The organism is Mesorhizobium sp. M0991 (genome assembly GCF_040318915.1).
In the GTDB taxonomy this organism is placed as follows: domain Bacteria; phylum Pseudomonadota; class Alphaproteobacteria; order Rhizobiales; family Rhizobiaceae; genus Mesorhizobium.
In genome coordinates this window covers 1-43,686 of the sequence record NZ_JAMYNE010000036.1, presented here as the reverse complement: position 1 = coordinate 43,686, position 43,686 = coordinate 1, and the positions used below count along the sequence as shown (strand labels likewise).

The 43,686-nt window shown below is 59.6% G+C and carries 43 protein-coding genes and 6 pseudogenes; 25 read left to right on the top strand and 24 right to left on the bottom strand.

Annotated elements, in window-relative coordinates; all coding sequences use genetic code 11:
* The 8 genes and pseudogenes from NKH70_RS30890 to NKH70_RS30855 form a co-directional block, all read right to left on the bottom strand.
* Positions 1-675, bottom strand: a 675-nt coding sequence (locus tag NKH70_RS30890) for a P-type ATPase actuator domain-containing protein (RefSeq protein ID WP_502908432.1), incomplete at its 3' end; no start/stop codon positions are given.
* Positions 676-797: 122 nt separating this feature from the next.
* Positions 798-1,088 (bottom strand): annotated as a pseudogene (locus tag NKH70_RS30885) (ABC transporter permease subunit); the annotation flags it as partial.
* A gap of 58 nt (positions 1,089-1,146) precedes the next feature.
* On the bottom strand, positions 1,147-1,293 hold the full coding sequence (locus NKH70_RS30880) for a hypothetical protein (RefSeq protein ID WP_280952151.1): 147 nt from the start codon (positions 1,291-1,293) through the stop codon (positions 1,147-1,149).
* Positions 1,257-2,395 (bottom strand): annotated as a pseudogene (locus NKH70_RS30875) (Tn3 family transposase). Before NKH70_RS30875 ends, NKH70_RS30880 begins: the two are co-directional and overlap by 37 nt.
* 172 nt (positions 2,396-2,567) lie before the next feature.
* Positions 2,568-2,726 (bottom strand): hypothetical protein, encoded by a 159-nt coding sequence (locus NKH70_RS30870; RefSeq protein ID WP_023680935.1) that lies wholly within the window; start codon positions 2,724-2,726, stop codon positions 2,568-2,570.
* A gap of 135 nt (positions 2,727-2,861) precedes the next feature.
* Entirely contained in the window at positions 2,862-3,986 is a 1,125-nt protein-coding gene (locus NKH70_RS30865; RefSeq protein WP_352495674.1) for a DUF2333 family protein, read from the bottom strand.
* Positions 3,987-4,326: 340 nt separating this feature from the next.
* Entirely contained in the window at positions 4,327-5,277 is a 951-nt protein-coding gene (locus NKH70_RS30860; protein ID WP_502908433.1) for a DUF1402 family protein, read from the bottom strand.
* A 198-nt stretch (positions 5,278-5,475) separates the two neighbouring features.
* Positions 5,476-5,813: pseudogene (locus tag NKH70_RS30855) on the bottom strand (transglutaminase-like cysteine peptidase).
* A 72-nt stretch (positions 5,814-5,885) separates the two neighbouring features.
* On the opposite strand from NKH70_RS30855, the gene NKH70_RS30850 reads away from it, so the two are divergent.
* The 3 genes from NKH70_RS30850 to NKH70_RS30840 are packed head-to-tail and all read left to right on the top strand — an operon-like array spanning position 5,886 to position 6,433.
* A complete protein-coding gene (locus tag NKH70_RS30850) occupies positions 5,886-6,137 on the top strand; it encodes a transglutaminase-like cysteine peptidase (protein WP_352508733.1) in 252 nt (83 codons plus the stop codon).
* The gene (locus NKH70_RS30845) at positions 6,100-6,288 is read left to right on the top strand and encodes a transglutaminase-like cysteine peptidase (RefSeq protein WP_352495720.1); all 189 of its coding nucleotides are present in this window, start codon (positions 6,100-6,102) and stop codon (positions 6,286-6,288) included. Before NKH70_RS30850 ends, NKH70_RS30845 begins: the two co-directional genes overlap by 38 nt.
* Positions 6,260-6,433, top strand: a complete 174-nt coding sequence (locus NKH70_RS30840; RefSeq protein ID WP_352451998.1) for a transglutaminase-like cysteine peptidase — start codon at positions 6,260-6,262, stop codon at positions 6,431-6,433. Before NKH70_RS30845 ends, NKH70_RS30840 begins: the two co-directional genes overlap by 29 nt.
* 2 nt (positions 6,434-6,435) lie before the next feature.
* Here NKH70_RS30840 and NKH70_RS30835 read toward each other — a convergent pair.
* From NKH70_RS30835 to tatB, 7 genes and pseudogenes are all read right to left on the bottom strand, one after another.
* Positions 6,436-7,262: pseudogene (locus NKH70_RS30835) on the bottom strand (undecaprenyl-diphosphate phosphatase).
* A gap of 187 nt (positions 7,263-7,449) precedes the next feature.
* Positions 7,450-8,691 (bottom strand): ABC transporter permease, encoded by a 1,242-nt coding sequence (locus NKH70_RS30830; protein WP_352508710.1) that lies wholly within the window; start codon positions 8,689-8,691, stop codon positions 7,450-7,452.
* Between the two features lie 88 nt (positions 8,692-8,779).
* Positions 8,780-9,487, bottom strand: a complete 708-nt coding sequence (locus NKH70_RS30825; RefSeq protein ID WP_023680214.1) for an ABC transporter ATP-binding protein — start codon at positions 9,485-9,487, stop codon at positions 8,780-8,782.
* A gap of 6 nt (positions 9,488-9,493) precedes the next feature.
* On the bottom strand, positions 9,494-9,916 hold the full coding sequence (locus tag NKH70_RS30820) for a hypothetical protein (RefSeq protein ID WP_352508732.1): 423 nt from the start codon (positions 9,914-9,916) through the stop codon (positions 9,494-9,496).
* Between the two features lie 160 nt (positions 9,917-10,076).
* Positions 10,077-11,820, bottom strand: a pseudogene (locus tag NKH70_RS30815) (alkaline phosphatase).
* A 429-nt stretch (positions 11,821-12,249) separates the two neighbouring features.
* The gene (locus tag NKH70_RS30810) at positions 12,250-13,182 is read right to left on the bottom strand and encodes a CDP-diacylglycerol diphosphatase (protein ID WP_198023650.1); all 933 of its coding nucleotides are present in this window, start codon (positions 13,180-13,182) and stop codon (positions 12,250-12,252) included.
* A complete protein-coding gene (gene tatB, locus NKH70_RS30805) occupies positions 13,157-13,525 on the bottom strand; it encodes a Sec-independent protein translocase protein TatB (protein WP_023680209.1) in 369 nt (122 codons plus the stop codon). Before tatB ends, NKH70_RS30810 begins: the two co-directional genes overlap by 26 nt.
* A gap of 226 nt (positions 13,526-13,751) precedes the next feature.
* On the opposite strand from tatB, the gene NKH70_RS30800 reads away from it, so the two are divergent.
* Entirely contained in the window at positions 13,752-14,318 is a 567-nt protein-coding gene (locus NKH70_RS30800) for a hypothetical protein (RefSeq protein WP_352508709.1), read from the top strand.
* A gap of 270 nt (positions 14,319-14,588) precedes the next feature.
* Entirely contained in the window at positions 14,589-14,918 is a 330-nt protein-coding gene (locus tag NKH70_RS30795) for a hypothetical protein (protein WP_352813638.1), read from the top strand.
* Positions 14,919-15,042: 124 nt separating this feature from the next.
* Here the strand turns inward: NKH70_RS30795 and NKH70_RS30790 are convergent, their stop codons facing one another.
* A complete protein-coding gene (locus NKH70_RS30790) occupies positions 15,043-15,684 on the bottom strand; it encodes an inorganic diphosphatase (RefSeq protein ID WP_352495681.1) in 642 nt (213 codons plus the stop codon).
* A gap of 470 nt (positions 15,685-16,154) precedes the next feature.
* On the opposite strand from NKH70_RS30790, the gene NKH70_RS30785 reads away from it, so the two are divergent.
* Positions 16,155-17,537 carry a multicopper oxidase family protein gene (locus tag NKH70_RS30785; RefSeq protein WP_352508707.1) on the top strand — a complete coding sequence of 461 codons (1,383 nt, stop codon included), beginning with the start codon at positions 16,155-16,157 and terminating at the stop codon, positions 17,535-17,537.
* Positions 17,538-18,216: 679 nt separating this feature from the next.
* Here NKH70_RS30785 and NKH70_RS30780 read toward each other — a convergent pair.
* The gene (locus tag NKH70_RS30780; RefSeq protein ID WP_031213004.1) at positions 18,217-18,837 is read right to left on the bottom strand and encodes a transglutaminase-like cysteine peptidase; all 621 of its coding nucleotides are present in this window, start codon (positions 18,835-18,837) and stop codon (positions 18,217-18,219) included.
* A gap of 230 nt (positions 18,838-19,067) precedes the next feature.
* On the opposite strand from NKH70_RS30780, the pseudogene NKH70_RS30775 reads away from it, so the two are divergent.
* A pseudogene (locus NKH70_RS30775) lies at positions 19,068-19,594 on the top strand (DedA family protein).
* A 241-nt stretch (positions 19,595-19,835) separates the two neighbouring features.
* Here the strand turns inward: NKH70_RS30775 and NKH70_RS30770 are convergent.
* Positions 19,836-20,666: a universal stress protein gene (locus tag NKH70_RS30770; protein WP_023680201.1), complete on the bottom strand. Its 831-nt coding sequence runs from the start codon at positions 20,664-20,666 to the stop codon at positions 19,836-19,838.
* A gap of 468 nt (positions 20,667-21,134) precedes the next feature.
* On the opposite strand from NKH70_RS30770, the gene NKH70_RS30765 reads away from it, so the two are divergent.
* From NKH70_RS30765 to NKH70_RS30755, 3 genes are all read left to right on the top strand, one after another.
* Positions 21,135-21,398, top strand: a complete 264-nt coding sequence (locus tag NKH70_RS30765) for a helix-turn-helix domain-containing protein (protein ID WP_352508349.1) — start codon at positions 21,135-21,137, stop codon at positions 21,396-21,398.
* Positions 21,399-21,629: 231 nt separating this feature from the next.
* Positions 21,630-21,860, top strand: coding sequence for an IclR family transcriptional regulator (locus NKH70_RS30760; protein ID WP_352508350.1), 231 nt, complete (start codon positions 21,630-21,632; stop codon positions 21,858-21,860).
* 187 nt (positions 21,861-22,047) lie between these two features.
* Complete coding sequence (locus NKH70_RS30755) at positions 22,048-23,256, top strand: tetratricopeptide repeat protein (RefSeq protein ID WP_352508351.1); 1,209 nt, start codon at positions 22,048-22,050, stop codon at positions 23,254-23,256.
* Between the two features lie 101 nt (positions 23,257-23,357).
* Here NKH70_RS30755 and NKH70_RS30750 read toward each other — a convergent pair whose 3' ends face one another.
* The gene (locus NKH70_RS30750) at positions 23,358-23,564 is read right to left on the bottom strand and encodes a hypothetical protein (RefSeq protein ID WP_352491411.1); all 207 of its coding nucleotides are present in this window, start codon (positions 23,562-23,564) and stop codon (positions 23,358-23,360) included.
* 349 nt (positions 23,565-23,913) lie between these two features.
* Complete coding sequence (locus NKH70_RS30745) at positions 23,914-25,260, bottom strand: hemolysin family protein (protein ID WP_352508352.1); 1,347 nt, start codon at positions 25,258-25,260, stop codon at positions 23,914-23,916.
* Between the two features lie 411 nt (positions 25,261-25,671).
* Here NKH70_RS30745 and NKH70_RS30740 point away from each other — a divergent pair, with 411 nt between their 5' ends.
* The 10 genes from NKH70_RS30740 (at position 25,672) to copD (ending at position 36,652) form a co-directional block, all read left to right on the top strand.
* Positions 25,672-26,346 (top strand): response regulator transcription factor, encoded by a 675-nt coding sequence (locus tag NKH70_RS30740; RefSeq protein WP_352508353.1) that lies wholly within the window; start codon positions 25,672-25,674, stop codon positions 26,344-26,346.
* Positions 26,333-27,739 (top strand): sensor histidine kinase, encoded by a 1,407-nt coding sequence (locus NKH70_RS30735; protein WP_352508354.1) that lies wholly within the window; start codon positions 26,333-26,335, stop codon positions 27,737-27,739. Before NKH70_RS30740 ends, NKH70_RS30735 begins: the two co-directional genes overlap by 14 nt.
* Positions 27,736-28,839, top strand: coding sequence for an ABC transporter substrate-binding protein (locus tag NKH70_RS30730; protein WP_352452015.1), 1,104 nt, complete (start codon positions 27,736-27,738; stop codon positions 28,837-28,839). The genes NKH70_RS30735 and NKH70_RS30730 overlap by 4 nt, the downstream gene beginning before the upstream one ends.
* A gap of 210 nt (positions 28,840-29,049) precedes the next feature.
* Complete coding sequence (locus NKH70_RS30725; protein ID WP_352508355.1) at positions 29,050-30,153, top strand: ABC transporter substrate-binding protein; 1,104 nt, start codon at positions 29,050-29,052, stop codon at positions 30,151-30,153.
* A 120-nt stretch (positions 30,154-30,273) separates the two neighbouring features.
* Positions 30,274-31,944, top strand: a complete 1,671-nt coding sequence (locus tag NKH70_RS30720) for an ABC transporter permease (RefSeq protein WP_352508356.1) — start codon at positions 30,274-30,276, stop codon at positions 31,942-31,944.
* Positions 31,937-33,001, top strand: coding sequence for an ABC transporter ATP-binding protein (locus NKH70_RS30715; protein WP_352508357.1), 1,065 nt, complete (start codon positions 31,937-31,939; stop codon positions 32,999-33,001). The genes NKH70_RS30720 and NKH70_RS30715 overlap by 8 nt, the downstream gene beginning before the upstream one ends.
* Before the next feature lie 334 nt (positions 33,002-33,335).
* A complete protein-coding gene (locus NKH70_RS30705) occupies positions 33,336-34,343 on the top strand; it encodes an AI-2E family transporter (RefSeq protein WP_352508358.1) in 1,008 nt (335 codons plus the stop codon).
* 288 nt (positions 34,344-34,631) lie between these two features.
* Positions 34,632-35,174, top strand: a complete 543-nt coding sequence (locus NKH70_RS30700; RefSeq protein ID WP_352452020.1) for a hypothetical protein — start codon at positions 34,632-34,634, stop codon at positions 35,172-35,174.
* Positions 35,175-35,432: 258 nt separating this feature from the next.
* The gene (gene copC, locus NKH70_RS30695) at positions 35,433-35,792 is read left to right on the top strand and encodes a copper homeostasis periplasmic binding protein CopC (protein ID WP_352508360.1); all 360 of its coding nucleotides are present in this window, start codon (positions 35,433-35,435) and stop codon (positions 35,790-35,792) included.
* Between the two features lie 2 nt (positions 35,793-35,794).
* Positions 35,795-36,652: a copper homeostasis membrane protein CopD gene (gene copD, locus NKH70_RS30690; protein WP_352508361.1), complete on the top strand. Its 858-nt coding sequence runs from the start codon at positions 35,795-35,797 to the stop codon at positions 36,650-36,652.
* Positions 36,653-37,430: 778 nt separating this feature from the next.
* On the opposite strand, the gene NKH70_RS30685 is transcribed toward copD, so the two are convergent.
* Positions 37,431-37,610, bottom strand: coding sequence for a hypothetical protein (locus NKH70_RS30685; protein ID WP_352508362.1), 180 nt, complete (start codon positions 37,608-37,610; stop codon positions 37,431-37,433).
* A 359-nt stretch (positions 37,611-37,969) separates the two neighbouring features.
* On the opposite strand from NKH70_RS30685, the gene NKH70_RS30680 reads away from it, so the two are divergent.
* Together NKH70_RS30680 and NKH70_RS30675 are read left to right on the top strand one after the other, a co-directional pair.
* Positions 37,970-38,614, top strand: coding sequence for a DUF1007 family protein (locus NKH70_RS30680; RefSeq protein ID WP_502898301.1), 645 nt, complete (start codon positions 37,970-37,972; stop codon positions 38,612-38,614).
* A gap of 20 nt (positions 38,615-38,634) precedes the next feature.
* Positions 38,635-39,348 (top strand): HoxN/HupN/NixA family nickel/cobalt transporter, encoded by a 714-nt coding sequence (locus tag NKH70_RS30675; protein WP_352508399.1) that lies wholly within the window; start codon positions 38,635-38,637, stop codon positions 39,346-39,348.
* 164 nt (positions 39,349-39,512) lie between these two features.
* On the opposite strand, the gene NKH70_RS30670 is transcribed toward NKH70_RS30675, so the two are convergent.
* From NKH70_RS30670 to NKH70_RS30660, 3 genes are read right to left on the bottom strand one after another with little or no spacing between them, the layout of a single operon-like run.
* On the bottom strand, positions 39,513-40,301 hold the full coding sequence (locus NKH70_RS30670) for a hypothetical protein (protein WP_352508363.1): 789 nt from the start codon (positions 40,299-40,301) through the stop codon (positions 39,513-39,515).
* An 11-nt stretch (positions 40,302-40,312) separates the two neighbouring features.
* Positions 40,313-41,050 carry a HupE/UreJ family protein gene (locus NKH70_RS30665; protein WP_352508364.1) on the bottom strand — a complete coding sequence of 246 codons (738 nt, stop codon included), beginning with the start codon at positions 41,048-41,050 and terminating at the stop codon, positions 40,313-40,315.
* 48 nt (positions 41,051-41,098) lie between these two features.
* Positions 41,099-41,437, bottom strand: a complete 339-nt coding sequence (locus NKH70_RS30660; RefSeq protein ID WP_352508365.1) for a hypothetical protein — start codon at positions 41,435-41,437, stop codon at positions 41,099-41,101.
* A gap of 150 nt (positions 41,438-41,587) precedes the next feature.
* Between NKH70_RS30660 and NKH70_RS30655 the strand changes: the two genes are divergently transcribed.
* From NKH70_RS30655 to NKH70_RS30645, 3 genes are all read left to right on the top strand, one after another.
* On the top strand, positions 41,588-41,869 hold the full coding sequence (locus tag NKH70_RS30655) for a metal-sensing transcriptional repressor (protein WP_352508366.1): 282 nt from the start codon (positions 41,588-41,590) through the stop codon (positions 41,867-41,869).
* A gap of 8 nt (positions 41,870-41,877) precedes the next feature.
* Positions 41,878-43,215 carry a cation diffusion facilitator family transporter gene (locus tag NKH70_RS30650; protein ID WP_352508367.1) on the top strand — a complete coding sequence of 446 codons (1,338 nt, stop codon included), beginning with the start codon at positions 41,878-41,880 and terminating at the stop codon, positions 43,213-43,215.
* A 67-nt stretch (positions 43,216-43,282) separates the two neighbouring features.
* The coding region (locus NKH70_RS30645) for an MFS transporter (protein WP_353027054.1) at positions 43,283-43,686 on the top strand (404 nt) is incomplete at its 3' end.

The following is a 43,686-nucleotide window of genomic DNA, read 5'->3' as shown; positions in this document are numbered from 1 at the left end:
CTTGTCCTTCGGAATGCTCTCTCCTGTGATCGATGCTTCGTTGACCGAAGCCGCTCCACCGACGACGGTGCCATCGACCGGGATCTTCTCGCCGGCCCGCACCAAGACAACGTCGCCCGCGCGCAAATTCTCGATCGGGACCATGCGTTCGCCACCTGCGTCCCGCACAAGCGCCACCTGCGGCACTGAGCCGATCAGGTCTTTGATCGAGGCTCGCGCTCGTTCCATATTCACATCGGCGATGAACTCCGCGATCAAAATGATCACCATGAGGACCGCGCCGGCGACGGTCTCGCCTCCGATCAGCGCCACCACCGTGGCAATGGTGACGAATATTTCGGTACCGATCTTGCGCTCTTTTACGAGATCAACGACGCCGGTCTTGACGAGCGGATACAAGCCGATGGCAACCGCCACCCACAAGGCTTGTATTGGAATGAGCTGCTGCCAATACAGCAACGCCATCAAGCCGGTAAAAAGGATGCGCGCGACTTCGGTCCAGCGTTCGCGCGTCATCAACACTCGCCAACCCGATGGAACCGTCTTAGGCGCCGGCTCAACGCTTTCCGTGGCTGCTGTCTCGGATTTCATGATTGGCTCGCTATCTCGGATTGCGGTCTTGGGTTGAAGCATGAGCGCATCAGGCCCCCGCGGCGGATAGTCCTGTCCAGCCATGGTATCCGACATAGAGGCCAACGGCGATGAGAAATAGCGCGCCCAGCGCGCGCGACGGTCGGCGGCCCCTACCGTGACGAGAGTAATCCCGAAGCTTGGCGATCCTGTCCCACATGCATGCCTCACGTCCACACCCGGAGGGATTGCTCCAGCCTGTCGGCGATCTGTATGACGACATAGGCGATCACCATGTAGATCACGACGGCAATCACAAAGGCTTCGAGGTAGTAGAAGTTCAGCGCGGCGGTCAGTTGGGACTGCGCGAAGATATCGACGACCTCGATGGCGAATCCGAGTGAAAGCGCCTTCATGATGACCATCATCGAGGTGGTCAGCTCGGGAATTGCCGTGAGGGCCACCTGGGGAAATAGGACCCGTCGGAACAGTTGGCTGCTTGTGTAACCCAGCGAGTAGAGGGTCGGAACAAGAACCGTTCCCAGCGACACGCTAACGTCGAACGGAGCATGAACGTCATGCGGCGTGGCGTAACCGAGCCGGAAGTCTGAGCGAACGGAATCCTTCAGGCATCTGATGTTCTGCATCCCAGGTGTAGATGCCGGTCAGGTTGATGTGCTCCCAACTCAGCCGCGATACGTGCTTGAGCAGATGATCCGGAATCTCGCGATGCGTTTTGCGTAAGTAGGTAACGGCCCGTTCGATATAGACCGTATTCCTACGATCGCACTGACGACGAGGTTGAGGCCGGAGGCGCGGAACGCCTGGCTTTCGAACGACCGGTCACGGATTTCACCACGCTCGTGGAAGAAAACGGCGCGCTTCAGGTTATGCGCAGCCTCACCCTTGTTGAGGCCGGCCTGGCAACGCCGGCGTAGCGCCGAACTTGAGTACCATTCGATCATGAACAGCGATCGCTCGACCCGGCCGAGTCCCGTAGCGCTCGTGCGAGTTGGCTTTCCTTCGGAGATGCGGATAGTTTCTTCAGGATCGTGGACGGCACTAAGGATCGCGTGGTGATCGACGCCGCCAGATGGAGGAGATCATCCCAGTGCTCGAGGATCAGGGTGGTGTTGATCGGCGCGCCGATGTGGTTCGACAGCGCCGGGTATGCATCGCCTTTCTCGAACGTGTGGAATTTCCGGTCCTTGAGGTTGCACAGTCGCGGCGCGAAGCGTTTGCCTATGAGGGCGAACAGACCGAAGATGTGATCACTCGCGCCGCCCCTATCGGTAAAGTGTTCCTGGATGTCGAGGACCGTGTCCTGATCGAATAGCCCATCGAGCACATAAGCAGCCTCACTTTCGGTCGGACTGATGGGCAGAATGCTGAAGTAGCCGTACTGATCGGAAAGGTGGCTGTAGAACTTTGAGCCGGGTTCGCTGCCGTAATGCAGATTGATGTCGCCGCGCTTTGCGGCTCGGTCGCTCGCGCGGAAGAATTGGCCGTCAGATGATGACGTCGTGCCATTGCCCCAAAGGCGAGAATGCGGATGGCGGGTGTGTGCGTCCGTCACGCAGGCCTGCGCCGCGCGGTAGGTCTCCGACCGTGCATGGAAGGTTCTCATCCAACTGATCTGGTGAGCGCTGATGCCTTTGGACGCGCTGGCCATCCGTTTCGGACCAAGGTTGGTCGCATCCGCCAGTACGCCGGCCAGCATGGCCGAGACATTCCTTGGGACGTCGCCGGTGCGAACATGCGTGAAGCTATCCGCAAAGCCGGTCCATTCATGCACTTCCCTCAACAGGTCGGGAACCTCGATCATTGGATGCGGCGTCCATCCCTGGATGGCAATCCCGGCACAACACCCAGCGGGGATTGCGAACCTCCACTGTGCCGAACACCGTTTGAATTCGACGCGTCGTATAGTCCTTGACTGGCCGAAAATTGTGGCAATCCGGACAGACCCGTCGAAACAGGGTGTAGGTTTTCGCCTCCTAGGTCGCGACCACTGTTTGCAGGGCGGTCATGATCTTCTTGCCATCCTCGATCGACAGGTCAAGGTCTCCGCCACGCGGACGCTCATCGCTTTTGTCGATCCGGACCTCGTTTCGACATCGCCGAATTCGTTCCTGCTCTCGATCGTGATCGTCCATTCCACCGCCATCGCCGCCGCCTTAAACAAAGTAACGGTGATGGCCCAGTCGGCGCTAACAAATCGTGGCCGCGCTCACCCCAGAGAAGTTACCGGTCCCAATGCCTCGATGCCCTCGAGCGCTTCATCCACCGAGTTACTGCGCAAGAACGTTGCTGATCTCGACCAGGTTCGAGCGCACGCGCAACATGTAGAAGCCAATTGTCGTTAGGTGATTCGGCAACAGCCAGCCATCCTCGCGGCCATTGGCGATGATGAAGGGCTGGATGCGCAGCGCCGAGACGAACTGCGAGTCCATCGTGTCCCACAGGCTCTGCAGGTGCTTTTCGTTGATCACGTCCTCGAAATCGGCCTCGGCGCCTTTCATCAGCCCGTAATAGGCATAGAGCTGGCCATAGGCGAACCAGAAGCGATCGTCGGCGCGGAAATCGAACCAGCCATTGTTGTAGTGCTCAGCGCGCTCCTTGAGGATCGCCGAGGTCGAACCGATGTCGGACGAGATGCGGTCGATATACTGCTTGAGATTGTCAGCGCGGGCATCGAACACCGTCTGGCAGGTTTCCAGCCGGGCGTTGAAGGCGCGCAGCTTGCGCACGGCGTCACGATAATAGCTCGGCGTCGGAGTCTTCGGGCCGAACGGGTTCAGGCCGAAATACCAGGTCTCTTCATCGAACTGCAGATTGCCGCGCGCGTCCTGAAGATCGGCGTCGATCTGCGAAGTGGTGCGCACGCGGCCGAGATTGTCGGCAAGCTCGGTCGCCGTGCGCCGCACCGCCTGGTTGATGCCGCGCTGGAACGAGGCCTTGTTGTCCATCCACGGCGTGTGGTCCCAGTCGATGCCGAACAGGCCGAGCTTGTAGAGGATCATCGACGACACCCAGGCATTCTGGTTGACGTTGAAGTCGGTCAGGTCGGCCGCCAACTGGGCGATCGCCGAATTGCCACAGGTCCTGGCGGCGTCGGTGCCGGCACCGGCGGCGACCTGCTCGCCGGCCGACAGGTTGCGCTTCTCGAATATATAGGTGTCGGGATAGTTCGGGTTGAAATTGTTCCACCACTGGGTGGCGTAGAAGAAATTGGCGTAGAGGCCGATCAGCATCAGCAGCGCCAGGCCGACCACTGCCTTCAGGATCCAGCCGCGCTGCGTATACCAACGCCCGGCCCACACGAACGGCCACAGGATGACGCCGATGGCTAAGCCGATGCCGCGGCCGATCCACTGGAAAATCCGGGTGAAGAAATTCACGATCGGATCAAGCATGGCGATGTCACCCCCTCAGTCAGTCAAGCCGTAGAGGCGCATGCCAAACGCCACCTTGTCTTTCAAATATGTGGTTTTCAGAGCGTCGCGCTGGGTAAGCCATTCTCAGTTTGGAGCCGCATGGTTATCGACACACGATACCTCGCTTGGCCATCTTGCACGCGACCGGCAATTCCGGCGCGCTTTATGAGTTCGCTTGAGTGCACTGTTTGCTTCCATCTGATGTCGATAGATGTTCGCCAAATGCAAGCGGAATTGGTCTCATGACAGCCAGCTTTTCCGGCATAAATCTGTCCTGCCATCCGACGCAGGTTCGCGAGTGTCCGGCCACCAACCACGATCATTTCGTGCCATCGGTGAGAAGCGCCTTGAGTTCTTCGAGCCTGTCGTTGATGAGCCAGCCGTAATAGTTCTCGACGGGCAGGGTGCGGCCGGTCTTGTCGGTCACGGCTTGCCTCAACTCACGTGCACGTCTGCGCGGCTGGCCAACATTGTAGAGCGTGGCGGTGATTCCGGGATTACCGGATATATCGAACCCCTGTTCCCGATAGGCATCGATCGAATCCCGGATGATCGCGGCGATGTAAACAAGACTGCGATCAGGATCCATGACGTCGCGATAGATCGCCTGCGGGCGATCGGGCAACAATCGGGGAAGCTTGCTGACCCGGCTGACCATGTCTGTGACCTGCAGGGCTGCAAGCGGGCTTATCTGTCCCAGGCCGAAGGTCTGCCCCGCATAGAAGGGTTGGAAGAAGGCCCGCTGGAACGTGATGGGTTCGTAGTCGACGCCATCGACCTTGCGACCCCGGAATGTCTCTTCCCAGACCTGGTCACGGCAGCTCCAAATCAGCGCGCTGCTTTCGAGAGAAGAGCAGGATGCGAATTCGGGCCGCTGGACGAATGACTGGACCGGAGTGCCCCTGTAGCTGAAGGAGAACTTCAGATCGGCATAGGCGAGCGCCTTGACGTAATAGGTCTGAACCGAGTCGACCACGCTGATATTGTAGGTGTGCTCTCCGACGAGAGCCGCGACGATGTGGATCGGATCGATGCCACAGGCGAGCGCCGCCTTCCTGATCTTGCCGACGAGTTTGCGGTCGTCCCGTATCAAGGCGGTTATGGCCCGATACTTCTCCTCGTACGTCGTGTTGAATGCCTTGGAACGAAGCGCGGACGCTCTTGGGATCACCGGTTGCTCGGCAAGACGATTGCCCGTCGGGACGACTGTGACAGTCTGCGCCACGGCTGGGGCCGTTCCGACACAAGTTGCAACGATCGTCACCGTCATGAAAAAGGGCTGCAGCTTGGCTGTTGGCATGAGGCTCCGTTGGCAGCCTCCGGCTCCGTGAAGGGATGCAGAGTGTGCCGTCATATGGTCATGGCAGTGTGCTTTCGAGCCTATAACAGAGAGGCGGAGGTTTTGCGAGCCGGCAAGGTGTTCGGATGTTCGGATGCAAGGACGCTGGAAAAAATGTTCGGCATCGCGTTACCTAAGCGCGCCGACGAGAAGATTGTCTTCGCTTAAGATGGAAACCCACCGTCTCGTGTTGTATTCCGCTTGGCGCTTCAGGTAGTTATGGTTCGTCTCGTACCAGGGACGAACCCTATTGGTCAGATTATCGAGAATGAAATCGCCCTTGTCGGTTCGAACCGCCAATACAGCGTGCCCTTCGCCATCGGACTTGCGCACTGCCGTCAAGAGCAGACTGGAGACGCGAAGGCCTTTCGCGTCAGCGTTCGCCGATTTTCCAGTGCATAATCCTCGCAATCACCCAGATTATCGTCAGGATAGGACCAATATTCTGGAACTCCATTGTGTTCCATGTCGCTCACCGGCTTGACGCGGTGGTTTACGGATACGTTGACGCCTACCAGCGATCGCAAAAGTCATCGGTCATGGTCGGCGAATGCAGGGCAGCTCACATTCATGCGAACAAACGGACGGACAACGCAGCGATCGGTCATTACGAATACTGTCGGAACTATCGCGATGATTGCTCGATCGTCACGCGCGACCCGAAGCCCGTCGAACTGACCCGCTCCTCGTGTGAGACGCTGATCGAAATCAACAACAGGGCCAACACGACGATCATGGCCATGACGGACATAGATACCCGGTGTCGAGGAGAAATGGGAGTATCCCTATAAGGGATTTGGCGACTGCGACGACATCGTGCTGGAAAAACGTCGCGAACTGATGAGACAGGGCGTGCCCCCGCAAAACCTTTTGGATAACGGTGGTCAGGCAGTCGAGCGGCGAGGGGCACGCGATGCTGAGCGTCAACACGACCGCCGGTGACTTCATTCTCGACAATCTGGAGCCGAAGGTCCTGCTGTGGTCGGACACCGGATATACCTACCTGAAGCGCCAGTCGCGATCCAACTCCGGCCATTGGGAAGCGATCGAATCCCAACAGAACATTCTCGTCAGCGGCACGAAATAATCTCAGGACGCTGACAGGAGACCGGCGCCAAGAAGCAGAAATATCGAGGCGCCGAGCCCGATCCGATAATAGACGAAGGGTATGTAGCTGCGCGTCGAGACTAGCTTCAGAAAACCCACGATCGCGACATAGCCGACCGCGAAGGACAGCAGGGTGGCCAGCGCGGTCGGACCGGCGCCGACCGGACTGTCTGCCCCCCAACTCGCATAGAGCTGGAAGAAGCCTGAGGCGAGCACGGCAGGTATCGCCAGCAGGAACGAATACCTGGCGGCGGCCTCTCGCGTGTAAGCCATCAGCAGTCCGGCGCTTATAGTGCCTCCCGATCGCGAAACGCCCGGGATGAGGGCCATCGCCTGGGCGGCGCCGAACAGAAAGCCGTCCCGCCAGCCCAGATCGCGCAAAGCCTTGCGCTTGGCGCCCAGCCGGTCGGCGGCCGCGAGAACCAGCGAAGACGATCAAACATGGTTGCCGTGAGATAGAGGTTGCGGGCCGGACCTTCGATCAGGTTCTTCAGCAATAGTCCTAGGATGCCGATCGGCAGGGTTCCTATGATCACCAGCCATCCCATGCGGGCATCCGGGTCCAGCCGTTCACGGCGGCCGGCCAGGGAACGCAGCCATGTGGCGATGATGCAGATAATGTCATGGCGGAAATAGATCAGGGCCGCGATCTCGGTCCCGATCTGCGTAATGGCGGTAAATGCGGCGCCGGGATCGCCGGCCGGTGGCAGGAATTCACCAACGATCCGCAAATGCGCGCTTGAGGAGATCGGAAGAAATTCCGTCAGTCCTTGAACCACTCCTAGGATCGCCGCCTCGCTCCACCCGATTTCAGCCAATTGCACTTCCTTTGCGTCCGTCACGATCTTCCGGCAACCTGAACCGACGACTGTCTTGGGTGTCAATCGCGATAGAGCGTTGGGCATAGGTTTTGTTGGCTTTGACGAAACCGTTTGCAAGGACGAGCAGTTTCCTAATTCGGGCTGCGGTGAGAATTTTTGATGAGCACAAATCGGTTCAGTTTCTGAGTGCCTGCGCCGGCGATTGCCGGTATGCAAGCATCGCCGGCACCAGAGCGATCAGACCCGTGACAGCCAATAACACAAGGGCGGACTGCCAGTCCTCGCTGCGGAACTCGACCGGCAATGTAAAGCCGCTGGCTCCGCTCAAGAGGTGCGCACCCGTCCTGGCGGCCGTGTAGCCCAGCCCGAAGCCGAGAAGCACCCCTGCTGCGATGATTGCGAACGTCTCCAGCCAGACGATTTCAAACACCACCGCGCGCGGCGTCCCGAACGCGCGCAAGGCACCAATCTGCCGGCGCCGCTGCATGACGTGAAGGACCACGACAAGCAGGATCGCGGCGGCGACAAGCGCCTGCGCTCCGCCGGCCACCAAGGAAAGCACGCGTCGCGCATCGCCGAGCGTCCCGTACAGCCTCGTCAGCACCTCGCCCGGGAAGATCGCGACGGTCCGATCGTTGCGGTGCGCCTGTCGCAGCTTATAGGCGTCAGCGACCGTACGCGGTTTCACCACGATGGCTGGCAGGCCGGGTGTGGATGGATCGAGGACGGCCTCCGGATGGATCGGCTGGTCGAACTCGCTTGTCTCTGCGGCCCCTTGGGCGGCAGCCTGCAGGAGCGGCGATCCTGTTCCCGCCCGATCGCGTTCATGAATGTGCCAGACCGCTTCGATCGGAACGATGACGGCTCGGTCCCAGGCGGTACCGGTCGGCCTCAGCCGTCCCACGACCGCGTAGGTGACATCATTGTGCATTGCGGTCGCCTGGCGGACCTGGCCGTGCGCCGGGTGAAAGCGGCTTCCCATGTTCTTCGCCACGGACGCTCCGACAAGCGCTTCGCCGAGCTTCTCGAACGTGCGTCCTTCGGAGACGCCGCCCAGTCCGTCGACCAGCGCTTGCGTCGTGCCGACGATCGGGAAATCCTCGACGAAATCACCGAACCCGACGGGGGCCGCCCAGGCCACACGTTCGTCCCTGATCAGCCCCGCCAGTACATTGCCCGGCATGAGCGTCAAGGGCGCTGCCTGTAGGAACACGGCGGACAGCAGCAATTGGGTCTCGCTGCCGGGCGCGCCGACTACCAGATCGAAGGCGCCCGCCGCACGTGCGCTACCCAACCGAAGCGCCCGCTCGCCGAGCGTGACAGCGACGCCGAGCGCGGTCGCGAGCGCGATGAGCAGCGCCACCGCAGCCACGCCGATCCAGTGTCGCTTCAAGTCCGCAGCGATAAACCGCAACAAGGGTCATTTCCTTCGCGTGAGGGCGGCCGCAGAACCGGCAGTATGGTTACCTCGGCTGATCGGATTCGCGACCGATCGTGCGCGGACGTCAAAGAAACGCCTCATCATGCGTGGCCGCGGGCTTGCCGGTGTCGCTGACGACGGCGCCAGACTCCAGATGGATCACGCGATCGAGGCCTTCGATGAGGCGTTTTTGGTGGCTCGCCACGATCAGCGTCGCACCCGCCTGGTTGGAGAGTCGCAGCAACAGGTCCGCGACAGAGGCCCCAGAATCGGCATCGAGACTGGCTGTCGGTTCGTCGGCCACGATGATTGCCGGCCGCCCGACCAATGCCCGAGCCACCGCGATCCGCTGCATCTGTCCACGAGACATGGTTTCGACCGGCTGATCGGGACGATCTATATCGACCAGCTCGAGCAACTGCATGCCGTCCGCTCTGAAGTCGGTATTCGAACGGAGCCGCGACAGTCGGCTCGGCAACAGCACGTTATCGAGCGCCGAGAGGCCGGGGAACAGGTGGATCTCCTGCATGACAAGGCCGACATGCATAGCGCGCCAACGGTCGCGACCAGCTTCCGAAAGACCGGAAAGATCGGTCTCGCCCCATCGAACCGAACCCTTCCGAACGCGATCGAGCCCGGTGACGACGTTCAGGAAGGTCGTCTTCCCGCACCCGGACGGACCGGTAACGGCAACCTTTTCGGTTGGCGCGATTTCCAGCGCGGACAGAGCCAGCGCAGGCCTGCCAAGACCCTGAAACGACATCTCAAGGTCACGGATCGTCAAACGGAGCATTTGCGGTTAGGCCGTGCGGAAATGCGCATCGACGATTCGAAGCAGGCTGACGAAGCCGGTTTCCGGGTCGGTCCATGAACCGACCTCCAGCCGCCCGCTCACCTCGATCGGGGCATTGGCCTGCTCGAAGGTCTGCGCCTCGTCGAGGTAGATGACCACGATGTTGTCCGGCCAGTCGGCGTCGGAGGAACAGAACGGGCAAAGCGCCATCGGGATTTCCGTGAGCACGAAGAAATTCGCCTCGGCCTTGAGCGGCGGCGCCATGAAGCCTTGCATGGAGACTTCCGCTTCCGCGAGCCCTTTCACCTTGTCCGAAAAGCTGAGCCCGAGAACGCTGATCTTTCCATAGAGCTCATCGAAGCCAAGGGTTGCCGTTGCCGTTGCCGTTGCCGTTGCCGTTGCCGTGGAAGCGGAACTCGCGCCAGTCATCTTGACCAGTGCGACGGCCGAGCCAAGCAGCACCAATTTGCGGCGGGTGATCGGGCGCTGTTTCATAAGCGAAACTTGCTTCCGGCGTTCTGCTCCAGGCGCCGTAGCGTCAGGAGCCATGGCGCGACTTGGTTCATCAAGCCAGATCGGCTAAAGTGCATCAGTTCGTTGCCGGCGCAAGAGCCAGGGTATCGGCAAGCACGCGATAGACGTCGCTCTCTTCCATATAGCCCTTGAATTCCTCGGCGCCAGGGCCGGTCGCCTGGAGCACGACATCGTCAACGGCGTGGACGGCCGTGCCGGCCGTCTTCGGCAGATTGCCGACGCGCAGGACCGCTCCCGGAACGTCCTTGTACTTCTCGTTGGCGATGTACTGCTTCGCCCCGTTCTGCACGGCCGGCTCGAACGGACCATCCAGCTTCGGACGGAAGGTTTCGTAATAGTCGGGAAAGTTGCTGGCGAATATAGCCAGTCGCCGCGTGACGTCCACCTTGTCGGGATAACCGTCGCCGTTCTCGTCGGTGTAGTTCGGGAAGCCCGCATCGGCATAGACGCCGACCTTGTCGCGCATCTCCTCGCCCGGTTTCTGGTCGTCGATGGTACCGATGATCGACACGCCGTGCGTGTGATCGCCCGTGGCGACGATCAGCGTGTCCGGATGCGTCTTGGCGAACTCAATCCCGATGCCGACGGCTTTGTCGAACTCGATGGTCTCGAACAGCGACCGCTCCCAGTCCATCGGATGCGACATCTTGTCGACGGACGCCGCTTCGACCATGAGGAAGAAGCCGTCCTCGTCCTTGGAAAGCTGATCGAGTGCGGTCTGCGTCATCTCGACAAGGCCGGGCTGGTTCGGGAACTTCTCGACGCTGCCCTTCTTGAGGAATTCACGGTCGAGTGTCGTGTCCATGTTGCCGGTGTGGAAAAGGCCGAGGATCTTGCCGGTGTTGGTTCCCTTGGCGGCCACGAGTTCGGTCTTGTCGGTCGCCAATGTGTAACCGGCATCCCTGAACATTGCGATGTAGTCCTTGTCGTCCTTGCGCTTCGAGCCCGGCGTGCTCTGCGGCAGGAAGTAGGCGGAGCCGCCGCCAAGGACGATTTCGGGCTTGACGACGAAGAACATGCCGACAATGTCAGCCTTGTCGGCACGCAGGCGGGTATGGGCGACGACCGCCGCAGGGGTGGCGTCTTCCACCTCGGCGGTTGAGACAACGCCGATCGACTTGTTGCCGGTGCGCCGCAGCGCCTCTGCGATCGTCTCGACCCTGGGGTCGTCAAGGCTGGCCTTGGTGCGATCCGCATAGACGCCGAGCGCGTTGACAGCCGTCTTGTGGCCCGTCATGTAAGCCGACATCGTGTTGGCGCTATCGGTTGAGATCGCATTGGTCGCGGACGTGCCTATGAAGGCCATGTGATCGAGGGTCGTCCATGTTGAGGCGCCCGTTGGCTTTGCCTTCCGTCATGCCCTTCGACATGATGCGGGCGCCGGTGCGATGCGCGACCGAAAGCCCGTCGCCGAGGAAGAAGATGACGTTCTTGGCCTTGGGCGTTGCCGGGGTGCCGAAAACCTGCCAGCTCACCGACTTCATTTCGTCGCTGGCCTTCGCCTCCAGCTTGTAGGTACCAGGCTGCGAAATGCTGGCTGCGCGGATCAACAGCGCCGAAGCGTCGAAATCTTCTTCCTTCTCGAGGAATTCGAATTTCTTGCCCAACACGGTTTCCGCCGGCTGGCCGTTGATCGTAACCGTGACTTGGTCGGCGCTAACGACCTTGTCGAACTCGACCTTCACGTCGAAAGGCGACTGCGCCAGGATCGTGGCCCGATCAAGCGGGTAGACCGTCGCTGCCCCCGCAACGGTGTTCAAGCTTGTTGTTATTGCGAGTGCAGCGATAAGACGGTGCATGGCAGGCTCCGGGTGGGTTCACGGACAATGTTCGGCGATGTCCGTGTCAGCGATGTGACATGGCAGGAAACGCGCGCCGACCAAAAACGACGAATTTGCCACGTGTCGACGTCACAGACCACGAACAAGCGGTCATTATTGCGTCCGAGCGATGACAACCGCGACCCATCTTGCGCGTTTCGAGGCGCATGGTGCGCAGCTCGTCTCGGGCTGTCCCTTCATCGGATCGTCGAAGAGCCGACGTTAGCCGGTGCGGGCCTGCAGATAGGAGAGCATGAGGAACTGCGGGGCGGTCACGCAGCTTTGCTGCGCTGATCGGGTCTTGGATTGTCGTTTGCCATGCCCGGATACCATTCCGCGAAGACTGCTTTGAGACTTCCGTCGAATGTCCGGGTGCGGCTATTGCTTCGCCAGTTGCCTCGTGGGCGCTCAACGCGAGGTGCAGTCGTGATCCAAAAGGCGCTCGGCCGCTGAGCTTTCCCAATTGGTCAGGATGTAAAATCCCGGTCTTGCGCCGGCGAGTTCGGCGCCAACGACGACGACATTTACGTGATGCATGGCGCCCCGGGCCTGCGGCAGGCCGGAAGCGATGATGCCGACTACGTTGGTCGTTTCCAAATCCGGCTTGTCGACTGCCTTGATCCAATAGCGTTTCCCCATCAGAGCCAAAGGGAGAAGCTGCCACGGACCTTCCACCTTCGGCCCCTTCAGGACAAGTTTCTTTTCCACCGACACCGCAACGCAATCGATATGGATGTGGAACTGATCCTGGGATCGCTCAGTCCTGGAATTCACAGCCATGGCGATGGCCGTTCGTGGAAGGTGACGTCCGAGGCTCGCCGAGACCTTGCTTCGTGCTTTCCATGCCCGATTCCAGAGTTGGGAACTGCCCTGCCAACGGACAGACGGGGTTTCAAGGCCGGCAACAGCCGTAAGTGGCGTCAACAGAAACTCGGTCCGGTATCGGGGTGATTTAATGAGAGCTGATCCAGGCACGCCCTGCCTGGGCAGGATCACTTCCTCGCAGGGGAAAGCGCTGCCAAGATGCGCTGCGGCAAGAGCGCAGGTCTGCACAACCTGCCAGAGCGCGTTGCGATGCGCTGAAGCGGAGCCGACGTCGGTGACCGCCGCAGTCAGCAACACGATTGTCAAACAGACCACGGCTGCAGCACGGCAGTGCTGGAACAATGGTAACCTGTGAAGGGATTTTATAGCGAGGGGAATGCCCGAGATGAGGTTTTGAGTCCCGGCGCGCAGTCGGCGAAACCGAAACGGTGAAGGTGGAGCGGCTGGGAGCCTCGCGATGGTTCCGATGGGCGACTGCTCTTCTGCCCGATCACTGGTTTGATGACGTTTCGGCATTAAACCTCGCATCCTTGGCCGTGACCGACGTCAGTTCAGATTCTGCGCCCCGCTCAGCGGCCGGATCGAGATTGCTGTCCTTCCCTACTATGGCCTTGTCAGCGCTTCGCGGCACGTCCTCCATCGCATTCTGAAGCATCGAGCGGGTTTCCTGCAGGTCGAGTTCCTTCTCGGCTTGACGTACGGCGTCGTCAAACTGCTTTCGAAAATCGCCCGCAATCCGATTGAATGTCTTCATCATTGCCCCCGCCGATCGCATGACTTTTGGAAGCTCCTCCGGGCCGAAAACAACCAGCGCCACCACGAAGATAACCAACAGGTGGGTCATGCCAAGTCCGAACATCGGTACGTCCTCTCGCGCATATCGCCGGCAGCGACAACCTCTCCGCGGTTTGCGGCGACCGATCCGGTTGAATGCCTCGACCTACGGCGCCAAATCCAACCATCATACCCTCTCGCCTGAGCCATTCCAGTATGCGGCCGCGGGAATGTCGTTCATACTTCGAGCCATGTGGCACCACTCGTCAACCCGAATATCAGGCGCACGTCTGGTAGGGATATTCGCAACCGTGCTCGCAGCAAGCGGACTCCTCGCTGGAGCCGATGGCACAAGGCCCAGAATATTTGAAGCAGGCGCCTACTCCTTTTCCGACGAACTCGGCGGATTCCGGATCATTGCCGCTTCGGGAGCCGGAACAAGGGCCGATCCCGTCGTGATCACCGAGGAACTCGAGTCGGCAAGCCCGGTAACCCTCACCATACGCGCCATCCGGCCGGTTCAGCCATTCGGTGCCTCCGGCAACTATGCCACCGGGTTCATTTCCCTAAGGATCGTTGCCCTCAACAACAGCGGTCACGCCTGGGTCGAATTCGAGTTCGAGTTGCAGGAGATTCTCAACCAGCCAAGCGATTCCAGCGACGGGCTTTCGTTCGACCAGGCGCGCCGCGAAACGGATGCAATTCGGTCCGATAGTTTCGCCGAATTCAGTCGTGAATTCGAACCTTATGACCATCTTCTGTTCCGGAAAGGCGAGGTCGATCCGCTGAGCACGGTTTCGTTCTCATTCCTGGTGACTGATTTCACGCCGACTGCGCGGTTCTATCTCGTTCAGGACCCGCGCATTCCCTCAACCTGAACGTGTCGCGCATCATCGCGGCCGTTGGTTCGAACAACGCTGCTCGTCATGCATGCCGGCAGTTTGGCAGGTGTCGTTGGGCGCGGCATGCCGATGGATTTGCTGGTCATTTTGGTCGCTTGGCCGTGCCTTTGATTCGGGCCACAAAATACGGACAACAGGGCAAAAACCGACGCGAACGACGATTGAGGATCGTGAGCGCCCGCGGTACGAGTTCTCCGCCGAGTTACTTGTGAAGCGTTCACACTAGCGACAGTTCCGGATCGTGCTATGATCTTGCGCATGAGGACGATCACGGCCTCTTACATTCTGGTTTTCGCGGCGCTCGCTGCAACGCCCGCGCGGGCCGAATGCCAGTGCCTCGCCAACGGCCACATTTTCCATCACGGCGAAATCGCTTGTCTGCAATTGCCGTCAGGTCCTGAACTCGCGCAGTGCGACATGGTTCTCAACATTTCGTCATGGAAAAAAATTCAGGATGGATGCCCCGAGGCGACGGCGCCGTTTGGCTTGCCTGTCAAAGGGGACGAGCAGAAACCAGGCGAAGGCGGAGATAAAGCCAACGATTTGGCTTTATCAACAGCAAACGCCCGGAGCTAAAGCGAAGCGCAGTTCGCGCGCATCCAACAGTGCGACGCGAGCCCAACGCATACCCTAGCGGTGTTCCAACACCGCTAGGAACCAGCCCTATGGATGAGCTTCCTGTTGAGATTCTGCTTTCCTGTCAGTCCTTCTTGTTCCGGTAGCTTTCAATGGCTTTGCCAACCATGTCGATGGCGACGTTGGCGCCACCAAAGCCGTTCAGCTCAACGGCCTTGCGGCCTTCAGGTAGCTGCTTGTAAACTCGAAAGAATGCCTCGATGCGCTGTCGTTCGATGGCCGGAAGATCATCGATGGTCTTGACCCCGTCATATTGCGGATCGATATCCGTAGCCGGCACAGCGATGATCTTGTCATCCGCTTCGCCGCCGTCGACCATGTTGAGCACGCCGATGGCGCGGACTTTGATCAGAGCACCGGGCACAACGGGTTCCCGGGTGAAGACAAGCGCATCCAACGGGTCGCCGTCGCCGCCCAACGAACTGGTAACGGAACCATAGTTGGCCGGATAGACGACCGGCATGGACTGATATCGATCGACGACGACATGGCCTGTCTCGGCATCGATCTCATATTTGGTGAAGCTTCCCGCCGGAATCTCGATAACCGTGTAAAATTCGCTGGTGTCTTTCGGCTGCGGAAAATCGAAAGCTGTGACGAATTCGGCGAAAGCGGGCTGCGTGCCCAGCAGGGCCGCAAGCGCCATGACAGTCGGCAAAGCGCGCATGGTTGTCTCCAGAGGTTGGACGGGCAGGGCGCCCTGCATCCGCCTAGCCACGTATGTGATGGCAGCATTACAGGGTTCCGTTATTGAAATTGGACGACCGTATTTGCACCGATCCTGCGGCGAGCAGAAATGGGCCGAGATAGAGCGCTGACGAGTGATGAGCGTCTATGGGCGTTTGCGTTTATGGGCGTTTAAGAGACGGTGGCCGCTTCAAATGTGCTATTTCAGGCGAGCCCATTTCCGGCAAGGGGATAGCTTGCGTCGTAACTCCTGCCAATCGGGCACGCTACACCCACAACACGCCGTTCGGCGAGAGCTGCCACGTAGACGCCTCGCGGCTCAGTGCGACGTTGTGTGGCAATCATCAAAAAGCAAGTGAAACTCCAACTTCAGTTGAAGTCCTTCGGAGACTACGCCACCTTGACCTTGAATCATTGCCAGGGTTCGAAATTCGTGAACGAAGAGACAACAACACCACGTCCGCTATACTCCACTGAAAGGGCTGCTTCATGTCGGGAATGTCGCGCAGGGGATTCTTGCTGGGCGGCACGGCAGCAGTAGCTGTCGGCGCTGCAGGCGGGCTGATTGCCGGCAGGGCCGTAGCAGCCGATCTGACCTTGCCGGTTTCAGCGATCAGTCGGTCGATTTTGCCCGGCACCGTCACCAAAGGGATGATGAGTTTCGGTGCGGGCGGGCCGCCGCCCACTCTGCGTTTATTGCGAGGTAGGCCGTTTTCCATAGACGTGGTCAATGATCTCGACGAAGCGACGAGTGTGCACTGGCATGGATTGCGCATCGCCAATGCCATGGACGGCGTGCCTTATCTCACCCAGCGTCCCATCGCGGCGGGCGAAAGCTTCCGTTACACTCTGATACCGCCGGATGCCGGCACCTATTGGTATCATCCGCATTGCAACACGCTCGATCAGATGGCCCGCGGTCTGACAGGCATGCTTGTTGTCGAAGATGACGAAGATGCCGGTTTCGACCAGGATTTGCCGCTCAATATACGCGACTTCCGTCTCGGCGAAGACGGCCAGTTCATCGAATTGGTCAAGGCACGCAACGCTGCGCGCGGCGGCACGCTGGGTACGGTCTCGACGGTAAATTGGGAAGTCACCCCGATTTACGATCTGCCGGCGGGCAGCCTTGTGCGCCTGCGTTTGGCAGTCACGGATGTCACCCGTATCGGCACTTATGACCTCGATGGCGGAACGGCCAAAGTGATCGCTCTTGATGCCAACCCGCTGCCGCAGCCTGTTGCGCCTCGGGGCATTGTCATCGCGCCCGGCCAGCGCGCCGATGTCGCCCTCCGCGTGCCTGATGGCGAAGACGAGATCGTCAGCCTGAATCTCAGAACAGCCAAGGGACCTCGCGTTCTCGTCCGATTCCGGCCTATCGGCGCCAGCGCGGGGCGGACGCTTGGCGAACTCAAGCCGCTGCGGCCGAATCGCGTACCGGAGCCGGATCTTGCCGATCCCGAGACAATGGACTTCGTCTTTGGCTGGTCGCCCAATGGTGATGCGCCGGCGCCGGGTGTTTGCGGCACGCTCGGCTACACCTTCTGGTCGATCAACCGCGTCGCCTGGCGAGGGGACGCGCCGGGGCCAGTTGATCCGCTCGCGGCTCTAAAACGAGGCAAAAGCTATGTTCTGCGCCTTCGCAACGAAACGCCGAACGATCATCCGATCCATTTGCACGGCATGTCTTTCCGTCTGCTACGCTCCGACAAGCGCAAAATTGCGTCGCTTGTAACAGATACGGCCCTTCTTAAATCGCAAGAAGTGATGGAAGTGGCGTTGGTCGCTGACAATCCGGGTAATTGGGCATTCCATTGCCACGTCATTGAACATCAGAAGAGCGGCCTGACCGGTTATTTGCGTGTGGAATGACGCGGTCCTCATCCAGGGTTGCGTTGCCGAGGCCGTGAGAGGGTCGAAATTGGGCGAGGCGGAGCGTCCGAGTTCTCGCCGCACTAATGGCGCTACTGCTCACGGGCGCCGGAGCGGCCGGCGACGGGTGCTTATCTGTGCATCTGATCGAGCCTCTGCTGAGTGGCCTCCCGGGCTCGCTCGCCAACGCCGGTTCCCATGCCACCGCGGTCGCGATTGCGTTCGTCATCATCACGGCGCTGTAGCTCATGCTGGGCGATTGGCGCCCGCTCCGGATCGTGCTATGATTTCGCATGAGGACGTTCCATGCCTCTTGCATCCTGGTTTTCGTGGCGCTTGTTGCAACGCCCGCGCGGGCAGAATGTCAGTGCCTCGCCAACGGCCGGACGTTCCATCACGGTGAATTCGCCTGTCTGCGATTGCCGTCTGGACCGGAACTCGCGCAATGCGACATGGTTCTCAACATTTCGTCATGGAAAAAAATTCAGAGCGGCTGCCCGGAGGCGACAGCGCCATTGAGCGTGCTCGTCGAAGGGGGCGAGCAGCAATCAGGCGAAGCCGGACACAAAGCCTTAACAACGACGAACACTCCGACCTAAGACGAAGAGCAGGCTGCGCATCAGCCACAGAGATCTCTTTCGGCAAGGCGTCAACTTTGGGGTGAACTGTTACACTACCGTCACTTGATTGCGCTGACCAGCGGGTTGTCGCCATCGAGGGAGACCCAGCGCCCCGTGTCGGTGCCGGCTTGCCTCTTCAGGAAGCGGTAGCCGGTCTGGTCCCAGCGGCGCACCGTGTCGGTGAGGTTGTCGAGGATGAAGTCGCCCGTGTCGGTACGAACAGTCAGCACTGCATGACCCTCGCCGTCGGGCTTGCGAACAACCGTCATCAGCAGATCCGACACAGGAATGCCGCTGTTTATCAGACGGCGACGCTTTTCCAGCGCATAGTCTTCGCAATCGCCGAAACCACTGTCCGGATAAGCCCAGAATTCGTCCTGTCCGTACTGGTCGAGATCGCTCATCGGCTTGACGTTGTTGTTGACCGTCAGGTTAACGCTCGTAATCTGCCGCCAGAGTTTTCCGGTCATGTGCTCCGGACCATTGTCGCGTGAGCGGATCTCACATTCGGCCCGATGGGATTTGCAGAAATCGTAGTGACCGATCGGCTGCGAGGTAAAGCCACCGATCGGCATCGACTGTGAAGCCGTCGCCGCCGACCACGTGGACATTATCGCAATGATTGCAACGACCGCACCGCCGCCCAACCGAACGCACAACCGCACTCGTGAGGAACTCATCCGACCCGCCCAACCACCTTTGTTAAGAATGAGTTAAGGTCGATCCCGTGGGTTCTGTCAATCAGAGCGGGAGGAAGATCCTTCTGAATGGTTACTCGCGCCGTGTGCGTTGCTCGGCCGCTACACGTCTGCACGATTTCCGTTTCCTGGGCGGCAGGTCTTTGCCAGAGGGACCGATATGGTGAGATGTCAACCGTCGGTCACGCTTGGTGCGAATTGGAAAGTGATGAATGAGCCTCGATGAGGTCACGCAAGCGACGATCGCGTTTATCCGGATGCATGAAGCATGGGGTGTTCCGCTGGTGCTCGTGCTGGCCTTTGGGGAATCGCTGGCGTTCATCTCTCTGTTGTTGCCTGCAACCGTGATCCTGATCGGTGTCGGTTTTCTCATCGGCGAAAGCGGTATCGCATTCTGCCCCTGTGGCTTGCCGCCGCCATTGGGGCGGCATTGGGGGACTGGCTGTCCTTCTGGATCGGCACGCGGTTGGGAAACGGGGTTTCGCACCATTGGCCCCTGTCACGTTATCCAAACCTCATTCCGCGCGGTCACCTGTTCTTCGAGCGATGGGGGGTGGCCGGGGTGTTCTTTGGGCGCTTCTTCGGTCCTTTGCGCGCATCCGTGCCATTGGCGGCGGGCATCTGTAAGATGCCCGCCTTGACGTTTCAGATTGCCAACATCACCTCAGCCTTCGTCTGGGCCACAGGTATTCTGGCTCCCGGCGCCTTCGGCCTCAAATGGCTGCAGGCGTGGATTTGATGGGCACCAAAGGCGGACCGTCATTGTCTGCCTCTGGCAAGGGCAGGAATCAATCGTAGGCGGCGCGAACGGGTATGCTCCCCAGTTCAGTTCGAGTTCGAATTTCGAAGGCGAAACAATCCGCAACTCAAGAGAATTAGGCACGGTTTCGTCTTGAACTCGTAGCTGGTTCCTTTGACGCCGCTGGCGCAACCATAGGAGCCAGCTCGCCGCCGCTACTCGAGGCCAGATTTGCAGATTTCTAGTGCGACAAAAGGACAGGCAGGCGCAGATCGCCCAGAACGCCCTTGGTTGCGCCACCCACGACAAAATCTCTCATCCGGGAATGGCCGTACGCACCCATGACAAGCAGATCGGCGCCCATGCCGACAGCGCGCTCCTGAAGCGTAACGCCAATGGGGCGATCTTCCGCATCGATTGAGACTCCCTCAGCGGGAAGGCCACGCATTCTCAGGCTTAAAGCAAGGCTTTCGCCAATATCGCGCAGCGGCTTTTCGATTGTCACCGTCAGTACGGTTATCTTTGCCGCACATTGCAGAAACTCATACGCGTCGGCAACGGCCCGGGCCGCAACGCGACTCCCATCCCAAGCGATGATAACATGATCGATTGCACCAACATTTGCGCTTTCCGGCAGAATTATGGTCGGTCGGCCCGAACCAAACAGAACCGCGTCAACGGTCATGCGCGCAGTCTGGTTATTTGGCTCCAACCCAATCAAAGCAAAATCGAAATAGCGTGACTTCACTGCCGCAACATCGCTGACAGATGCCGGCTGAACAGCAATCTCCTCGGTTGTCAGGGACGATCCGACACGTGCCGCTTCAGCTTTCAATGCCTCCAGCAAATCGAGCCCGTGCTTGCGGCTGGTCGCTTCTGTCTCCCGGATCATTTCGGGAAGGTTGATCAAGTATCTCGACACCGGGTTGGAAATACCCGGGATATCGACATTGATCGTTAATGCGTGAAGCGCCGCGCCAATGTGCTTGACCACCGCGATTGCGTTTAAGGCGATTTTGGTGGAATTCGCTTCCGGATACGTCACCAGAGGAAGTAAGGCAATCTTATTCATTAAACCTCAGCTCCATGATTTCGGTCGCTGTCGAGCGACCAATGGCCCAACGCGTGTTACACACCTCAAGCCTCCTACTTCAGCCCGCCAAAAAACTCAGACGACCGAGGTTCGCTATCGCCTACCTCGATATTCCAAGGCGATCTTGCGCCGCATCGATTCCGTCCTGAACGGTCGTGGCTATAATGGCAGGCATCGATGACGAGAAATGTCAACAAAGATTAGCCCGTTTGTTGCCATGAGCGCAGTGGCGCCCGCAAGCATTGTTTTGACAGTAGCGGCAGCCGAGGATGTGGCGGAAACTCCGCTGTTCACGATCCGCGCCGGGGACCATCGGGGTTTGACATCTGGGGATCCGCGTTCTGCGATCATCCTTCCTGAATCCGGATACCGGCCAAACCTGGATGCCTAGCGAAGCTGTAACGCAGCCTGGCGCAACCGACGCGCCAGTGTTGTGGTCCCTACATTATGTCCGGCAGGCTCCAAGCAGACACAAGAGCGGGAGGGGTTGAAGCTGTCGATCGCGCGCTTTCGATCCTCGGGTGCTTCACAGAGCGCGACGAAGGTTTAAGCTTGGCCGAGATTTCTTCTAGAACAGGCCTCTACAAAAGCACGATCCTTCGGTTAACGGAATCCCTTGTCCGGAGTGGCTACATTGTTCGCATGGCGGACAAGCGCTTTGCTGCCGGCCCTACGCCGATGATATTGGGCTCATTCTACCGTCGTTTTTAGATGGAGGCCTTCGTTCGGCCTCTCCTTTTGAGCCTTGTTGAACAGGCGAATGAAAGCGCATCGTTTTTTCGAAAGGAGGGAAATCGCAGCATTTGCCTGTTTCGTGCAGACTGTCGCCATTTGATCCGGGATCAAATCCGAGAGGGCGATGTGCTTTCGCTTGACCATCATGCAGCTGGCCAAGTGCTTGCTCGGTTTAGTCTCGCTAAGCCTAGAATGCGAATAGCTCTTATGGCGAAGATTCCGTTTGTATCGCTCGGGGAGGGAGATTCTGAAACAGCGACGATGGCCGTACCGGTTTTTTCAGGCAGCGAGGGCTTGGCCGGAGCGCTGGCTGTTTCTGGACCGCTGACCAGATTTACACCGGAAAAGCTGGTCAACATGAGACCGCTTTTGCTGGAATTTGACGAACGCCTATCGACATCCCTTGCGAGTAGCCAATATTTACAAGCGCGCTCATAGAATGGTCGTCACTAGAGCGTGTGTGCCCAAGGGCACGGGAGCAGCAGTTGGGGCGGATTGTGGCCTTCTTGCCTTTGAAAGCGGTTAAGCGTGATGACAAGCGAGGCTCCAAATCGGCTACTCTGCTCGATTCATGGCAAGCGGCCCCGCCAAACATAATTGGAATCGACATCGGGCGCTTGAGGACATGACTGCCAGTGAGCGTCCGAGCAACAACGCGCACAATCAAAGCGATAGTGGCGATCTGATCCGCCGGGCGGTGGCTGCTTTCAATTCCGGTAATCACGACCAAGCGATGCATCTGTGCGCATTCGGCCTGGGGCAGCACCCGGGCGATCCAGCGCTTTGCCATCTTCTGGCGGCGGTCCTGTTCGCAAGGGCAGACATGCCGGGGGCTCGTGCGCGCATCGAAGCGAGCCTTGCCGTTCGCCCGGACAATGTGCCTGCCTTGATTCTGGCATGCAGGATTGCCCGGGCCGAAGGCAGGTTTGAAGCGGCGTTGCAACAGCTGGATCGCGCAGCCAAGCTATCATTGCAGGCGGAAATCCTCATCGAGCGAGCACGTACCCTTGATCAGGCAGGCGACGCCCCGGCCGCGCGCGAATGCTGGACACTTGTCTTGCAGCGGGATCCGAAATCCCAGGAGGCAGCGGCGCGCCTCGGGCGCCTTGCCTGGCAACGCGGTGCGCCTGCCGAAGCGGAGGGCTTCCTCGAACGCGCTGTCGCCGGCGGTGGGCATCCGGCTGCGTGGTTTGACCTCGGGCTGGTGCGTCAGGACATGCGCAAGTTCGGCAGCGCCGCTCAAGCCTATCGGCGGGTGCTGAAGATGAGCCCGGACGCCCGGGAAGCTGCCGTCAATCTGGGTGTCGTCCTGCAGGAAGTCGGCGACCTCGACGGGCCATGGCTGCGTATTCGATTGCCTACAGTCTGCGCCCATCCACGTTCGGCGTCATCGCCATGGCACTCACATCGGCGTCCAGCGGCCGGCTATGGCTTGATGAGGAAGCGCTGCGTCGCTCACTCGCTGGTGGAGCGTCCCCGCCTGGCGCGAAACCGCTTGCGGTACACACCGGGCGTTGACAGGACATCGGCGACCGTCTGCGCATACGATGCCTGCCGCTTTTCATCGAACACCTCGTATTCCAGCTGCGGCTCAACCCGTGGAACCGCAAAGCACTGCGCGACCGGGGTTCCTTTCCTGAGCAAGCCGGAAAACTCGGGCTCAGTCCAGACCGCCGGGAAATTAATGCCCCCATCGTTGAACCGGTCGGAATCCACCAGGCCCGTCACCAGCCTGAAGGGCAGATCGTCGCGATTGACCGGATGCGTCGCGAACAGCGACCAGCCGTCCTCGACCTGTATGGTCCACAAGCTGTTGAATTTGAGGGCGGCTTGACCGGGAGTGGCAAACGGGCTGCCTGCGAGTTGCCCCGGCGTGTGGAAGCTCAAAGGCGCTCGGGGGTGGTTCCCGGTGACCGGGTCCGGAATCTGCCAGTCCTAGGAAAAGGTCCCTTTGTCGGCGATGACGTCGCACGGCAGGAGGATCATGAAGCCATAGGTCATCGCATCGATAACGGGCGGGCACTGCTTGAGCGTGCGAATGTCGCGGCCGTGGATCGCCGAAAAGGAAGTAGCGGGCATTGTGCGCAGCCAATCCGGCAACGCGCCGCGCGCGAGGATCGGGCGTGGCAAATGCTCGACCAACATTGGATCACATCGGAAAATGACACGCATCGTCGCCTCCCGGCATTGCGATACCACGATTGCCGATCACACTCCAAGCGGCGATAAGGCAAGGGCAATGCTCCGTTGACACTTTGGACAAGTTGGCGAGTTTTTTTAATACAGGCGAAACCCATCCGTCCGCTAGCCCAAGCCGTTCCAAAGGCCATCAGGGAAGGGAGCCACGCAGGCAACCAACTGCCGCGTCATCATGACTAACGGCAGAATCACCACCACGACTGCCGGGTTTGCGGGATAAAGCAAGGGCGCCGCCGAGCAACCACGCAAAAATGAAAATGACGACGCCTGTCTTGCAGGAATCCGGGCATTCTTACTCCGATGTTTCTTGCCGCCCCGTGGGAGAGTTCCTTCGTGCGAGCAGTTTGTCGATCCGCCGGCCATCCATGTCCACGATCTCGAAGTGCCAGCCGCCATAATCAAAATGTTCCCCGACCTCAGGCAGATGCCCTAGTCGAAACAGGGCAAATCCTGCGATCGTATGGAAGTCGCCTTCAGTTGGCCGTGCTCGAAAACCAAGGCGATCGAAGGCGTCCTGGGCCGACATCATACCATCCACGAGAAGGGAGCCGTCTTCACGCTCGACGATATCCGGCTCTTCGCCTTCGATGTTGGGCAGGTCGCCGGCGATGGCTTCGAGCAAATCGGTCTGGGTAACAATTCCTTCCAGACTTCCGTACTCGTCGAGGACCATTGCTATGCGGACGGGCGCCTTCCTGAACTGCTCCAGCACTTTGAAAATCGGCGTTGATTCATGAACGACGAGCGGCTCACGGATGATCGCCATCGGATCGAGAACCTGCCCGTCAAGAACCTGGTCGAGCATGTCCTTCTTCAGAACCATGCCGAGCAGTTCATCGATACCGCCCTTGCCAACAAGGAGCTGCTCATGGCGGCAATCGCGGATCGTACGAAGAGTCTCGGTTCGGTCATCATTCACGTCGATCCAGTCGATATCCGGCCGAGGCGTCATAATGTCACTGATGCGGCGCTCGCCGATATTGAAGACCCGCTCGACCATCTCCCGCTGCGCCTGCTGCAACAGGCCGCCTTCCTGACTGGCCGAGATCAGAAGCTTCAGCTCGTCTGGCGAGTGCAATGAATCCTCACCGGTTCCCGGGCGCAGGCCGCAGAGTCGCAGAACGAGGTTGCCGAGACCATTCAGCATTAGAATCGCCGGCCTGAGCAGAAAGAGGAACAGACCGAGCGGACGCACGACCCAGAGCGCAGTGTCTTCGCTGCGCTGGAGCGCCAGACTCTTTGGTGCGAGCTCGCCAAGCACGATGTGAAGCGCGGTGATGATGATGAAAGCGATCGCGACGGCGACAGTGTGTGAGCCCGCAGTCGCCAACGACCCGAGCAGCCCGATCAAGAGAGGCTCGACGAGATGCGCGAGAGCAGGTTCGCCGATCCAGCCGAGTGCCAGCGATGAAATGGTGATGCCGAGCTGGGTCGCCGCCAGATTGGCATCGAGATTGTCGACGGCCCGCTGGAGCGCTGCCGCGTTCAGCCGCCCAGCCGCAGCGAGTTCGGCAACTCGGCTTCGGCGCACGGCGACCAGGGAAAACTCGGCGGCGACAAAGAAGCCGTTTGCGGCCACGAGTAGGAGAACCGACAAGATTCCAAGAATGTCGCTCAAACTGCCATCGCCTGTCGGCATGATATCCTCTTAATGACGCAATTGGATACTTCTCTGAAGCGCAAATGATGGCATTGCGCAATCGCTATCAGCATACGATCGCCAGAAGCATAATCCCCTGATGGCGATGGTGGTGCATCTACTAGCGACTGATCACGGTGTGGTCGAATACGTTGAATGCGGCAAAGTGCGTGGTCCAGCCTGGCTTGCAGCGCGGGTCATGTACCGACGCGCCCCGTTCTTGGCGTGGATGCGCAGATCACATGAAGGCAGACGCCATCACGCAGCCCGTCGATAAAGCTCAAATGATTGGGCTTGAACTGCTGACGGTAACAGGGCTGAAGCCAACGCGGGATCTGCAGATGATGTCAAGCGCCTCTCCGCAAAGAGGTGACGCTTGATAGGCGGCTGCTTCCGTGCAAATGCTCCGGCATGCGAATTCTCCTCGTCGAAGACACGCGCGACGTTGGCGAGGCTATCAGCCGCCGCTTCGAAATGATCGGCCACGCAGTCGATTGGGAGACGGACGGCCGTGCTGCCGCAGAAATCCTCGATTTCACCTGCTACGATCTCGTCATCCTCGACGTCATGCTGCCCAGCCTCGACGGGTTCGAAATCGTTCGACGGCTCCGGCAGACAAGGAATACGACCCCGGTTCTGATGTTGACGGCCCGTTCCGAGATAGAGGACCGCGTTGGCGCGCTTGATCTCGGCGCCGACGACTATCTGGTCAAACCGTTCGATTTCCGGGAATTGGAAGCGCGCGCCCGTGTTCTGCTCCGGCGGAAAAGCGGCGAGGCGACCAACATCGTACAGTGTGGCGATGTCGTGCTCGACCGCGGCAGCCGCTCAGTCCGAGTAGGCAGGCGCGAGGTGCAATTGAAACGACGCGAGATGACGTTGCTTGAGATACTGGCGTCGCGGCCAGGCCGCGTCTTCAGCAAAGATGAACTTATCGATCAGCTTTTCGGGTTTGACGAGCCGGCCAATCAGAACGCGATCGAACTTTATGTCGGGCGGCTGCGCAAGAAGCTGGAAGGCGCCAAGGCGCAGATCGTTACCGTGCGGGGCGTGGGATATCAGCTGGCTTCCGATGATACCGGCTGAGCCTTCCCTTTTCACGCGCCTGGCGGTCCGCATCTCGCTGGTGCTGGGCCTGGGTGCGGCTCTTCTGGTGAGTGCGGCGTCGTACTACGCACGTACCGCCGCCGATGGCGCCTATGACCGGCTTCTGCTTGGTGCGGCCATCCAGATGGCAGACAGCCTTACGGTTGAATCCGGTTCGCTCATCATCAACCTGCCGGTATCAGCTTTTGAACTCCTGGGCCTCGCCAGCCGCGATCGCATCTTCTATCGCGTGATCGGCCCTTCCGGCGCGACGCTGACAGGTTATGCCGATCTGCAAACAGAAGTTGATCTGGCCGCAATACACGATGTCCCGGTATTGGAATCGGCGCATTATCGCGGCGAACCGGTTCGGATTGCGGTGGTGGCGCGCGCACTGTCCGATCCAGCCGTATCGGGTTGGGCGCATGTCATCGTTGGGCAGACCACGGAAGCCCGCCGCGCGCTCGCGGGTGAATTGACTCTCAGGGCGACCGTCCTCCTGGCGATCATGAGCATATTGGCTTTAGCTGGAGCGATGATTGCTATTCGCTATTCTCTGCAACCGGTCAAGCATCTCGGAGCGACGCTCCGCCGTCGCGATCCACAAGACCTGACGCCGGTAACGGTCGTCGTACCGAGAGAATTGCGGCCCTTCGTTACTTCCATCAATTATTTCATGAGTCGGCTCGACGAGCGCGTGAAACTCCTGCAGCGCTTCATCGCCGACGCGGCGCACCAGATCAGAACGCCGCTGACAGCGCTAACGGCGCAGCTCGATCTGTTGAGTCAAGCCAAGCTGGACAAGTCGAGCCGCCAGCATCTCGATCGCGTACAGCAGCGCGCCAGCGAACTTGCGCGCCTGACCAACCAGTTGCTCAGCCACGCCATGGTCATCCATCGTGCCGATTCCGTGCAGCTTCAGCCGCACGGTCTGGCAGATGTCGCACGGCGCGCTTTCCGTGCGGCGGTTCCGATAACTATCGATCCGGACATTATCGTCTCCTTCGAGGCGCCTGACGACGAGCCGGTCGTGCTTGCGGACGCCGTCAGCCTTCGCGAAGCGATCGTCAATATCATCGACAATGCCTTGCGCCATGGAGTGGTGTCGCGCCTTGAGGTCAGAGTACGCAGCGACGGTACGCGTGCCCATCTCGAGGTCGAAGATGACGGACCGGGCATTCCGCCGGGCGAGTGGGAGCGGGTCACGCAGCGCTTCGAAACGTCCAAATCTCATGACGGCAGCGCAGGTCTTGGTTTCGCCATCGCGTCGGAGGTTGCGGCGGCTCACGGTGGCGCGCTGACCTTTCGCGAGACAAGCAAGGATGGCGGGAAGGGCACGCAAGGGTTCACCGTCACCTTGACGTTGCCCATCGCCACGGAGAAGACCGGATGATAACGGGAACATTGCCGACATTCGGTTTGATGGCTGCCGTCCTCCTATGCATCGGTCACGCGGCAAGAGCTGCTGAAGGAAGCAGCGCATTTTTCCCTTCGTCTCAGCCGGAGAAGGACCGACTGTCGATCCACGCCGCGACCGATCTGGCGGCTATGGAACCACTGATCCGGGATTTTCAGTCCGTTTTCCCCAACGTGGCAGTCGAGTATGTTGAATATGTCACCAACGACTTGCAAAGGAGTGCCAGTGAAGCCTGTCGGACGGACGCGGTGCTGGGCGACATCTTGTTGTCTCCGTCGGTCGACCAACTCGTGAAGCTCGCCAATGACGGCTGCGCGGCGCCGCACGTGTCGGCCGAAACCGCGCATGTCGCCAATTGGGCAAACTGGCGCGACGAGGTATTCGGCTTTACCTACGAACCGGCCGTCTTCGTCTATAACGCCCGCCTCGTGCCGTCCGGCGACGTACCGCGCACCCACATCGAACTCGCCGATCTTCTCAGGCGGCGGATCGATTTTTATCGCGGACGGGTCGGAACGTTCGACATCCGACTTTCGGGCATCGGCTACCTATTGGCGTTCAGTGATGCGCGGCAGACGACGGCGGTCTACGGTCGGCTTCTGGAAAGCATGAGCCGAGCGGAAACTGTGGTGCGTTGTTGCACCGCGGAGACCCTTCAGGACGTTGCAAACGGGAGCCTATATATAGGCTACAATATGATCGGGTCATATGCCTACGCCGCGGCCAGGGGCAATTCCGATTTGAGGGTCGTTGTCCCGCGGGACTATGCGCTGATACTCAGTCGTGGCGCGCTCATTCCGAAGACGGCGCCGAATATGGGCGTTGCCAAACGATTTCTCGACTACCTTCTGTCAGCCCGGGGACAGAAGGTTGCCAGGGATAGCGCCTTCTTCTTTGCCGAGAACGGGCAATTGCCTGAGGGAGCGGACGGCCCGGAAAAACTTGGGGAGTCTGGTATCGCGCGCGCCATACGCATCGGCCCTGCGTTACTTGCCGTACAGGACGAGGCGTTGCGCCGCCGCTTCATCGAGGATTGGAGCAAGTCCATGATCGATGCGCAGGGCCAGCGACCGTGACGCGTAGGATGCCGCTCCAAGATTTCAACAATTCGGCAATACGTCGATGTGGCCGATCCCGCTGTCGTCGACAATCTGATCACGACCCATCGGGCCTAGTCGGCTGAGCAAACCTCGACATCGCCGTGACAGGTTGGTGACAGGTCAGGATGATACTCGCCTTTTGTGCCTGGAGGAGGTACGATTTAGGCGAACTTGGAGGAGACCCTAATGAAAAATCGTCTTGCGACGATGATGGCCGCGTTTTCGCTGTCAGCCGGTTTTGTGACGCTTGCCGCCGCTGCCGAGATCCCCGCCGGGTATCCGGACAACTACAAGGATCTGGTGGCCGCCGCCACCGCGGAAGGACACCTCAGCATCTATTCGACGACCGATGCGGCGCTGGTCCAGCCCTTGCTCAAGGACTTCGAAGCAGCATTCCCCGGCATCGCCGTCGAATATTCCGACCTCAATTCCACCGAACTCTACAATCGCGTCATTGCCGAAACCGCTTCGGGCCAAGGCACGGCAGATGTCGCATGGTCCTCGGCTCCGGATCTGCAGATCAAACTTGCCTCAGACGGCTATGCGCAGGAATACAAATCCGTGGAGGCGGCCCACCTTCCGGCCTGGGCGTCCTACAAGGACATGATCTATGGTACCACCGCCGACCCGGTGACTTTCGTCTACAACAAGCGTCTCGTGCCTGAAGGCGATGTTCCCGCAACCCACGCCGATCTTCTCAAGCTGATGAGCGGGAAGACCGCAGAATATGATGGCAAGATCGCGTCCTACGATCCGGAAAAATCCGGTGTCGGCTTCTATTTCTACAACCAGGACGCCAAGAACTGGACCGATTCCTGGGCGCTTAACAAGGCTTTTGGCAAGGCCCATATCAAGCTCTACAGCTCCGCCGGCTCGATGATCGAGAAGGTCACGTCTGGCGAACATTCCATCGCCTATGGCATCTTCGGCTCATATGGCCTCGCCAAGCAGGCCAAGGACGAGAACCTCGGTGTGATAATCCCGAAGGACTATGTCCTGGTGACCACCCGCGCCACCGTCATTCCGGCGGAAGCCCAGGATCCCAATGCTGCGAAGCTATTCGTAGACTATCTGCTGTCGGCGCGCGCGCAGAAGCTGATCGCCGACGACATCAAGCTCTATGCCGTTCGTGATGACGTTGAAGGGGCAACCACGCTGGCGTCCATAAAGGCCGCCGCCGGTGAAAACGTTCACCCGATCGCGCTCGACGACAAGCTGCTCGAAGGTCTCGACGAGACGACACGGCTGGCGTTCCTCAACGAGTGGCAGAAAGCCATGAAGGGCGAGTAATCGCTTGATCGGGAGTGCCTCCACAGTCGGCTCTCTCACCCTTCTTGCTATTAAGAATCATCGGAACGGCGCGCTTGCGCTCTTGCTAGCGGACGGCCCCCGGCTTTGTTCGAGGCGATCATGCCCTTCCGTGTCTTTCGTGTCAGCACCAACCTCCTCGCCATCCTGGTGGTGCTGGCACCGGTCACCCTGATCATTTATCAGAGTTTTCTGTCCGCGCCTTTCTTCCAGAAAACCGCGCATCTGTCGCTGAACGCCTACAGCTTCATCCTCGCGGACGCGGATTTCTGGCTAGCGCTGACGACTTCGCTCAAGCTCGCGGTGGGCATGACGGTGATCGCAGTTCCGGTGGGAATCCTGCTGGCGTTCATCATCGTGCGCACCGACGTGCCGGGCAAGCGCTGGCTGGAGCCGATCATCCTGATCCCGGTTTTCATGTCGGCGGTGGTGCTGGCCTTCGGCTATGTGATGACACTGGGACCAGTCGGCTTCGTCTCGCTGGCGGTCAAGTCGATGATCGGCTACGTGCCCTGGAATGTCTATTCGGTGACATCGATCGCGATCATTGCCGGGCTCACCCATGTCCCACATGTCTATCTCTATGCATCGGCGGCGCTCCGCAACGTTGGCGCCGACCTCGAAGAGGCGGCACGCACCGCCGGCGCTGGCCCTTGGCGCGTCGCCGCCAGTGTGTCGCTGCCCATGGTGATGCCGGTGGTGCTCTATGCGGCGGTTCTGGTGTTCTTCCTCGGTTTCGAACTTTTCGGCCTGCCGCTGGTGCTTGGCGATCCGGAAGGCGTGCTGGTTCTCGCCACCTATCTCTACAAGCTCACCAACAAGCTCGGTGTTCCTTCCTACCAGTTGATGGCCGTAGTGGTGGTGGCGATCATCATGATCGCGCTGCCGCTGGTGGTGCTGCAGCGCTACATGCTGCGCAACGCCAGCCGCTATGTGTCTGTCAAAGGCAAGGGCAGTCGGCACAACCCCATCCGGCTGGGCGCTCTTCGCTGGCCGGCCTTCGCGCTTGTGGTGGCCTGGTTCGCCGCCACCGTGATCATACCGGTGGGCGGCGTCGCAATTCGTTCACTGGTGACAAGCTGGGGCGTCGGGGTGAATATCTTCCAGGTGCTGACGTTGGATCACTATCGCGATCTCGCTGACTATCCGAATGTCATCAGCGCCATTCTCAACACGGTCGGCGTCGCGGTGGTCGGCGGCGCGGCTTCGATCGCGGCCTATACTGCCGTGGCACTCGCCGGTCACCGCTCGAACGCACCCCTGACCAAAGTCGTCGATTACGTGGCCATGATACCGCGGGCGATGCCGGGCATTGTGGCTGGCCTTGCCATGCTGTGGATATTTCTCTTCTTCAAGCCGATCGCACCCCTGCGTGCCACGATGATCTCGGTATGGCTCGCCTATACCATTGTGTGGTTCGCCTATGGCATGCGGCTGATTTCCGGAACGCTCCTGCAGATCGGCAAGGAGCTCGAGGAAGCCGGCCGGTCAGTTGGCGCCAGCGAGGGCCGGGTCGCCAGGGACATCACGCTGCCGCTCATCCGCGGCGGCATGTTCTCAGCCTGGCTGTTGATCTTCCTGATCTTCGCCCGTGAATATTCGACGGGCGTCTATCTGCTCGGACCGGGAACCGAAGTGATCGGCTCGCTCATGGTTTCCCTTTGGGGCACCGGCGCGATCGATCTGGTTTCCGCTCTCGCCGTCATCAACACCGTCATTATCGTGACCGGTCTTGCCCTCGCAATGCGCTTTGGAGTCCGCCTCAATGACTGATATCATCATAGACGGCCTGCGCCTCAGTTACGGCACCCTCGAGATCCTGAAAGGTGTGTCCTTTTCGGTCGAACCGGGTCAGATCGTCGCCTTGCTCGGTGCGTCCGGGTCCGGCAAGACGACGCTCTTGCGAGCGGTCGCCGGTCTGGAGACACCCAACAGCGGCAAGATACTGCTCGGTGACAAGCCGCTTTTCGATGCCGGGCAGAACATCAATCTGGCGCCGGAAACGCGCGGTCTCGGGCTGGTATTCCAGTCCTATGCGCTGTGGCCGCATCGGACGGTGTCCGAGAATGTGGGTTATCCCCTGAAGCTGCGCAAAGTGTCCCAGGCAGATGTTGCGAGCCGCGTCCAGAAGGCTTTGGACAGCATCGGCCTCGGCAAACTGGGCGAGCGCTATCCGCATCAGCTCTCCGGCGGACAGCAGCAGCGCGTGGCGCTGGCCCGTGCGCTGGTCTATGAGCCGAACGTGATTCTGCTCGATGAGCCGCTGTCAAATCTGGACGCCAAGCTACGCGAAGAAGCGCGGATCTGGCTGCGCCGCCTCATCACCAATCTCGGGCTATCGGCGCTGTGCGTCACCCATGATCAGGTGGAAGCGATGGCGCTCGCCGACCGCATCCTGCTGCTCAACGGCGGCCAGATCGAACAGGACGGAACGCCCAAGCAAATCTACAACAAGCCGAAGAGCCTGTTTGCAGCAGAGTTCATGGGTGCCAGCAATCGCCTTGACGGCGTGGTCACCGCCATCAACGGCAACCGTGCGGAAATTGTCGCCAACGGCATCCATCTTGTGGGCAGCGCCCAGCAGGAGCTGACCGTCGGCGCCAAAGTCACCGCACTCGTCCGGCTTGAGCGGGTGACGTGGTCCGGGGAGGACGGGCCTGGACGTATCGCCATGACCTGCGTCGAGAGCCTTTTCCTTGGCGATCGGCATGAAGTCATTTTCGAAAGCAATGACCTGACAATCCGGACCTATTCCCGGGACGCCCTTCCGTCCGGCCAATACTATGTCGAGTTCCCCTTCGAGGATCTGATGGTCTTCGCGGCGGAATGAACTTCGGCTTCACTACGAAGAGGATCATTCTTGCCAACCGGCATAAACATCCTCGAGCGGCTGACCTGCCATCGGTAATTTCCTCCATCTGAGATTAAAGTCCGGCCTCGATTTAAGGGCGGACTGATGAAGAGAATGCGGTTTACGGAAGAGCTGATCATCGCGGTCCTGCGTGAGCATGAGGCGGGGCAAAAGCGGGCGACTTGGCGCGCAAGCATGGGACCTCCGAGGCGGTTAGCCTTACACACGTGTTGAACGCGTGTTCGCTTGCGCATCACCGGGTATCAAAGCTAATGAAACCCGGAGAGGACTTGGCTGCTTCTGCAGGTGAAAAGTGCTGACTTTCTCATGGTTCTATCTCGCGTCGTGCCTGCTTGCGCTTATAGCGCTCGTCGCCGTTCTCGAACTCGGACTGCTTCCGGCACTGCTTTCGGGCCTTCTCGTGTTCAACATCGTTCATTTCGCCGCACCGATGCTCCATCGAATCGGCGTCTCCAACAGCCTGACGAAAAGCCTTGCGCTGACCTTGGTGGCATTGATTTTCACGCTCCTGATAGCCGCCGCTATCTTTAGCGGCATGTCGCAATTGACTGGCGGTTCGGAGAACGTCGTGACGCTCCTCAAGAAGATGGCCGAGATCATCGATACCGCGCGCGTCCATCTCCCGACCTGGGCGATGGCCTATTTTCCATCAAACATCGAGGAGCTGGAAGTCTTCGCGGCCCGGTGGCTCCGCGAACATGCCGGCCAGCTTCAACTCGTCGGGCGGGATGTCGGCGTCTTGGTGGTCCACATTATCGTCGGCATGGTGATCGGCGGCTTGATCGCGGTGAGCTCGGCGGCGCCATCGCGCGAGCCCGGCCCACTGGCGGTCGCGCTCGCGGATCGTGTCAACATTCTGAGCAAGGCCTTTCGCAACATCGTGTTCTCGCAAATCCGGATTTCGGCGTTGAATACGTTTCTGACGGCGATCTATCTCGTCGCTGTTCTGCCGTCCTTCGGCATCGATCTGCCATTCATCAGGACAATGATAGCGCTGACTTTCGTCGCCGGCCTTCTGCCGGTCATCGGCAATCTGATCTCCAACACGGTGATCGTGGTTGTCAGCCTCAGCATCTCCTTCCTTGCAGCGCTCGGCTCGCTTGCCTTTCTCATCATCATTCACAAGCTCGAATACTTCGTAAACGCCAAGATCATCGGTTCGCGGATCAATGCGCGTGCCTGGGAGCTTCTTCTGGCGATGGTTTTCATGGAAGCCTGGTTCGGTATGCCGGGTCTTGTCGCCGCGCCGATCTATTATGCCTATCTGAAGGCTGAACTGACGATGCGTGGGCTAATCTAGGGTTGGGTAGGTGGCGATTTGACGACGCAAGCAAGGTTGCTGGGAAACCGCGCAAATTTGGCCACTCGCTGAACAGCACCATCTTGGTTAGTGAACCCTCAGGAGTTTCGTGACTGATTTGAAGGCGCCCGTTTAATAGCACGCCCACTGCAAAGACATTAGAAGGCGCGCTAAAACATAAATTGTCCGGAGGCATGTAATCTGCTACTGTTTGATCACCGACAAACGGCTCTGGAAAGCCGTGCGTCGGACATCATGCACAAGATCAACTCAAACCGGAGAACGGCCATGAAACGGCTTCTGACGGTCGCTGCCCTTTTGGCGGCAGGCAGTTTGGTTACGATGCAAGGCGCAGCCGCCGACGACGCTGCGATGATCAAGAGCGCTGAATCTGCTGCACCCCCTGCCGTGGCAAGCGGCGCTGCGGTCTACGCCGCGGATGAAAAGGGCGCCATGCGCACCCTGCGCGAGGGCAAGAACGGCTTCTGGTGCATGCCGGACAGCCCGTCCACGCCCGGCCCGGACCCAATGTGCGGCGATGCCAACGCGATGGAATGGGCGATGGCATGGATGGAAAAGAAGGAACCGCCCAAGGGCAAGGTCGGCTTCATGTACATGCTGTCCGGCGGTACCGATGGCAGCAACACCGATCCCTATGCGACGAAGCCCGAGGAAGGCAACAATTGGATAGAGACCGGCCCGCATGTGATGATCGTCAACGCAATGGACATGATGCAGGGCTATCCGACGGACCCCAAGCCTGACACATCCAAGCCCTATGTGATGTGGCCGGGCACTCCATACGCACATCTCATGATCCCGGTTAAGTAGCTGAAACGGAGTCACGCGGGCGCAAACGCTTGTTTGGCCCGCGCTTGTCCTGATAATTACAAACGCTTGCGGCGTCCGTGACCTTCAATCGAGAGTCTCGGCGGTCGGTAACGTGTTGGCCTGATCTCCCATCACTTTTCCGGCAAATGGAAAATTTCGTGACAGCTCGAACGGTGGCGGCCCTGCAACACCAAATATTCGTATATTCGTCAGAAAGTGCATAGTCTTTGATGACCGTCATCGCGGGAGGAGTTCGCGTTGAACCGAACTATCCGAATGATCGCCACAGTTGCGCTGTGGAGCGTGCCATTATCCGGCCAGGCGCTTGCGCATGCTCGATTGGTCGAGGCTACTCCAGAGATCAATAGCACCATTGCCGCTCCGCCCACTGAGATTCGACTGCGCTTTAGCGAACCCATTGAGGCTCGATTCTCGGGCATCGATCTGTCGGGGCCGGATGGTGCGAAGATCACCACGGAGATCGCGGTGCGCGATAAGGACATGGTGGCACCTGTATCAAGGTCCCTTGCGCCGGGTGTTTATCAAGTTGATTGGCACGTGCTGTCAGCAGACGGGCACAAGGTGAAGGGCAATTTCAAATTTGAAGTCAGACCGTAGAAATGGACGTTGATGGCACTCTGGCCTTTGCCCGGTGGGTCTACTTCCTCTCAGTGATGATTCTATTCGGGTCGGCACTCTTCCCTTTCTATGCGCTAGACAAAACCGCGGCTCCCGCGCTTGCGCCTCTACCCCGTAACATCAATCCTGCCCTCGCACTTGCGGCCGCAATCTTCGCGGCAATTTGGCTGCTGTGCTTTACGGCCGGGCTCTCCGGACGCGAGGGTATGGTTGACACCTTGCGCAGCGTTCTCATGGAAAGCGACTTCGGAACTGTTTGGTTTGTTCGCCTTTCGCTCGTTCTCCTGCTCCTGGTGATCAGCTTCTCGGGGCGGCCCGAATTGATCGTCGGGCCGGCTTTCTTGCTACTGACCTGTGAGGGTTGGCAGGGCCACGCGGCGGCGTTGGGCCTTCTAGCCTCACTGACTCAAGCTCTCCATGTTGCAAGTGCCGGGGCGTGGATAGGTGGCCTCCTGCCCCTCGGCCTGCTTATCGCGGCAGCACAGCGGCATCCATCCGAAGTCGCAGGCGTGGAAACCGTCCTGTGGCGCTTCTCCCGCTTTGGTATGATGGCGGTTGCGCTCATTTTTTTTACGGGCGCTATGAACACTTGGCTAATGCTTGGCTCGTTCCCCGATCCGCGCAACAGCTACGGTCGAATTCTCCTGTTCAAGATCAGCCTATTCGTCGCGATGGTCGGTTTGGCGGTCTACAATCGATACGCCCTGGTCAGCCGCATGAAGTCCGAACCGGTCAAAAGCTTGGGCACATTATCTCGCAACGTTGCGCTGGAGCAGATCATCGGGTTTGGGGTGCTTATGGATGTAAGCGCGCTGGGGCTTATGGATCCGTACGCGTGACGCGCTGACTTTGCAATTATCCGCTGGCAACGTTTCTGCAATTCGCGATCGACACTCACCTCTATCCGCCTGGCGCACAGAGTGGCTGGCCGGTCTGGCTGCCGATCTCAACCAACGTCGGGACGTGTGGAGCGCGGATATATGCCTGCGACCTAGACACGATTCCATGCGTAAACGACTAACTGCCAGCACCAGCCGGCCAGCGTTCATCGCTCCTTTGATCCCCACCCTGGTGGAGAAGCCTGCCGAGGGCCGAGGGATGGACACACAAGTTCGACGGCTACCGCGGGTCTTCAATGCGGACCGCGTCGGAGAATAACTGGCGAATGATACTACGGGGCGACGGCGCAGCCGCCGACAGTCGGATGGAGGTCGATCTCGTCGCAGCCGCTGGGCCCGCTAAATGGCACTCTTGACTAACGTGCCAGAGGGTCCATTTTTTGACCCTGCGGTGTGCTGATGTCGAAGCCCCTCTTTATCCCGGCGCTCGCTGCTATATGCCTGAGATCGCCGCTGGTGCGTGCCGATAATGTCGATCTGGCGTTGGAAGCTTTTCACGGTATTTGTCTTGCCCATGGACCTGACTTCGAACGAACCGTCCTGCGGCCAGGAGACGCGGATGGACTCCGTTGTCCGGCGACGCAGCACTTGCCCCCGTCGGTGACGTAGGCGCCTTCCAGGACTGGGAGGCGACCGGTGACGACCTCCCGGCCAAAACCATGATCGCGGTGACAAAAACCACTTGAATGGCAAGTCCGTGCAAACTTGCTCCATAAAGCTATTCGATGTCGACCGCGCGGCATTCGAGGAGCGTTTCTTCGCCCGGACGGATGCCGAAACAATCGGCGAGGACAGAAACGGAATGCAAGTTTCCAAACTCTACATATTGACAGTCGGCAATCGCAAGCACTTGTCCATTTGACGTTCCCGAGGTCCGGATCACATCGAACACGGTCATTGCAAGCTCGATCGCCGACGACTAGGGCGGATCAGCTGGTGTTATCGGCACGGGACGCGGGGCTTTTTGCGTTTGCAAGGAACTCGCGATAGGAATGCTCTGAATCGATCAGGAGCAGGAAATTGAGCGATCGGCAAAAGATTATCTGGATGATAGTGCTGGCAATCCTTGCTGGTATCGCGGTGATCATGCTCAAACATTGGCTGAAGGGCGACCTTGGGTAGCTGCCTCCTTAGATGAAGCAACACAGCCCTGATCGATCAAGGTTGGTATGGGCTTTGGCCCGTCCCATTTCGGCCTGCTTGCAATGGCAGGTGTCCTGCCTGATGCGGAATCGACGAGCGAAATGTGAGCGAAAGATGCAACTGACAGGCATGGTATCCGGCGCGGCGCTGTTGCTCGCTTCCACCGCGGCAGCGAACGCCCATCCGCATGTGTTTGCCGAAGCGAAGCTGGACCTGACCGTCGGTCCAGACAGGACGGTCAAGTCGCTTCGGCATCTCTGGCGTTTCGACGACCTCTTTTCCAGCACTGTGCTGATGGAATTCGACAAGAATTCCGACCTTGTCCTTGATGCGAAGGAACTCGATGAAGTCGCTCTCACCGTCCATGCGTCGTTGGCCGAGTACAACTACTTTCAGATGGTGACCTTGAACGGCAAGGACGTGACGATGGCGCCACCGCCGAAGTTCAGCGTCAGCTATGAAAACGATCAACTCGTCGTCCAGTTCGAAACGCAGCCGAAGGACCCGTTGGCCCTTGCTGGAAAAGTCAGTATCGGTGTCTACGATCCGACTTTCTACACGGCAATCGATTTTACCGACGACGACAAGCTTGCGGTGGCCGGTCTGCCGCAAGGCTGCTCACGTTCCGTCGTCCGTCCAGATCCGGACACGGCCATCGCGCAGAACCAGAAGAGCCTGACAGACGCGTTCTTCAGTGATCCGACGGGGACCGATCTCGGCAAGATTTTCGCGACGCGCCTCGAACTGACCTGTGGCTGACCGGAGCCGATTCGATGGCCATGTTCCAGACGCTTGTCGAATTTCAGCGTACGATCTACCTGGCGCTGGCCGAGCAGATCAAACTGCTTTCGGCCGGCGGCGGCTGGTTGGCCTTCACGGCCTTTTTGCCGATGGGTGTCCTGTTTGGCGCGGCACACGCGCTGACGCCGGGCCATAGCAAAGCCGTGCTGGCCACTTATCTCGCCGGATCGGATGCCAGTGTCCGGCGTGGGCTTCTGGTATCGCTGACACTTTCCTTCACGCATGTGACGATCGCGGTTCTGATCGCGGCGCTCTCGTTGCCGTTGGTGTCCATTGCCTTGGGCAGTGTTGGCCGTGCCCCGCTACTGGAAGACGTCAGTCGAGGCCTGCTTGGCCTGATCGGCGTTTGGATGCTCTGGCGCGCATTGAGTCACGGCCATCACCACAAACATGAAGGCGAGGCCGTCGGCGTCATGGCCGGCTTGATCCCCTGTCCGCTGACACTTTTTGTCATGACCTTCGCAATATCCAGAGGCGTTCCGGTCGCCGGCATTCTTTTCGCAATCACCATGATGGCCGGCGTGGCGCTGACGCTGTCTTGCGTTGCGGTGCTGTCGATCCTGTTTCGTGAACGTCTGGTGCATTTTTTCGATAGCCGGCCACGCCTGTTCGATGCCATTTCCCGAGCCATTGAGGGCGCTGCCGGCTTGGCGCTTGCCGGCGTAGCCGTTTGGCAGATCACGTCGGGCTGAAATGCCGTGAACCAGATCGAGCGGTGGATCAAGACCCGTTTACCTGAAGGTCAGCCGTGTCTTCCTCGCGGCGCAAAGCTTCGACGTGCATCTGCGCTCGTCGGTGGAACAGACGGATAGGTGACGCCCGACGCTCGAAGTGGCGCCGGGCGACCCTGTATGCGCTAGATCATACGCTTGATGTCGATGTAGTCGCCTTCAGTCTGGATCGTCAGGGTCACGTCGCTGGCACCGCGGTTGCGCCAGAACCAACCGTGATTTCCATCGAAGGCGGCTTCAATGGCACCTTCGTCAGCTGGAACGCTGCGACCCTTTTCATAGCTGACGGACTGACCGCCGCCATCGCCGTGCGTCTCGAAGTTCACCACGCCACCGTCAGCTGTCCAGGAAAAGTTTGCCTTGGCGCCCTGCCGCATCACGAGCTTGACTTCGGCACCCTGGCCTGGCGCCAACGTGAAGGATAGCTCGTCTTGCCTTCCATCTGGCTGGATCGGGGCTTCCGAGGTTGCTTCGGTGGCAGGCGTTGTAGCAATGGCCGGAGCCTCGGCAGGAGCGATCTCTCCAACTGTCACATTGTCTTGGGATACCGCCTCCCCAGTTGGCGACGGCTGCAAAGCAGGCCGTTCGGCGGTCAGAGCGACGAGGAGGTTTTCAATTCGGTCCATGCGCGCCATCAATTCGGCCGGAGGGACCATTTGCGTCATCCGCTTGGTTGGTGCCTTCGCGCCGGCCATTTCGTCCGCTGCCGCCTCGGCTGCCAGCTGTGTCTTGATTTCGCCCATTCTGGTGAGGCCGAGCAATCTGCCTGCTCCGGTCGGGTCGATCGCATACTCGGACGGCATGACGACCGTGATGAGCAAGGCGAACGCCGTCAGCGCGGCAATGAAGGTGGAGCGCTTGAGCTGCGCTGACGTCGGCAAATCGGCGCGGCTGGGAAGGTCGGTGTTGTACATGATTCGGTTCCTTATGCGGCGACGAACAGGCCGGTGAGCTGATATCCGATCAGCAGGAAACCAGCCGTCATCATGATGACGTTTGCGGTATAGGCGTGGCGCCAGAAACTTCGTGTCCGGCGCCAGTAGCCCATCACGATCAGGATGGCGCCAAGAGCCAAGAGCTGCCCGATCTCGACGCCGACATTGAAGGCCAAAAGGTTGGGCACCAGGCCGTCCGGCGAGATGTTGTATTCGATGATCTTCGTCGACAGGCCGAAACCATGGAAGAAGCCGAAGACCAGCGTCGCGATCTTGGTGTTCGGCTGGAAGCCGAGCCATCGCTGGAAAGCGCCCATATTGTCGAGCGCCTTGTAGACCACGGACAGGCCGATGATCGCGTCGATGATGTAGCTGTTGATGCCGGCGTTGAAGTAGACGCCAAGCAGCATGGTCGTGGAGTGACCGAGCGCAAACAGGCTGACATAGATGCCGATGTGCTTCATCCGGTAGAGGAAGAAGATCACGCCGAACAGGAACAGGATGTGGTCGTATCCGGTCACCATGTGCTTGGCCCCGAGATAGATGAAGGGTAGCACGTTGATGCCCGAGATTTCCTGGATGTAGCCCTTGTCGCCGGCGGCGACGGCATGGGCTAAGGCTGCTCCGGCGAGCAGCGGCAGGGTCAGCAGAGCGATAAGCAGCGGCAGGGCGGGCCGCCAACGTTCGCGACAAGAGCGTGACCGGCCCCGGTCGAAGGGTCCTTGCATAAGATTTCCAATCTTCGTCGTTGAGGGTGGCCGCGTGAGCGGCCGCGATCATGCGGCGAGGAATGGCCTCGGCGGTCGCTCAAGCCGGAATGTCGTGCCCGGATCGACGAAAGTCGGCGGATAATTCAGCCAGCCCCGTTCGACCTGCGGAAAGGTCGGTGCGAACCCGACAGGCGTGCTCGCTGTCTCGTGCGAATGGTCGGCCGCATCGTGCCCGTGAAAATGGCCGGGGATCTGCTCGCCGGAAACGTCATCATCGTGCGCGTGGCCATAATCTTCGATCTGCGCGGCGGCTCCGCCGTGACGTTCAACCGCGGTGGCAATCGCGATCGGATCGTGTGAGGTCGAATAGCCGAAAGGACGGAGCACGCCGAACATCATCGCCAAGACGATGACCAGACAAAAAACTGTGCTGTGGATCCGATTCGGCATAAACGGGGATTTATTGTCTAAAATCCTAACGAATGGTTTTTGCTACATTAAAATCGAGGCCTCTTTGAGACTTGCATATCCACTCCGGGAGGATAGTATCAAAATATGACCGAGCAACCTCACATGCACGAAACCCATCCCGATATCGTCAAGCGCCTGAAACGGGCTGGCGGACATCTCAAGGGTGTCATCGACATGATCGAAGCGGGCCGGCCCTGTCTCGATCTCGCCCAGCAGCTTCATGCTGTCGAGAAGGCCATCTCGCAAGCCAAGAAGACCCTTATCCAGGATCATCTCAACCATTGCCTTGAAGACGTCGTCGGGCCGCTGGCACGTGATCAGCGCCGCTCGATCGACGAGTTCAAAGACATCACCAAGTACCTGTGAGAAGCGCCATGAAAGACAAAGTTCGCGATTGGTTCGGGTTTGGCCCGATGACGCATGGCATGGGCGGCCACGGACATGATCACGGTGATGACGGCCATGGCCACACACACGGTGTCATAGATCCGACGATCGCCACGACGACGCGCGGCATCTGGGCGATCAAATGGTCATTCGTCGTTCTGGCCATCACGGCAGCGCTCCAGCTTGTGGTTGTGTTCCTCTCCGGCAGCGTGGCGCTGCTGGCCGATACGATCCACAATGTCGGCGACGCGGCCACTGCCATTCCGCTGTGGATCGCGTTCGTGCTGGCCCGCCGCAAACCGAGCAAGACGTTCACCTACGGCCTGGGCCGGGTCGAGGATCTGGCCGGGATCGTCATCGTTCTCATCATTCTTTTCAGCGCCATCGTCGCTGGCTACGAGGCGATCGACCGGTTGATCAATCCGCGTCCCATCACGTTTCTTGGCTGGGTCGCCATCGCCGGCCTCATAGGCTTCATCGGCAATGAAGCGGTCGCCGTATTCCGTATCCGCGTCGGGCGAGAGATCAACAGCGCTGCGCTGATCGCGGACGGCTACCATGCTCGCACCGACGGCTTTACCAGCCTGGCGGTCGTGCTGGGCGCTATCGGCGTCTGGCTGGGCTTTCCGCTTGCCGATCCGATCGTCGGGCTGCTGATCACCGTGGCGATCTTCGCCATCGTCTGGCAGTCGTCGAAAGCCGTGTTGACCCGCATGCTCGACGGAGTCGAGCCTGCCATCGTCGATGAAATCCATCATGCCGCCGAACACGTGTCGGGCATCGGACGCGTTGAAAGCGTGCAGGCACGCTGGATCGGACATCGTCTGCATGCCGACGTGGCCATCAGTGTTCCGGAGATGGCGACGGCCAAGGACGTGCTGGGCGTAACCGAAGCCCTCAAGGAGGAGCTGTTCGCCCACTTGCCGGCGTTGGCGGAAGCCAATGTCCGCCTGGTGAGTCCAGCCGGCCCCGCCGTCACTGGCGCGGAAGCTTCTCATGCTCACCATCATGCGCCGGAGCCCTTCAGAGTCGCCTGCGATCTGGCTGCGGGGACGTTGGAAATCGTCGACACACCCGCTGGCGAGCGGATGCGGCTGACCATCGATCGGCATGCCGACGGCCTGACAGCGACGGTGATCATCGACCGGCCCAACGGGTCAGAGACGCTTCGCCTCGAACCCGTCGCTGACAACCATCATCGGCTTGAGAGCACGGTTGCTCCGGCCGAGCCGCATGAGTTCCAAGCGAGGTTGATCCTGGCCGCGAATGGTCGCGAGCAGGTGCTGCCGTTCAAGATGGTCGAACCCGAAGGTCACCACCACTGAGACAGGCGGGCTGTTCGCGCTACATTCCTGGCTCGACGAACCCCAATCCACTGCAAGAAGGCAAAATATGCTTCAGGTCCTGGCCAATCGCACCTACCGTCATCTCTTCCTGGCCCAGGTCATCGCCCTGATCGGCACTGGCCTTGCCACCGTGGCGCTCGGGCTGCTGGCCTATGATCTTGCCGGCGCCGATGCCGGCGCGGTGCTTGGCACGGCGCTCGCCATCAAGATGATCGCCTATGTCGGCGTGGCTCCTGTCGCCGCTGCGTTCGCAGAGCGCCTGCCACGCAGGACCATGCTGGTTTCCCTCGACCTCATCCGGGCCGCGGTCGCCGTGTTCCTGCCTTTCGTCACCGAAGTCTGGCAGGTATATCTTCTCATCTTCATCCTGCAGTCGGCGTCGGCAGGCTTCACTCCGGCCTTCCAGGCCTCTATTCCTGACGTGCTGCCCGAGGAGAAGGACTACACGCG

What these genes read in the sequence shown, in the direction of transcription:
- NKH70_RS30870 (WP_023680935.1), bottom strand. Translation starts at nt 2,726, where the DNA reads ATGGACGATCACGATCGAGAGCAGGAACGAATTCGGCGATGTCGAAAC.
- NKH70_RS30865 (WP_352495674.1), bottom strand. Translation starts at nt 3,986, where the DNA reads ATGCTTGATCCGATCGTGAATTTCTTCACCCGGATTTTCCAGTGGATC.
- NKH70_RS30860 (WP_502908433.1), bottom strand. Translation starts at nt 5,277, where the DNA reads ATGACGGTGACGATCGTTGCAACTTGTGTCGGAACGGCCCCAGCCGTG.
- NKH70_RS30850 (WP_352508733.1), top strand. Translation starts at nt 5,886, where the DNA reads ATGGTCGGCGAATGCAGGGCAGCTCACATTCATGCGAACAAACGGACG.
- NKH70_RS30840 (WP_352451998.1), top strand. Translation starts at nt 6,260, where the DNA reads ATGCTGAGCGTCAACACGACCGCCGGTGACTTCATTCTCGACAATCTG.
- NKH70_RS30825 (WP_023680214.1), bottom strand. Translation starts at nt 9,487, where the DNA reads ATGCTCCGTTTGACGATCCGTGACCTTGAGATGTCGTTTCAGGGTCTT.
- NKH70_RS30820 (WP_352508732.1), bottom strand. Translation starts at nt 9,916, where the DNA reads ATGACTGGCGCGAGTTCCGCTTCCACGGCAACGGCAACGGCAACGGCA.
- NKH70_RS30810 (WP_198023650.1), bottom strand. Translation starts at nt 13,182, where the DNA reads ATGCCGAAACGTCATCAAACCAGTGATCGGGCAGAAGAGCAGTCGCCC.
- tatB (WP_023680209.1), bottom strand. Translation starts at nt 13,525, where the DNA reads ATGTTCGGACTTGGCATGACCCACCTGTTGGTTATCTTCGTGGTGGCG.
- NKH70_RS30795 (WP_352813638.1), top strand. Translation starts at nt 14,589, where the DNA reads ATGATCTTGCGCATGAGGACGATCACGGCCTCTTACATTCTGGTTTTC.
- NKH70_RS30790 (WP_352495681.1), bottom strand. Translation starts at nt 15,684, where the DNA reads ATGCAGGGCGCCCTGCCCGTCCAACCTCTGGAGACAACCATGCGCGCT.
- NKH70_RS30785 (WP_352508707.1), top strand. Translation starts at nt 16,155, where the DNA reads ATGTCGGGAATGTCGCGCAGGGGATTCTTGCTGGGCGGCACGGCAGCA.
- NKH70_RS30780 (WP_031213004.1), bottom strand. Translation starts at nt 18,837, where the DNA reads ATGAGTTCCTCACGAGTGCGGTTGTGCGTTCGGTTGGGCGGCGGTGCG.
- NKH70_RS30770 (WP_023680201.1), bottom strand. Translation starts at nt 20,666, where the DNA reads ATGAATAAGATTGCCTTACTTCCTCTGGTGACGTATCCGGAAGCGAAT.
- NKH70_RS30765 (WP_352508349.1), top strand. Translation starts at nt 21,135, where the DNA reads ATGTCCGGCAGGCTCCAAGCAGACACAAGAGCGGGAGGGGTTGAAGCT.
- NKH70_RS30760 (WP_352508350.1), top strand. Translation starts at nt 21,630, where the DNA reads ATGGCGAAGATTCCGTTTGTATCGCTCGGGGAGGGAGATTCTGAAACA.
- NKH70_RS30755 (WP_352508351.1), top strand. Translation starts at nt 22,048, where the DNA reads ATGACTGCCAGTGAGCGTCCGAGCAACAACGCGCACAATCAAAGCGAT.
- NKH70_RS30745 (WP_352508352.1), bottom strand. Translation starts at nt 25,260, where the DNA reads ATGCCGACAGGCGATGGCAGTTTGAGCGACATTCTTGGAATCTTGTCG.
- NKH70_RS30740 (WP_352508353.1), top strand. Translation starts at nt 25,672, where the DNA reads ATGCGAATTCTCCTCGTCGAAGACACGCGCGACGTTGGCGAGGCTATC.
- NKH70_RS30735 (WP_352508354.1), top strand. Translation starts at nt 26,333, where the DNA reads ATGATACCGGCTGAGCCTTCCCTTTTCACGCGCCTGGCGGTCCGCATC.
- NKH70_RS30730 (WP_352452015.1), top strand. Translation starts at nt 27,736, where the DNA reads ATGATAACGGGAACATTGCCGACATTCGGTTTGATGGCTGCCGTCCTC.
- NKH70_RS30725 (WP_352508355.1), top strand. Translation starts at nt 29,050, where the DNA reads ATGAAAAATCGTCTTGCGACGATGATGGCCGCGTTTTCGCTGTCAGCC.
- NKH70_RS30720 (WP_352508356.1), top strand. Translation starts at nt 30,274, where the DNA reads ATGCCCTTCCGTGTCTTTCGTGTCAGCACCAACCTCCTCGCCATCCTG.
- NKH70_RS30715 (WP_352508357.1), top strand. Translation starts at nt 31,937, where the DNA reads ATGACTGATATCATCATAGACGGCCTGCGCCTCAGTTACGGCACCCTC.
- NKH70_RS30700 (WP_352452020.1), top strand. Translation starts at nt 34,632, where the DNA reads ATGAAACGGCTTCTGACGGTCGCTGCCCTTTTGGCGGCAGGCAGTTTG.
- copD (WP_352508361.1), top strand. Translation starts at nt 35,795, where the DNA reads ATGGACGTTGATGGCACTCTGGCCTTTGCCCGGTGGGTCTACTTCCTC.
- NKH70_RS30685 (WP_352508362.1), bottom strand. Translation starts at nt 37,610, where the DNA reads ATGACCGTGTTCGATGTGATCCGGACCTCGGGAACGTCAAATGGACAA.
- NKH70_RS30680 (WP_502898301.1), top strand. Translation starts at nt 37,970, where the DNA reads ATGCAACTGACAGGCATGGTATCCGGCGCGGCGCTGTTGCTCGCTTCC.
- NKH70_RS30675 (WP_352508399.1), top strand. Translation starts at nt 38,635, where the DNA reads ATGTTCCAGACGCTTGTCGAATTTCAGCGTACGATCTACCTGGCGCTG.
- NKH70_RS30670 (WP_352508363.1), bottom strand. Translation starts at nt 40,301, where the DNA reads ATGTACAACACCGACCTTCCCAGCCGCGCCGATTTGCCGACGTCAGCG.
- NKH70_RS30665 (WP_352508364.1), bottom strand. Translation starts at nt 41,050, where the DNA reads ATGCAAGGACCCTTCGACCGGGGCCGGTCACGCTCTTGTCGCGAACGT.
- NKH70_RS30655 (WP_352508366.1), top strand. Translation starts at nt 41,588, where the DNA reads ATGACCGAGCAACCTCACATGCACGAAACCCATCCCGATATCGTCAAG.
- NKH70_RS30650 (WP_352508367.1), top strand. Translation starts at nt 41,878, where the DNA reads ATGAAAGACAAAGTTCGCGATTGGTTCGGGTTTGGCCCGATGACGCAT.